Below are 57,671 nucleotides of genomic sequence, written 5' to 3' on the forward strand. Positions count from 1 at the left end.
TTGTGATTATTGTTTTTATATCTCTAATTATAATGAAAAAGATGATGGGAGAAACCCAATTTATGGATGCTTACATGAAGAAACTTGACGAGTTAAACGCAGGAGCAGTTGAATATGTGCGCAGTATGCCCGTAGTGAAGATTTTCAATGCACCAGTCATCGGATTTAAAAAACTATATGATTCAATAATTGAGTACAAAGAAATGGTATACAAATATTCCATGTCTTGCAGAATTCCCTATGTGGCTTTTCAGTGGATTTTAAATATTTTTATAGTAAGCCCTGTTTTCATAGCTTTATTTATGGTTTCACGAGGGGATAGTCCGGCGTTGTGGAGTGCCAAGGTTTTATTTTTCACTCTTTTTATGGGACTGTTTTTTTCAAATACTATGAAGATAATGTATGTATCCATGTACCAATTTCAGGCAAATATGGCAGTTGATAATCTTGAGAATTTATTTAAAGAGATGGAGCAAAAGAAGATAAACTTCGGACAAGATAGGGAAATGAAAACTACGGATATAGAGTTTAGGGATGTAGATTTTTCTTATGACGGAGAAAATAAAGTACTTGAAAACTTTTCTCTTAAATTATCGGAAAACAAGGTCTATGCTTTGGTAGGCTCATCGGGAAGCGGTAAATCGACGATTGCTAAACTAATCTCCGGACTTTATCCGGTGGACTCCGGTGAAATTAGGATAGGAGATAAAAATATTTCTTCTTACGAGAAAGAGTATCTCATGAACAAAATAGGAATCGTTTTTCAAAACCCAAAACTCTTTAATGGCGTTACAATCTTTGACAATGTAAAACTTGCAAGAGAAAATGCATCGGACGAAGAAGTTTATGATGCTCTTAAAAAGGCAAGATGCAATGAATTTATTGATAAATTTAAAGATGGCTACAAAGCTGTTATAGGAGCGGAAGGGATAAATTTATCAGGCGGTGAAATCCAAAGAGTTTCAATTGCAAGAATCTTTTTAAAAAATCCAAAAATTATCATACTGGACGAGGCCTCAGCTGCAGCAGACCCTGAAAATGAATACGAACTTTTACTTGCTTTTTCAGAGCTAATAAAAAATAGAACGACGATTATGATAGCTCACCGACTTTCATCTGTGCGTGGAGTAGATGAAATACTTGTTGTAGAAAAGGGAAAAGTCATTGAAAGAGGAAATCACAAGGAACTCATGGAAAGGGAAACTCGATACAGAGCTTTTGTCGATTTATACGAATCTGCAAATGAATGGGAGGTTAGTGTATGAAAAATTATATAAAAAATAGATTTGCATTGACTGAAATAGGTGCTAAAGGAACAATTGTTGCGATAAAATACTCTGCCTTGAAGAGCCTATCCTATATGATGCCCATTATGTTTTTAATGTATGTCATTCAGGGACTTCTCGGATTAGGAAATTTTGACTTTAAAATATCAATTATTGTTTTTGTCGCAATCGGACTTTTTATGATTTATGTAATTAACAAGGATTATATAACGACATATAACGAAACTTATAAAGAATCGGCAAATCTTAGGATAGAAATATCCGAGAGGATAAAGGATCTTCCACTATCTTTTTATTCAAGGCATAGTCTAACAGACCTGTCGCAAACTATAATGAAGGATGTGGAAACTGTTGAACATGCCATGAGTCATGCCATTCCGGGATTTTACGGTTTTATGATAAACTTCGCCATTATAGGAGTTTTGCTTCTAGTGGGAAATATAAAACTTGGACTTGCGGTGATGCTTCCAATTTTGGTGTCCATGCTTTTAAGTTTTCTTTCAAAAAAAAGGCAGACGAGGGCAACTGAAATATATTATAAAGAACAAAGAAAATCGTCTAAAATGTTTCAGGAATTAATAGATTTATCCACAGAAATAAAATCCTATAATTTATCTGAAAAGAAGAAAAAAGATGCACTGGAATTTGTAAGAGAACTTGAGAAATATCATATTTCTTCAGAAATCGGACAAGTTGTGCCAATAACTTTAACCGGAATTGTAGGGAATTTTGCTCTCGGATTTGTGGTATATTTTGGACTTACTGAATTAATCTCAGGTAATATTAACATACTTTATTTTGCAGGATATTTATTTGCGGCAGCAAGACTTATTGACGGTGTCGCAGCATTTAATCAATATTATGCGGAAATGATGTATATCGACTCTCCTGTTGAAAAAATAAGGAAACTTAAAGAGGCTCCAACTCAAGTAGGAAGTGCTAGTGAGTTAAATCAATTCGATATTTCAGGAGAAAATGTGGAATTTTCTTATCTTGACGGGAAAAAAGTAATAGATGATATTTCTTTTAAAGCACTTCAAGGAAAGACAACAGCTCTTGTAGGGCCTTCTGGGTGTGGAAAGACCACTCTTTTAAGATTGGTGTCCAGACTTTATGATTATGACAGCGGAAAAATAATTATTGATGGCAAAGAAGTACAAAAAATAAGGACAGAAGATTTATTTAAGCATATATCAATAGTATTTCAAGAGGTATTATTATTTAACGGCTCGGTAATGGACAATATTAGAATAGGCAATTTGTCCGCATCTGATGAAGAGGTAATAGAAGCGGCAAGACTTGCCAATTGTGATGAATTTGTAGAAAAACTGCCTCAAGGGTATGACACATTGATTGGAGAAAATGGTTCAAATCTATCAGGAGGCGAAAGACAAAGGATTTCCATTGCAAGGGCATTTCTAAAGGATGCAGAGATCATTTTACTTGATGAAATTGCGGCAAGCCTTGATGTAGAAAATGAAAAATATATTCAGCAGTCATTAAATAAACTTACAAAAGATAAAACCCTTATGATAATTTCTCACAGAATGAAATCAATAGAAAAGGTAAATCAAATCATTGTGATGAATAATGGGAAAATTGAACAATCTGGTGTGCATGAAGAACTGCTAAAATCAAGCAAAACCTATAAAAAGATGATAGACTCTTCAAAAAAATCAGAAGAATTTGTATTTTAAGGAGGAAAAATGAAAAAATTTACAGTTCGTGATTTAGTTAATGCAGGAGTATTCTCGCTACTTGTAGTGGCGGCTACATGGTTAGGTGGTATGATTGGTTTTATTCCAATTGCCATGCCTATTGTACCATTTTGTTGCGGTATTGTATCAGGTCCTGTATTTATGTTGTACTCAACGAAGATAAATAAATTTGGAATGATTTTAATCATGGGAATAATTTTTGGGCTGGTGTTTTCAATGTCAGGTCATGGAGCCATAGTATTTCCGCTTATTATAGTATTTTCACTTATCTCCGAATATATTATGAAAAAGGGAGACTATAAATCTATAAAACACGCAAGACTTTCTTATCTAGTATTTATGTTATTTGCGGCGGCAAATCTTATTCCGCTATATTTTGCAAGAGATGCCTATATACAGTCTTTAATTGCACAGGGTTATGGAAAAGAATACGTAAATAAATTAATGAGCGTCATGCCGATGTGGTCCTTTTTACCGATTGTTATTCTTGGAATGATAGGAGGCTACTTGGGTTGCACTATCGGGATTAAAATTTTGAATAAGCATTTTAAAAAAGCGGGAATGGCTTAATGAAACTGGATTTCAGGACAAAGTTCATATTAACCATAGTACTTGGAATTGTTGTGGTAGAAGGTTCCGTAAGTCAAAAATATCCTTTCCTTGGTATTTTATTAGTTGTATTTCCTTATATCTTAGCACTTTTTGACAGAGAAAAGTCCCTATTTTTCAAGGGACTTTTCTATACAGTAATTGCTTTATTGGGGCAAAAGTTTTTGCCACATTTTCAGGGGAATTTTCTTGCTATGGTACTCACTCTCTATTGTGGAATAATACTTAGAATTATTCCGGGCGTGATGATGGGGTATTATGGAGTGACAACCACAAAGATGAGCGACCTTGTATATTCTCTAACAAGGATGAAATTTCCCGATTTTATTATAATTCCGATTTCTGTTATGTTTCGATTTTTCTACTCCATTAAAGAAGACTATAAGGTGATTAACGAGGCGATGTATATGCACGGGCTTACATTAAAAAATTTTTTTAAAAATCCGGCAAGAATTATAGAATACAAATTTGTTCCACTTCTTATGATAACTTCTCAAACAGCCGATAATGTATCAATATCTGCCATGACAAGAGGTATGAGAGTAGGAGAAGAAAGAAGTAGTATTTCAAATGCAAGCCTAAAGTTTTATGATTATATACTAATTTTATTTTCTTTGTTTTTGACGATTTTGTTTATTAAGGTGAAGCTATGTTAGAATTTAAAAATTTGACTCTGGAATATGAAAATGATGAGGGTAAAAATTTAAAAATCCTAGACGATATCAATTTAAAATTTGAAAAAGGTAGCATAAATGTAATAACGGGAGAATCAGGTTGCGGTAAATCTTCTCTTATAAAACTAATAAACGGTATAATCCCAGAGATAACAAGTGCAAAAATATGTGGGGAAATAAAATTAAATGGCGAGAATTTACTGGAAAGTGATATTACAAAAAGAAGCGAGAAAATATCGACAGTATTTCAAAATCCAAAAAATCAATTTTATGCAATAAATTCCCTTGATGAAATAGCCTTTGCCTTGGAAAATAGAAAAATGGAAAAAGAGGAAATTTTTAATAGGATAGAATATTATACCAAACTGCTTTCGACAGAAAAACTTCTGAATAAAGATTTACTTAAATTATCAGGGGGAGAAAAACAATTAGTTGCCATAACCTCTGTTTCTGTCATGGATAACGAGATTTACCTATTTGACGAACCTTCCGCATCACTGGATAGAGAGTCTATAAAGAGGCTTTCTGAAGATATAAAAATTTTAAAAAAACAGGGTAAAATTATAATAATTGCAGAGCATAGGCTTTATTATTTAAGGGATATTTTGGATAAAATTTTTGTAATTGAGAACAACAAAATTTTTTCATATGACAAAAATAATGTAGATGATGTTTTGATAAAAAAGCATCATCTCAGGATTTTACAAAATATAGAAGAAAGGGATTTTAAAAATGATAATTATACTGAAAAAAACTTATTTGATAAATCATATAACGAGGAAGATGAATTAATTTGCAAAGATTTTTATTGTAAATATAGCGGAGGAAAAGAAATATTTGATTTTTCAATATCTTTTAGCAAGGGAATTCATTTTATAATTGGAGAAAATGGAATCGGAAAATCTTCTTTTATTAGAAATATTTGCGGACTGAATAAGGGGCAAAAAGGAGAAGTATACTATTGTAAAGAAAAAATAAAAAATCACGGCGATCACATATCTCTTGTGATGCAAGATGTAAATTATCAACTTTTTACAGAATCGGTATATAGCGAGATTTCCATTGTATCAAATGATGAAAAATTAAAAGAGGAAACTTTAAGAGAATTTGAGCTTTGGGACAAAAAAGACTTTCACCCTCAGAGTTTATCGGGAGGAGAAAAACAAAGGCTTGCTCTTGCACTTGCAAAGGCAAGTCCAAAGGGTATTGTAATATTAGACGAGCCTACATCGGGGCTTTGTTTTAAAAATATGAGAAATTTGATAAAAGTAATAAAAGAAATGAAAGAAGATGGAAAAATCATTATTATAATAACTCATGACTATGAGTTTATAAAAATGGTGCAAGAAAATGTGGTGAAATTTGTAAGTGGATAAAAAAGGATATGAAAGTTGGGGGTTTAAAGTATCGCCAACAGAGGATAAAAATATTTTTGATTATGAGGGAATTGAATATCCAGAAAATAAAATGAGATCCTATGCCATATTTCCAGGCATTACTGTATTATTTATAGATTTTAAGCATAGATATATGGCTGAAAATTCGGAAAGCGAGGGCACATATGGATATAGAATTGGATATTCATATGAAGGCAATTATTATACTCATATAAATAACACAAGAGTTTTGATAACAAGGGAAATATTTGTGGGAAAATCCCTTCCCAAATCCTTTAAGTCCTATTGTACAAGTGATAGGACGATTGCTTTTAATATAGCCATATCACCAAAACATATAGATCATAAAGCCAAGAGTTATGAAATCATCTCAAAATTTTTAAAAAATGTAGAAAATATTAAAGACTTTGGTTATATTTTCAACAGCAGAGAGCTAACATTTCTTTCCAATCAATTAATAGAAGCCTTAAAAAATAGAGATATGATTTTAATAAGACTAAAAGTATTGGAACTTATGTATAGGATAGCAAAGGAAAAAGTTACAGAAAACAGGACAAAATATTACAAAGAGGATGCGATGAAAGAAGAGATTTATCAGATAGAAAGCTACCTTAAAACTCATATGAAAGAAGACATCGACCTAAATAAAATTTGCAAAGAATTTAAAATTTCAAAATCATACCTAAACAATAGGTTTATGCGTATATTTCAGTATACTCCCATGAGATATTTAAATAATATGAGATTAATTAAAGCAGAGGAAATTTTAATATCAACAAATAAAAATATAATTGATGTGTGTGAAGAAGTGGGATTTAAAAACCCTTCTAATTTCGCAAGGTCCTTTAAAAAATTCACAGGTCTAAGCCCAAGTAAATATAGAAAACATAACAAAATTTGAAATATAAAACAAGGCTTGTGAAGTATAAAACTTTTTTTAAAGGTGATGTTAAATAGTATATAGAGGTAAAGTTTCATATAGAAGATGGCAAAGAATCTGAGAAAGTGAAATTTAAAAGAAATACTAATCGGTGAGGGGAAGCTATCTTATCAAAACAGAAGCAATTGTTGTGATTTTTTATAGAATAGATAGCAGGAAGGGATATAAATAGATAAATAAAAACAAAAGGTCTATTAAAAACAGTGTTGGTTATAAATCATCAGCACTATTTTTATTTTGAGAATATAATTAAAATAGACATAGAAGTCATATTCCTATAAATGTAGTTGCGCCTAAGTACTAAGGAGCTATTTTACGAACCGTAATATAATGACAATGTATAGACTATGCACGAATTTTATATCATAATCAAGTTAATGGAGATGATATTATGGCTACAACTAATTTAAATATAAGGACAGATAAAGAAATAAAAGAAGCAGCAGAAAAAACCTACTCTAATTTAAGTTTAAATATGACAACTGCAATTAATATCTTTTTAAGAGCTAGTATTAGAGAAAGAGGAATTCCTTTTGATTTAAAATTAAATGTTCCCAAAGATGAAACTATAAAAGCTATAGAAGAAGGAAGAATGATAGCTAAAGATATGAATGTGAGCTTTTATGATAATATGGATGATTTGAAAAAAGCTCTTGAAGTATAAAATAAAGTTTACTAGCAGATTTAAGTCAGTCTTTAGGCTCAATAGAGTTGGTATGGAAAGAGAAAGATTGACGGAGTTATTACAAAAATTATGGCTCTTGGTAGTCTATTAGATGTAGAAATGATAATAGTGAATATGTCTATGATTATAAGAGACTATCTGTAGAAAATTCTTTAAGGGAATTGATAGATAAAAATATAATTGAAAGAAGGGGCAAAGGCAGAGCAACATATTATGTTAAAAAATAGGACTGATAGCATCTACAAAAGCAGGTCCTATTTTCATTTTCAATTTTTAGAAGTAATAGTATAAACATTTTAAATTTAATATTCATCCGAAAGGGTGCAGTCAACGCAAAGACCAATGACCACATTTATTTATTGAGGCAGTGAAACTTGACTATCTATTTTTGATTTATTTTTGCTTTTAATTTGTAATATAAATAATATGTTTACAGAAAAAAGTAAAGAGGACTTTAAAGACAAAGAAGTAGCTACACAGAATGATTATGGTAATTTCTAAAGAGATATTGACAAATAAGGTCTGAAGTGTGAAAATAAAAGTGATAAACCATATCAATAAAAAGAAGAAAGAATTGAATAAAAAATAGTAAGCCTATTGATGGCATTTGTAATGATAGCTACAATTTTATCTCCAAGCTATGCTCAAGCCTCTGAGTATTCAGATTATGTTAAACATAGTGAGGCAACTTTGTAGAAGATGGAAAAAATATAAAGTTGAAGAAGATTTGATGTCTAGAGGAGATAAAATCAAAACTACTTCTAATTTTTTTACTGATGAAGGGGTATTAATAGAAACTCAGATTATAACTGTCGATAGATCAGTTGGCATTGTTTACTTTGAAAACAGAAATTCAGATCAAGAGCTTATAAATTCAGAAAGCTATAGCTTTGATCAAATTTTAGAACTAACAGAATCTGATGAAGAAACACGTGATGTATTTGTTACTTATTCCAATGATCGTGGGAAATTTGTATTGACAGCTACTTCTGCTGGATTACTAGGGGCAGGTGGAATTATGCCATGGAATGTTCGAGCAAGCGTAGATGTGTATTCAAGTCCTTATAGAACAGGAAAACATTACACAAGATTCTATGGAGATTTTTATACCACTGACGGAGAATATATTACGAGTTTACATTGGAGTAAAAGGGGATATCATTAATGAAAAATGCGCTCTTAAGAGCCTTAATGTATAATATCATTGGACTTTTTATTATGGGTGTTTTTTATTTTTTGAAATATGATATAAATAAGACTCATACAAAAGAAATGTTATTAATAATATTTCTAGGTGAGGTTTGTTATTGGTTAACTGTTCTAATTGGATTATTGGTTATTAAAAAATTAAAAAGTTAAATAATGAATTTTAGCATCTATCAAATTGGTAGCGGCATTATTGCTTTTCACAATTTATAAATGATAAAATAGTTTTAGTTTAAATAAAGGAACTTATAAATTAAGACTTATAGAGGTGATTTTTTGCGAGTGTATAAAGATAAAGAGGAACTCAAGGCTGAAATAAATAAGACATTTAAGAAATATATTTCAGAATTCGATGACATTCCAGAAACTTTAAAGGACAAGAGAGTTAGTGAAGTTGACAGAACGCCAGCAGAAAACCTTGCTTATCAGGTGGGATGGACGACTTTAGTCCTTAAATGGGAAGAAGATGAAAGAAGGGGACTTCAAGTAAAGACGCCATCGGATAAATTCAAATGGAATCAATTAGGCGAATTATATCAGTGGTTTACAGATACCTACGCTCATTTATCTCTGCAAGAGTTGAAATCTAAATTAAATGGAAATATTAATGCTATCTATGATATGATCGATTCATTAAGTGAGGAAGAATTATTTAAACCACATATGCGAAAGTGGGCTGATGAAGCGACTAAAACAGCAGTATGGGAAGTATATAAGTTTATTCATGTTAACACTGTTGCACCCTTTGGAACCTTTAGAACAAAGATCAGAAAATGGAAGAAGATAGCGTTATGATTACAGTTATTTAACTCAAATATTAAATAATAAGTTATAAGAAAATTCATGAGGCAGTAAATCAATAGATTTACTGTTTTTTTTTGCTTAAAATCAAGGAGAAAGGACAAAAAATTTATTCCATTTATTAAAAACAAATACACTAAAAATAAAAAAGATTTTTTGCTGTGAAAACTACAGAGATTATTTCATTTGAGATTAAAAAGTAAATATAATCTTTCATCAGTTTTTACATTACTTTATTGACATCTATTATAAATAATTGTGTGAAAACTAATAAGAAATTTCAATTTTTTCTCTTTAGAAGAAGGAATAAATCTATAAATGAAAGAAAAGTTTACATTTTAGTTATTGACTGAACGGTCTATGTTTTACTATAATAGACCATGTAGTCAATAATAAATAATGGAGGTTAGAATGAAAAAACAAGAAAAAACTCAAAAAACTAAGGAGCGTATTATTGATGCGGCACTTAAAGAATTTGGCAGCAAAAGTTACGATGCGGCATCAGTCAATAGCATATGTGAAATAGGAAAGATTTCCAAGGGATTGATTTATCACAATTTTAAAGGGAAGGATGAGCTCTATTTGCTTTGCGTAAAAGCTTGCTATGATGAAATGACAGAGGCTTTGAAGGCACAGCCTTTTGAAATTCAAAGTGCTAAAGATGGCTTGAAAAACTTCCTTATGATTAGACAAAGATTTTTTCAAGACAACCCCCATTATGCTAATATTTTTTTCAATACAGTTTTACAACCGCCAAAGCATCTGATTCATGAACTTGCTAAGTTGCGCAATGGTTTTGATGAGTATTTTAGTGAGTATTATCTTGCTCTTTTGGATTATCTTACATTGCGAGAAGGGATTACAAAAGAGATAGCATTGGAATATTTTTTAGGTGTCAGTGAAATGTTCAATAACTATTTTCAAAAAAAATCAGAACAAAAAGGTGACTATCGAGAATTTGTTGATGACCACGAGGGAAAATTATCTACAATTTTTGACATCATATTGTATGGTTTAGCGAAGGAATCAACAAAGAAAAATGGTGAAAATTAAAAAACTTTATATGTAATAGACTCTCTTTAGAAAGATTAGGTGAAGCGAAATGATTATATTATTTTTTAGGCTACTTATAACAATAGGAATTGCATTTTTTGTGGGTAAGCTTGTTTCTAAATTGAAATTACCATCAATATTGGGATGGTTGATTGCTGGAATGTTTTTAGGACCGCATGCACTTTCACTTATAAATCAAGAACTTTTAGATGCGCAGTGGTATCAGACAATTAATCATATTCTTGAATGTGGTGTCGGTTTAATGATTGGGACTGAGCTTGTCTGGAATAAAATAAAAAAGTCTGGAAGGGCTATTGTAATTACAACACTGACACAATCTTTGGGCACTTTTTTAATTGTATCACTGGTTTTCGGCATAGTATTTTATAAATCAAATATTCCAATATATTTGGCATTTATTTTTGGTGGAATTGCACTTGCAACAGCACCAGCCCCAGCATTATCCATTGTCCGAGAATTTAATACCAAAGGACCAGTTACTGAAACTTTAATCCCCATGGCAGCATTAGATGATATTGTAGGCTGTATAGTCTTTTTCACAACGATTGCAATTGTTGCAGGCAATTTTTCTGCCGGTGATTTACCAGCATATATGATCGCTTTTATTGTAATTTTACCTTTGATTATAGGCATTGCAATAGGTTTTTTAGCTGGATTAGTATTGAAAAAAGAGCGAGGCAAATCTTCTACATTGATTTTGTTGATTGCCATGATAATATTGGCATCTTCTGTAGGATTTATTTTTAATGTATTGATTTTGCCCCGCCCTGTTTTGAACTTTATGTTAATTGGCATGGCATTTTCTGCAACCTTTTCCAACATGGTTTCAAAGGCACGTCTTGTACAGATAATGCATGGATTTAGCCCTATTTTAAGTATATCGATGATTGTTGTAATCCTAAATTTAGGAGCACCCTTGGATTACCATTTGATTCTTGGAGCTGGTTTATTTACTGCTATTTATATTGCAGCAAGAGCGACAGGAAAATATTTTGGTGCATATTTTGGAGCGAGTATTACAAAATCTCCCGAAACTGTGAAAAAATATCTTGGGTTAACTCTTTTACCGCACTCTGGAGTTTCTTTGGTATTTACTGGCATTGCCGTTTCAGTTTTAGCCACACCAGCTCCCAAAGATTCAAAAATTGTTCAGGGAACTATTGCAGCAGCAGCTGTAATTAACGAAATTATTGCGGTAATAACCGCCAAAAAAGGATTTGAATGGGCTGGAGAATTGGGGAATACAAAGAGCGAGAAGAAAGTAGGAATTAAGCATAAAACTATTAAACTAGAATATCATGAATCGGAGGAGAATAAAAAAGCAGAAAATTAGATTAAAATAACTTAAAGACAAGGTAAAATAAAATTAGAAATCATATTCCAAGAGATTTTTTATTTTTAAAACTCAAATGTGGTACAATAAAAATATTAAAAGCAAAATTAATTATAAACTTGGAGGAATAAAATGAATAAAGAAAATAAAAATATTGCCATTCAAGAAACTTATGGTGAAAGATTTCAATACTGCTGGGGTTGCGGTCCTAAAAATCACGAAGGCATGCACCTAAAATCCTATCCATCTGAAGATGGAAGAGAGTGTATCGCAAAGGTAACTCCAGATTCTGTATATACTGGTGGCGTTCCTGCAAACCTTTTTGGCGGAATGATTGCAATGATCTTCGATTGTCACGGAACTGCATCTGCGGCATGGTTTAAGCATCATGATTTAGGTCTTGAACTGACTGAAGACACAGTAATAGGTCGTTTTATTACTGCAAGACTTGAAGTTGATTTCAAAAAACCAACTCCAATGGATGTGGAAATTACTGTTAGGGCAACTGCTGAGGAAATTGGCGAAAGAAAAGTCATAGTAAATATGGTAATGGAAGCTGATGGAGAAGTTCGTGCAAAGGCAAGGATGGTTGCCGTTGGAGTAAAGGACAATATGTAGTTTAAAAGAAATTGCTTTCAACCTCTTTTTTAAAATTTAAAAGTTTCGAGGTTATTATGGATTTAAAAAACAAAAATATTATAGGCATTTTAATATATTTTACATCCTTTGTTATTAGCTTTGGTGTTTTTGCAATTATTAAAAGAGTCGAACTAATTCCAATAATTAATAATCTTATACTTGGATTTAATTTTTTATTTTTTATAGGACTTCAAATTTTTTCATTCTATAAATTGACAAGAATTGAGCTTAATAGATATATAAAAGTCATACTATTGATTTTTCTAATAATTTGTGCTTGTATTTCTTCTTTTTTTATCTTTTTAGCATCTGTGTTTTCGGCAAAAGATGACAGAAGTTTAATTTATGACGGAGAAAAATATTATGTTTTAAATGTAGGTTGGCTGGATCCAAATTATGAAATTCACAAGAAAAATTTAATTACTATGAATAAATTGGATAATGATAAACTTGGCGATGTTTTTTGTGATTTAAATAAAATAGAAAATAAAGAAACTAGAGAAATTTTAAAATTTCTAATTTATGGCAGAAATGGAATTTTTATTAAAAATACAGAAGAAAATTTTAATTATCAAAGTGAAAGTATTAAACATAAAAATTTTTCTAATAATTTTCAAATAATATAGAAAATAAAAATGAAACTTTAAAAAATTTTGAAACTTTAAAATAAAGGAAAAGTGTGGTCATTATTTTTAAATTATTGCAATATTTTGCGAAAAAATATTATTGATTGGTTAAATTGAAAAGATACAAATAAGAAAGACATTTTTGTACATTGACACTATACTGACGATAATATTTGATCTATCTATTTATATAATTGCATAAATTTAATAAAAAGTCTTACAAATTTTGATAAAAATTAATTTATGTTTGCAAATTAAACTTGCAAACTTTTTTTATTTTTTGAAGAAAATTTATAATATGATGATATAATAATAAAACTAAGACTTTGAAGGGAGATTATTTTGAAGAAAAAAGGAATTTCTACTGCAATGTTATTTATAATTTTATTTGGCATTGTAAGCTTATTTTCAGACATGACACATGAAGGTGCATCGAGCATTAGAGGAGCTTATCTCACTGTACTTGGAGCATCGGCAGGGACTATTGGTTTTATCTCGGGGCTTGGCGAACTAGTTGGCTATTCTATGAGATATGTTTTTGGAAAAATTACTGACAAGACTAAAAAATATTGGACAATGGTAATTTTTGGTTATGTACTAGATATTTTGGCTGTTCCTGCTCTTGCACTTGTGGGCGAAAATGGTTGGCTTGCTGCATCACTTTTACTTGTGGTGCAAAGAATGGGGAAGGCAATAAAAAAACCAGCTAAAGATACTATTATGTCCTTTGCTGCATCGCAGGAAGGCGTGGGAAAGTCCTTTGGAATACAAGAGATGTTAGATCAAATTGGTGCATTTCTAGGTCCAGTTTTTCTATATCTAGTTATGTTATTTAAAACAGAGGGCAGCACTTTTGAAATTTATAGAACTTGCTTTGCATTTTTGGCAATTCCTGGTTTCATTACAATCCTTTTTTTATTTTATACGAAGATGAAATTTCCAAACCCAGAGCGTTTTGAGCCAGAGTCAAAAAGGGAAGAACCCTTTAAAATGAAAAAGTCCTTTATATATTATATTGCGGGAATTTCTTTTTTTGCCTTTGGTTTCATCGACTATTCAATAATAATTATGCACATAACTAAAAATTTTACAGCAGGAAATATACAAACATCAAATTTAATTAACAGTGGAACAATTCCACTACTTTATGCAGGAGCAATGCTTGTGGATGCCATTGCAGCACTGATTTTCGGGCATATATACGACAAAAATGGAGTAAAGGCTCTAGTAATTTCCACAATTATTTCTGCACCTTTTTCAATTTTTATCTTTGGATTTAAAAGTATTCCTGCACTTTTATTTGGATTGGTCCTTTGGGGAATTGGCATGGGTGCACAGGAATCAATTTTAAAGGCGGCAGTAACTTCCATGGTACCAAAGGAAAATAGAGCCACTGGATATGGAATTTTTGAGTCTTCTTTTGGATTTTTCTGGTTCTTGGGTTCGTGGTTACTTGGCGTAATGTATAGCATTTCTATTCCTATTATGATAATTATTTCTATGACGACGCAGCTTCTTGCCCTTCCACTATATTTAAAAGTTGTAAATACAAAATAATTTTAATTAGGCGAGGAATCGCCTTTTTATTGCATAAATACTCTAAAATCTTTACTAAAGATTTACATTTTTTTTACTTTTTCTTTAAAAAAGTTCAATTATATTGTAAGATTAAATTGAATAAAAAATTGGGAGGATTTATGTCAATTAATTACTTTATTGAACTATTGGGAGGTCTTGCTTTATTCTTATATGGTATGGAAATGATGAGCAGCGGCCTCGAGCTAGTTGCAGGTGACAGACTTCGCATTGTTATAGAGAAAATGACATCGAGTTTTTTTAAGGCAATACTCGTTGGAACCTTTGTAACTGCGATAATTCAGTCGTCTTCTGCAACTACGGTAATGGTTGTGGGTTTTGTAAATGCTGGACTCATGACAATCTATCAAGCAGTTGGAATTATAATGGGGGCAAACATTGGTACAACAATAACGGGACAATTAGTTGCACTAAATATTTCTACAATTGCACCCATAATTGCCTTTGTTGGGTTTTTGTTAAATACATTTTCAAAAAATAAAAAGAAAAGATACATTGGTCAAGCAATAATTGGACTTGGATTTTTATTTATGGGAATGCAATTTATGAGTGATTCCATGGAGCCTCTACGAGAGTATCCTGGCTTTGTAACTCTAATGACAAAATTTGACAATCCAATACTTGGCGTACTTGCTGGTACAATTATTACTGCAATAATTCAGTCATCATCTGCATCTCTTGGTATTTTGCAGGCAATAGCAAATCAAGGAGTAATACCACTTAAATCATCAATGTATATAATTTTTGGATTTAACATTGGTACATGTATTACATCTGTTTTGTCATCAGTTGGATCATCTAAAAATGCAAAAAGAACTGCATTAGTCCACGTGCTATTTAATATTATTGGTACAATAATATTTGTAACAATTTCCTTTGTCGTTCCTATTGATAAAATAATAGTGAATTTTTCAAGAGATCTGCCAGCAGCACAAATTGCCAACTTGCACACAGCTTTTAACGTGGCGACTACACTTATGCTTTTTCCCTTCTCTAAAAAGCTTGCAGACCTATCCTTTAAACTAATTCCTGGTATAGATAAGGAACAAGAAGAAATGTCTTTACAATATATAAACAAAAATATTGTCAAGGACGCACCTGCAACCTTTACTGATGTAAAAGCAGAAATAAAAAGACTTTTTGAAATTTGCAATGAGAATTATAAAAGTTCAGTTGCTTTACTCAAAAATTTTAACGAAGAAGTATATGATAAAATATTTAGACGAGAAGAAGTAATAAATTATTTAAACAAAGAAATTTCAGCCTTTATAATTGACTCTCTTGGACTTGCAATGAATGAAAAGACTTCAGCAAATTTTGCGGCATATCTAAGGATATCTAGAGACATGGAAAGAATTGGAGACCATTCCAAAAACATCGCCGAAGTTGCTAAATTAAAAGAAGATCAAAAACTTGAATTTACAGATAAAACCTTTGAAGAATTAAAGGAAATAAATGAAATAATCGAAAAAATGTTTAACTCGGCAATTGCAGAATTGGATAAAGACGAAAGGGTTGCCTTTCTGCGTGAATCCAACGAATTAGTGCAAAAAGACGCTTCTCAATTTAGAAACAATCACATGATTAGGATGAGAGAAAAAATCTGCAATCCTGAAAGTGGACTTTTATATGAAAAGACTCTCGCAGCATTGGAAAGAATTTCATCTTATATTTCTAATGCAGGAAAACTTGCAATTTAATATTTTAAAAATCTGCTCATGGTAGCAGATTTTTTTATGTGAATTTTTAGCTTGTATAAACAGAGAAATAGAAAAACTATTTTGTAATAAAAATATATGTTTACAAAACATGGGTTTTAATGATAGAATGGATTTGGTGGTAATATGGAATTAATGGAAAAACTAAGAATACTATCAGACGCCGCTAAATATGATGTTAGTTGTTCCTCTTCTGGTTCAAATAGAAAGAATAGAGGAGGACTTGGTAACGCAGATGTGAGTGGAATCTGCCATTCTTGGAGTGAAGATGGTAGATGCATATCACTGTTAAAAATACTTTTTACAAATCATTGCATCTATAACTGCAAGTATTGTGTAAACGCAAGGAGCGTCGACTCAAAGAGAGCAGCTTTTACAGTGGAGGAAGTAGTAGATCTTACAGTTAATTTTTACAAGAGAAATTACATTGAAGGACTGTTTTTATCTTCTGGAATTTTTAAATCCTGTGACTACACAATGGAAAAATTAATTGAAGTTGCAAAAAGGTTGCGCGAAGATGAAAATTTTAATGGCTATATTCACATGAAGGCAATACCAGGTGCTAGTGAATATTTAATCAAAGAACTTGGGCGATATGTGGATAGGATGAGTATAAATATTGAACTTCCAACTGAAAAAAGCCTTGCACTTCTTGCACCAGAAAAGAAAATTGCTGAAATAACTAAGCCCATGGATTTTGTGTCAAAAACATTAAAGATAAATTTCCTTGAAAAGAAAAAATATAAAAATTTTGGGCGAAAAAACTTGTTTTTGCCAGCGGGACAAACTACGCAGATGATTGTTGGTACAGGCGACATTCACGACAGAGATATAATGATGAGGTCTCAATCTCTTTACGATGACTATTCTCTAAAAAGAGTTTATTATTCTGCCTATGTGCCAGTTCGTGAAAATTCTAATTTGCCAAAGTTTGCTACACCACTTCTGCGAGAACACAGGATTTATCAGGCAGATTTTTTGATTAGATTTTATGGTTTTCGTGCGACAGAACTTTTAAGCGAGAGAAAAAAAGATTTTGATTTAAATATGGATCCAAAAATGGATTGGGCAATTGAAAATTTTGTAGAGCCTATTGAAATAAATAAGGCGAGGGCAGATGAACTTTTAAAAATTCCAGGGTTTGGTCCAAAAACTGTGAAAAAAATTATTGAAGCACGAAAGTCCTTTGCTCTAAATTTTGAAGATTTAAAAAAGCTTAGAATTTCTACAAAAAGGGCTATAAATTTTATAACAGTTTCGGGGAAATATTATGGCAAAAAGTTTGACTCAAGGGAATCTCTTCGCTCCATAATTTTGGAGAGAGAAAATTCAGAGCAGCTCACATTTTTATAGAGAGGGAAATATGATTTATGTATATGATGGAAGTTTCCAGGGACTTCTCACAGTAATTTTTGATTCTTATAAAGTTTTGGAAGAAGTGAAAGATATTGTCAAAGAAACTGAACAAGAGGATTTTATTAATGATAGAATAAAATGTGTAACAGAAAGGGACAAAGCAGAACGTGTAAAAAATTCCATAATAAAAAATTTTTCCTATTCCTTTTACGAAAATATCTTTATGGTTTTTTCATCAAATAATGAAAAAAAGGAAATTGCCATTGCTAAGACGTTGAAAAAATTATATGTAGAGGGATTTTATTACATCGAAAGTGCCGATGATTATGTAGTTTTATTTAGAAATATTTTAAAAAGAGTTTTAGGGGAAATTCATTCATACAAGGGACTTCTTCGATTCGATGAAAAAGATGGCTTGTTATTTGCAAAATTTAGTCCAGAAAATGATATCTTGTATTATATCTTTAATCATTTTAAAAGAAGACTTGTAAAAACAAAATTTATAATTGTAGACATAAAGAGAAATCGAGGAGTAATTTACAATGGAGTTAGGGCAGAATTTTTTGATTATGAAATGAAAGAAGATTTTAAAATTGAAGACGATTATGTAGACCTTTGGCGAATTTTTTACGATGCAATTGCTATTAAGGAACGGAAAAATGAAAGGCTTAGAGTACAGAATATGCCTAAAAAATATTGGAATTACCTTCCAGAGATAAATAGACTTTGAGAAAGTTTTATGAATTTTTCATAAAGCTTTTTTTATTGTAAACTGGGTATATAAAGATTGGGGGAAGAGATGAAAAAGAATAGAATTGCAAATCTAAAGGACTATATAGAAAAAAACTATCCCAAGGCAGTTTTTGTGGAATCAAGGGAAATTGAAATGCAAAACTTTTTGCAAAGAGATTTTAAAGATGGAAGCAATAATTGTACTATTGCAAGTTTGACGAGAATTATTAGTTATTATTTTAAGGACCTTGATAAGTTTGAAATTTACAAAGAGGTTTTTAAAATTGCAAATAAAAATGGCTATTTCAAAAATATTGGCACGATTCCCTTTTTTATTTCACGCATTGCAAACACTTATTTTAGAAAAAATAATATGAATCTAAAATCAAGGGGAATTTACATGGGTAATTTTTATTCCCATGTAAAAGATGAAATAGATAATTTTCGCCCAGTTCTCATGAATCTAGGGAACGGATATTATAAAAGACATTCTTTGGTTATTTTTGGATATTCAATTTATAAATTTAAGGGTATGAAAATCAAAATTTTACATGTCTATGATGGTTGGAATAAAACTCCTTCCTATATAGATTACAATGACTTAAAGGGATTGATGAACTTTCCTATTTTTTCTTACAATATTTTTAACATTGACTTATTGTGATGAATATAATAAAGTTTAGGTCTAAAGGAAAAGGTGATGTTATGGAGAGAAATTATTTGAAATTTTTAGTGTCGGAGCTAATTTTTGTAAAAGAAGACACAATTATAAATTTAATTCCAAAGACTTATGAGAGATATAATGAGATTTTTGGCGAATTGGAAAATTATGTAGATACTTTAAATTTAAATATTAGAAAACTTAGAAGAAATATAAAATTGTTGGACAAACTTTCTCCCGTAGATGCAAAAAATAAGGCTCAAGAAGAATTTGCAAAAGAGTTTAAAGAACTTGAATTGGAAGATAAAAAAAACTTCACACGAGAAGATGAAATTATAATTACTGATGAAAAGAGAAAAGAAATTGAGGATATTTTTAGAGAAGTAATATTTTATTATAGTCCAGCTTTTTACGATTTTCCTGTGGAAGAATTTGACAGGGCAGAAGAACTTTTCAAAAATTGTGACAAAGAGGGACTTTTGAAATTTTTAAATAGAGAAAGGCCGAGAGAACTTCGCATAAGTAGCGAAAAATTGCAGTTTATGAGAGATGACCTAGAGATAGAAATCTCAATGATGTTTGACAGATTTCCACTAAATCAACTGGATATGTTAGATGATAAAGAAGCAATTGATTTTAATTTAACTAGACTAAAAAATGTTTACGAAGAGTACCAGGAGATCTATGGAGGTCTTGGTGAAGAACTAAATATAAAAATTGCAGAAAAATATTCTACCCCGTAAAAGTTTACGGGGTATTTTGCAAAGGATTTAAATTTTTTAATTATTATATGCCCTTTTTAAAAGATTATTTGTGCAATTTGTTGCCAATTTTCCAGATATTAATCCAAGAATTATTCCGGCGATTATGTCCGTTGGATAATGAACAAAGAGATACATTCTAGAGAAGGCAATGAGTGCTGCCAAAATAAGTGCGAGCACACCTCTTTTTTTGTTGTAAAAATAAATCACATATGCTGCTGCAAAAGACGATCCAGTGTGTCCTGATGGAAAAGAAAATCCCAGCGGTTCTTTTATTAAAAGATTTACATCAGATACTGTAAAAGGCCTTGGTCTTGCTATTATTGGTTTTAAAATTAGAAGACCAAAGATTGAAAAAATAATTAGCGCTAATGCTAAGGTAAAAGCCTCTCTTTTCAACTTATTATTATTCTGAAAGAGCAAATATATTGCAGCAACAATCCAAATAAATCCTCCATTGCCCAGATAAGTTATAAAAATCATGAGATAATTTAAAATTGGAGAGTAGAGAATTTGTAAAGCTTCTAAAAATTTAATTTCCATGCTATTTTGTTTTAAATTTGTATTTTATAAAATTCACAAAATTTTTCAAATTATTTTTAAGAAAAGAATCACTATGATAAACTAAGTAATAAGTTCTACTCATAGAGAAATTTAAAATTCTGTGCTTAATTATATTATCGTCATTAAAGGATGAATTTGCACCAATGGAAAGTACATCACTATTTTTTACGATATTTAAAACCATGTCTTTATTTTGACAAATAAATTTTAAATCTATTGGAATATTTTTTTCACGAAGATAACCCAAAAGTATTTTTTTAGAAACACTGTCTAAATCTCCAAATACAAATTTTTTGTTTTTTAAATCATCTGGTTCAAGTACTTTTTTGTCTTTTATTTCAGAATCTTTCGAAGAAATTATAAAAATCTCATCTTTAAAAAAGGGCTCGACTAGATTATTTTCAACTCCAGAATCTCCGTCTATTATCGCAAGGTTTACTATACCAGCATTTAATTTTTCAATTATTTTTTCACGAGAGTCAACATATACTCTTATACTAACATCGTTTTCCTTTTTTTCATACTCATCTACTATTTCAAGCAAAAATTGAGAACTAAAATTTGAACTTACACCTAGATTAATATTGTGGGCGGTAGATGAACTTTGCAAAAAAATCAAAGTGTTTTCAAATTGTTCCAATATATTTAGGGCAAAATCATAAAGCCTTAAGCCAACATCAGTTATGTACAATTTTTTAGAAACCCTATCGAATAGTCTTACATTATACTCATTTTCTATTTGTGAAATTGCATGAGAGACGGTAGGCTGCGAAATTTCTAGATTTTTAGCAGCATTTGACATATTTTTCGTCTTAACAACTTCAATAAATATTTCCAAATCCCTTATAGTCATATTAGCCTCCTTAAGCATATTTTATTATTATTTTTAATAAAAAGCAAGAAATATAGAAAAAAGGTTATAATTTTATTTATTAAACTCATTTTATATAATATTACAAATAAATGTGCTTATCAATATTAAAAAAGATTTTCAAAAAAAGAGACAGAAGATAAAAACCTCTGTCTATCAAGATTTATTTATATCATAAATTTTAATATTTTCTTGCCAAGCTTTATCATTAGCCAAATTTTCTTGGAAGATGCCTTCTTTTTTCATGTAGTCGATAAAAAACAAATTAAATTTTTCTGCACCTTGAACATTTAAGTGATGAGGATCGTAGAAATCATCTTTAGTTAATTTTATTTCGTCATAAAATTTGTTGAAGTCGATAAAGGTTGCGTCTCTTTTCTCTAAATATTTTTCAATTGTATTTATATTTTTTTTATACAAATTATAATCGTAAACGGGCGTCTTGACAAAATATAATTTTACACCATTTCTATTTGCTAGGTCTATGATTTCGTCAAAGGCCTTTAGGTTTTCCTTTAAATAATTTTTTTCATCAAAGGAAGTAATTGAATTTAAATAATTATCTTCATCTTCAAATATATTTTCTCTAAAATCTTTACTTTGACCCTTTAAAAGTACATAGCCTTTTAGGTAATCTTTGTAGGAAGTTTTGTCGAAGTTGTAATCCTCATACTTTAACTCATCCCATCTGCTATGATAGCTAATGAGGGGAAGAATGGACATTGCCTTAAACTCCTTAGGAACTTTTTTAAGGATCATTTCTAATTTATTTTTAGACATTGGCAAATAGTCTGAATAAGAATTTACAACGCTAGAATCTTCTTGAATTTTATAAATTGATGATTGTATGTCGACAAAAATCACGCTGGGATTTTTTATTCTGAGGGCTTCCTTTACATAACTTGCAGTAACTTGTAGAGGCTGTTTTTGAGACCCCAATACATAGGATTTAACACCAGTATTTTCATAAATTACAAGGGGTTCAAAGGAACAGTAAGTATGACTTGAACCAAAAAACATCGCATTATAGTCTTCAGCTTCGTTAAAAAAGCCGCCTATTTTATTTCCCATATCCCAAGGCTTTGAAAGAGATTTTCTCATGAAAAGGCTATTTAGTTCTATGATGCCAAAAATTACTATGGCAATAAATATTATTGATTTTAAAAATTTTAGAAATTTTTTCATTTTATCACCTAGAATTGAAAATATATAAAGGCGGATTCAGAAAACTCTGGACCATATACGCCAAAAATTATTATTATAAAGATAAAGGCGAGGTAAATTAACCACCTTATTGGAAGAATTATTTTTAAAAGACCTTCACTTAAATTTATTTTGTTGTACTTTAAAATGTCGAAGATGAATAAAATAATTACACCAAAGGTTAGAGGATAAATATTTGAAATTCCAAAGGAAGTTTTTGACAATTCTCCTAATAAATCAAGGCTTTTCTCATTACTTAAAATTGCAAGTAGATATTCATTGCCTTGGTGAATATTTTCTGCTCTAAAATAAATAAAGGCAAAGACAACTATTATAAAAGTTACAATTCTTTTAAAGGTATCTACAAAAATATTTTTATGAAGGCTTTTTTTATTAAGACCAAAAATATTTTCAAGTACATTAAAAATTCCGTGGATAAGACCCCATAGCACAAAGGAAAGTTCTGCGCCGTGCCAAAGTCCACTCACTAAAAAAACAACAATTAAATTAAAATATTTCCTCATCTTGCCCCTTCTATTTCCACCAAGGGGAATGTATAGGTAGTCCTTAAACCAAGTGGATAGAGAAATATGCCATCTTCTCCAAAACTCAGTAATGGATTTAGAAAGGAGTGGCTCCTTAAAATTATCCATTAGATCAATGCCGAGGATTTTTGCCGATCCCTTTGCCATTATAGAATAGGAATAGAAGTCGCAATAAATTTGTAGTGTAAATAAAATGCCTGAAATAATTAAAATTTCTCTTGAAAAGCTTTCATAATTTCCAAAGACTTCATTTACGAGAATTGCAGCTCTATCGGCGATAATTAATTTTAAAAACATTCCATAGGTAAATAGGATTAGACCACTAATGAGATTGTCGTAGCTAAATTTTTTTGGGCTTTTTAATTGAGGTAGTAAATTTACACTTCTCTCAATGGGTCCTGCCACAAGTTGTGGAAAGAAAGATACAAAAAGGGCGTAGTCCACGAGGTTTTTTTCTGCGTGAAGGTCTTCTCTATACACGTCAATGGTGTAGCCAAGTGCCTGAAAAGTGTAAAAGGAAATCCCAACTGGAAGTAGCACATCTATTGCAATATTAAAATTATTGTCAGAAAAACTATTTATAATATTGGCAAAAAAATTAAAGTATTTAAAAATAAAGAGTATGCCCAAATTTATAAAAAAGCATAAAAAGACAGCAAGCTTCATTTTTTTTACATTTGCCCTATTTTTTTCAATATATATTCCAGTTATGTAGGTTATAAATATTGAGAGGAGCATTAGGAATGTGTATTTAACATTCCAAAAGCTATAAAATGCGAGGCTTGCCAATAGCAAAAATATATTTTTAAATTTTCTTGGTAATAAGTTGTAAAAAAACACAACTATGGGCAAGAAAATCAAGTATTCAAGTGAGTTAAAAAGCATAAAATCCTCCAATTACTATATAATATAGCAAAGCATGGAGGATTTCAATAATTAGATTATTGGGACACTAGGCTCATTTTGTATTCACGAGGCGTTTTACCAGTATACTTTTTAAAGGTCATAGTAAAATGAGGTTGTGAAGAAAATCCACATTCATAACTAATGTATTCTAAAGTCTTTTTATCTTCTAAAAGAAGTTTTTTTGCCTTATTAGTCTTTAATGTATTTAAATATTGGCAAAATGTAAAGCCTGTTTCTTCCTTAAAAAGTGAACAAAGGTAATTTTTGGAAAGGTGAAGTTTTTTTGCAAGATCTTCTAAATTTAATCCCGTTGCGTATTCTTTATTAATGATCTTAAGGGCATTGTCTATAATTTCATTTCTAGAAAATTCCATTTCATCAAGTAGAGAATTGGAATAAGCTTCAATCAACTGATTTGCAATATTTTTTAAAGAAGATTTATCATGGACATTTTTGATTTTTAAAGTAAAATCGTCGTGAATATTTGTGAGGTCTTTATTATAAGTAATGAGAAAGTATGTATATAAGAATGTATTTAAGTTGTCCATTTGTTTTTTCACCTTATCAAGAGACTTTGTAGTAGAATTTTTTGAAATAGCTTCAAAAATTTCTTGGGCACAATTTATGCACTCTGGCTTTGCTTTCTCTGCAATTTTAAGATAATTTGTCATAATTCCTCCTATTAATATAATTTTATTTTTTCTATAAAAACTTAACTTAATTATTTATTCATTAAAAATTTAATTTAATTATAACTCAATTGATATTAAATATCAACTAGTAAAATTATTTTTATTTAAATATTTTTATTAAGGGTATAAAAATAATTTTTGAAAAAAATGGAAAGATTTTTGCAATTGCGAGAGTTTTGTTGTATTATATTCTCCTTGCAAAAATTTATTATTAAGGATAAATAAATAATTAATTGCTATATAATTTAGAAATTAAAGAGAATAAAATAAAGTTCAAAAATTATCATAATGTGGTGTCAATTTTTAATAAATAGCATATAATAAACACAGGGAGGGATTACTGTGACAATTTCAAAAAACAAGATGATTGAACTAGAAAAGAGAACAATAGAGGAGTTTAAAATTGATTCTCTTATTTTAATGGAAAATGCAGGTATGGGGATTTTTCGTGAAATTAATCAGTACGATTCCTTTACAATAATTTGCGGTAAGGGAAATAACGGCGGTGATGGACTTGTAATCGCAAGACATTTAATACTTAATGGAAAAACTGTTGAAGTCTTTGTAGTTGGAGACAAAGAAACAGAGGATTTTTCCAAAAATTTAGAGATTATAAAAAAACTTACAGATATAAAATACATTGAAGGCGATAATTTTAATGAATTAATTGAATCTATTGAAGTAAATGAAATTACTGTGGATGCAATTTTTGGCACAGGACTTAATAGAAAATTAAATAAATTCTACAGAAGTTTAATTGATATTATAAATATTCATGGGAATTATATAATTGGCGTGGATATACCTTCTGGAATGGATGCAGATACAGGTGAAGAATATGGAAATTGTGTGGCTTGCAATGTTACCTATGCAATATCTGATATAAAAAAGGGAGAGCTTTTAAATAGCAATGTGGGAGAGCTTAAAAAAGTATATATTGGAATTGTGAGGTACAAAGATGAGTAAAAAAATCAGCAGAAATATAAATTTGACAGAAGGCTCTATTGCAGAGGGACTTATAAAATTTGCAATTCCCCTTCTTCTTACAAATTTTTTGCAACAATTATATAATACAGCAGACCTTATGATTGTAGGAAGATTTGCAGGGAAAAACCCTATGGCAGCAGTTGGTGCAACGGGACCAGTTTCAAATCTATTAATTGGACTTTTTTTAGGACTTACTACTGGTGCGTCTGTAATAATATCCCTTTATTATGGCTCAAATGATAGGGATGGATTAAAAAAATCCGTTGGCGTTTCTTATTTTCTTGGACTAATGTCAGGGCTTTTTATAACAATTTTTGGTTATTTCACGACGCCCTTCTTTCTTAGGATAATGGACACGCCGCAAGAGATTTTTAGGGATGCAATAATTTACATGAGAGTTTTCTTTTTGGGAACTATCCCAATTCTGATTTACAACATGGGTGCATCTATTTTAAGGGCAACAGGCGACTCAAAGAGACCTTTTAACTTTCTATGCGTTTCTGCCATTGTAAATATTGTTCTCGACTTAATTTTAGTAGGATGGCTTCAAATGTCTGTACTAGGTGCTGGTATTGCAACTCTTGCATCACAAGTAGCATCAGCAGCTCTTGTTACTTATTCACTTTTAAAAACAGATGGCTCTTACAAACTTAGAAAAGAAGAAATAAAACTTCACAAGTTTGAAGCAAAGAGAATTTTTGAAGTTGGAATACCGACGGGAGTTCAAACAGCACTTTTATCCTTTACAAATGTAATTTTTCAAGCAAAGATAAACTCCTTTGGCTCCGATGCCATTGCAGGTGTTGCAGCAGAAGGAAGGATCGATGGATTTTTATTTATGTCACTTCAAGCAATTGCCCTTGCAGCGACAACTTTTTCGGGACAAAATTTTGGTGCAAAAAAATACGAAAGGCTTCGAGAGGGGATTAAAGTTTCGCTTTTGATTGTATTTGGAATTTCCGCAGTTTTATCAGTAATTGCCGTTGCCTTTGCAGAAGAGCTTATTGCAATATTTAATTCTGATCCAAAGGTAGTTGGATATGGTTCCGATTTTTTGAGGATAATAAGTCTTGGAATTTGGTCCTTTGGACTTTCAGAAACTATTTCTGGATTTATTAGGGGAAGCGGAAACGCAATGGGACCAATGATTATTTCTCTTTTGACAATTTGTATTTTTAGATTAGTGGTAGTTTACTTTGCAATGCCAATATTTAATTCCATAAGAGTAATAAGTATAATTTATCCAGTTTCATATTTTGTAAACTTTCTTCTCATGGTAATTTACTATAAATTTGGAAAATGGAGAAAAAATATCATTATGTAAAATAATTGGCACTCAAAGGTGCCTTTTTAATTGCAATGAAGAGAATATTTATTGTAAACTATAATTATTATATACAAAGTAGTGATATTATGAAAAGGAAAAGTATTTTTTTAATATTTATTTTAGTTGCCTTGATTTTTTTGGGAGTAAATAATTTTAAACGCTATCCAAAGAAGATTGTAGCAGAAGTGCTTTACACCATTGATGACAGAATTTTTGCCTTTGCAGATGACTATATCGAAGATTTTGGCATAAGTGATATTTTTGAAAAAGTTAAGAGCTCGGGAGATTATGGTATAAGGTTGAGTAGCCTTAAAGAAAATGGCGATAAATTAAATATTATAAATTTTCAGAGTGCGACAAATAAATCCCTGTACTTTCTTGAAAGAAAAGAAGAAGATAAGAAGACAAAGACAGTGGGCGAAAAAATTGTAAATAGCGATGTCTATCTTTATAGAGATGAAATTTCCGATCTTCCTCTTTATATTGACAGAAATACAATGTTAAATTTATCTCAGGACTCCAATGTCTTAGGAGATCTTGGCTATGACATAAATAATAAAAAATTATTTTTGCCGCCAGTTTCTTTTTCTGAAAAAAACTCAGAACTAAAAAAATACGTAAAAAAAGAGTGGACGAGAATAATTAGAAAAACTAATGTAAAAAACATTTCAACAAATATATATGAAATTAAAGTAAAGTCTCTAGACCTTGAGAAACTTATGAATAAAGTTGAAGAATTTTATCGGGAAGAAAATTACTTTCCCTTTACGATTTTAAGTGAAGTCCTAAAAAAAGAATTTTCAAATATTTATGGCGACTTAGAAAAACAAGATGTAATAGTTTTTTACATGGAAACAGACGATGACAAAAATCTTTTGAAGCTTCAGTCCGATGACGGAAAGTATATGCTAAAAATAAAAAAGGATTTTGAACTAAAAGTTCCTCACAGACATATTTTCATTGAGCACGAAGAAAATGAAAATTTGAAAACAATTAAGGGAAAGATAAATCAAAGAAACTTTAGGATGAGTTATTATCCAAGGGAGAAAAACCTCATCTATCACGATGAATTTATGCATATTAATGCAAGGTTTTATAACTTAATAAAGTCAAAAAAGTTTAAGGTAATAGCAGATATAGATGGAAGCGAGATAAAAAAAGTAAATTTTAATTTCTATACTACTCCAAATAAAATTGAAAAAGAAAAAAAATATATAGAAATTTTAAAATTAAGCGAGAAAGATTGGAAGAATTTAATAAAAGGAGCAAGTAATGAAAAATGATTTTAACAACAAGAGTAAATTAATATTTAGAATTTTATTTGACTCCCTAATTGTAGGAACTTTTGCAGGACTTTTTTCAGTTTTATATAGATTTGTAATAATGAAAATGGATTTTTATAGAAAAATCTTATACAGTGAATTTAACTTAAAATCAATTTTAATTTTAATTGTCCTTGCAATAATAATTTCCTTTGTAATTTATAAATTATTAAATTGGGCGCCTCTATCTGGAGGAAGTGGAATTCCACAAATCCGAGGCGAAATACTAGGCAAATTTAAAATGGATGAAGTGCCAACGCTTATATCAAAAATTGTAGGTGGAGGATTGGGCAACCTCATGGGCTTTTCTCTTGGAAGAGAAGGCCCATCAATACAAATGGGCGGTGCAGCGGCAAAATTTATTGGAAGGGCAATAAAAAGACCGCCAGATGAAATAAAATACATGATTACAGCAGGAGCAGCAGCAGGGCTTGCAGCAGCCTTTAACGCACCCATGGCAGGTTGTATCTTTGCGATAGAAGAACTTCATAAATCCTATTCAAAATTTGTTCTCTTGCCATCCTTTATAGCATCAATAGTTGCCAATTATGTCTCCTTTGTAATAATGGGAGCCGAGACATCTTTTTCTTTCTTTGTTTCTGAATCTTTACCTATGAAACTTATTTGGGTGGCTATTTTAATTGGAATATTAACAGGACTAGTTGGTGGAGTTTATAATTATTTAATTACAAAATTTCAAGATCTTTTTAAGAAAATAAATTCAAAAATTTTAAAGTATGGATTATTAATGAGCGTTACAATTATAATTGGATTTATCTTTTTTGAAGGAACAGGAGGCGGCCATGGACTACTAGAAAAAATGGCAAGAGGACAATTTCCAATAAAATATATCTTGGCAATACTTTTAGTAAAGTTATTTTATACAACATTTTGCTACGGCTCGGGAGTACAGGGAGGTATCTTTTTGCCAGTACTTGTAATTGGAGGATCTTGCGGAGCACTTATTTTTTCAATATTACAAAATAATTTTGGACTAGAAGAATATTATGTAAATTTTATAATCCTTGGCATGAGCGGCATACTAGCATCAGTGGTTAGAAGTCCCATACTTTCAGTTATTTTAGTGTCGGAAATGACTTCAACTTTTGAACATTTAATAGCTCTTTCCATAGTTGTAATGGTTTCCTATTATGTGGCAGAAGTTTTAAAAGTTGCACCAATTTATGACACACTTTTTGAAAGACAACTAAGGGACAAAAACCTACTTAGTCCAAAGGAAAGAGAGCTTGGCGATTATTCGATTTTCGAGTACACAATAACAGATGGATTAAAATTTGCAGGAAAGACTTTGCGAGATATAAATTTTCCAAGGCATATAATAATAATGTCAATAGAAAGAGAAGGAGTTGAAATAGTTCCAACAGCAGATGATATCATACTTTATGGAGATAAAATAACAGTGTTAATAAAAGCTGAAGACGCCTTAGAGATAGATAAATTTTTTAAAAATGAATGAAATAAAAAAACTAGAGTTGAAACCAATTCTAGTTTTTTTGAACTATAAAACTTTGTGATTATAAGCTTTCCAAATATTTTTTTACCTGTGGACCTACAAGGGCTTTATCATCTTTTAAAAGTATTGGTCTTTTTACTAGCATGCCATCTGTTGAAAGTAATTCTAATATTTCCTCTTCTGTCATTTCATTTTTCTTGTCCTTTAGTCCAAGTTCCCTATATTTCATGCCACTTGTATTAAAGAGTTTTAAAACATCAATATTTGCCCTTTTCATTATTTTTTTAAGCTCATCTACTGACAAGAGCTCCTTGTCAATTTCTCTGTATTCATAGGAAATATTTTTTTCTTTTAATAATTTTTCTATATTTTTACAAGTGCTACATTTTTTATATCCGATTAATATATTCATTTTACGCCTCCTCAATTTAAAAACATTATACTACAGAAATTTATAAAAAAATTAAAAAAATTTTTATAAAAAGTGTTTAAAAATAAAAATACGTGGTATAATATTAATACCAAATAAGATTATCGTATTAAAGTAAAAATAAATAAAAATAAAATCTTATTTGGAGAAACTTGACAATTCCATCCAAAATTTGAAAAATGTTTTTGATTTTGTTAAATTTACGAGTTTTGACTTAAAAGGTCAAGGCTTTTATATAAATCGAATAGTTTTTAATAGGCGTTTAATGTATAAAATGATGGTAAATAGTTTGTTTTGATATTACTCTTAGTTTTTATATGATGAGGTACACAGGCTTAGAGTTGGGACTGTGAGAATATCAATTTGTATAGGGCTTAGGTAAAATAAGAATATAGGTGATAAGACGTGATTGAACCAAAAAGTTTAAATTGGATGGAATTGGATATTTAAAAAGAATGTCATTTTGTAAAGTAATTTGACATTCTTTTTTTTTTGTGCCTTTTATTTTTAAGTAGCTTAAAGTAATCTTTTATAAATCTTTTGCTAAATAGTTAAAAAGTTGGTACAAGAGATTTTATTCAAAAAATCGCCACGAAATCGTGACGATTAATTTATTTATCTAAAATTTTTGCGGCCATTTCTTTTCCAAAGTCGATTAATTTCTTAATTTCTTCATCGGTTGCTGAACCTTGAATTTCAAGTTGTGTGTCGAGCACATCGTAATTTCCATCTTCCATATATTTCTTTAGAGTTTTAAGTGCTCCACCAGACCAGGAATAGGATCCAAAAATTCCCCAATAATTATTTTTCATCCTTTGATGAGAAACTTCTGTCAATAGATAATTCATTGGCGGGAATAGGTTATTGTCGTAGGAACATGAGCCAAGGATTACGCCCTTGTATCTCCAAATATCTGATAGTAGATAGGAGAAGGAAGTCTTTGTTATGTCGCGAATTTTAATATTTGTAAGTCCACCTTCAGAAAGTCCCCTTGCAACAGCTTCTGCCATTGTTTCTGTATTTCCATACATAGATCCATAGATTACTACGCAACCGTCAATTGTTTCTTGTTTTGCAAGGGATGTGTAGATGTCGATTATTTTTTTAGGGTTCTCTCTCCAAATTGGTCCGTGATCTGGACAAATTAGTTCGACGTCAAGAACAGCTAATTTTTTTAGAGCTTTAAGTGCTTGTGTCGCATATTTGCCAACGATATTTATGAAATATCTAGTAGTTTCTTCAAGGTAATTGTCGTTGTAGTCAATTCGATCATCAAAGATACCGCCGTCAAGAGTTCCAAAGCCGCCAAAAATATCTTGTGAGAAAAGCGTCTTTGTAGTTTCTTCATAGGCTACCATGGATTCAGGCCAGTGAACCATAGGAGTCATGTAGAAAGTAAATTTTCTATTTCCAAGTTCAATTGTTTCGCCTTCCTTTACTTCTACGATATTGTCTGTAACTTCATAGAAATTATTTAACATGGCAACAGCTTTTTTATTTGTAACGAGTTTTGCTTCTGGATAAATGTCCAATATTGATTTAAGAGAAGATGTGTGGTCTGGTTCCATGTGATTGATTATTATATAATCAATTTTTTCGCCTTCGCCGACTATTTCATTTATTTTTTGGATATAATCATCGACTGTGTTAACTTTTACTAGGTCAAAAAGTACATTTTTTTCGCCCTTAACTAGATATGAATTATATGCAACACCCTTTGGAAGAGGCCACATTCCTTCAAATAATTCTGTTTGTCGATCATTTGTACCTATATAATAAATATCATTTTTAATAGGAACTGACAATAAATTTTTCATAATTCCTCCTATATTTAAAGTTTTATTTTAAGTTCAACAGGACAGTGATCCGATCCCATAATTTCTTGATGAATTTTTGCGTCTACTAAATTTTTCTCAAGGTCATCTGAAACTACGAAGTAATCTATTCTCCATCCAATATTTCGTTCTCTTGACTTTGCAAAATAACTCCACCATGAATATTCATCTATAAGTTCTGGATAAAAATATCTAAAAGTGTCGATGTATCCATTATCCAAGAGTTCTGTGAATTTATTTCTCTCTTCATCAGTAAAACCTGCAGATCTTCTGTTAGTAGATGGATTTGCTAGGTCGATTTCTTTGTGAGCGACATTTAAATCGCCACACAAAATTACACCTTTTTTTGATTTTAAGCCATTTAGATAAGTTCTAAAGTCGTCCTCCCAAACTTGTCTATAATCAAGCCTTTCTAATTTTCTCTTTGAATTAGGTGTATAACAAGTTACAAAGTAAAAATTTTCAAACTCTAGTGTTATAACCCGTCCTTCGTTGTCATGCTCTTCTGATCCAATTCCATAATATACATTAATAGGTTCTTTCTTAGAGAAAATTGCCGTACCCGAGTAACCTTTTTTCTCTGCATAATTATAAAATTCGTAGTAACCAGGAAGGTCCATTTCAATTTGACCCTCTTGGAGTTTTATCTCTTGAAGTGCAAATATATCGGCGTCAACTTCGTTGAAGTAATCCATAAACCCCTTTTTAATGACAGCTCTAAGTCCATTTACATTCCAAGAAATCATTTTAAATTCCTGCATATATCCTCCTAATAAAATTCCAAAAAGTTATGTCTTTTGCCTTTTTCTTTGAAACCTAAGATTTGTTCCATATTTACATTTTCAGTAGCACGAAGAATATTTATGTCGACATTTTTGTTTTCTTTTTTAAGCTCTTCGATTAAGTCCTTTATAAAAAATCTTTTGTTGCCAGATTTTTTCTTTGTAACAGTGCAGGCACAATCAAGTGCAGATAATCCAGTGGATTTCATAAAGCGGATGATTGCTTCCTCTCGAACTAGATACATTGGTCTAATAAGTTCAAGACCTTCAAAATTTTGCGATTTTAATTTTGGCATCATAGTTTTAAAATCGCCGGCATAAATAATATTTAAAAGAACTGTTTGGATGACATCGTCAAAGTGATGACCAAGAGCAAGTTTATTGCATCCCAGTTCTTTCGCCCTATTGTATAAATTTCCACGGCGCATTCTCGCACACATATAACAAGGAGAACCGCCTTCAGACATTTTTTCTGCAACAGAAAAAACATCGGAGTTATGAATCTTAACTGGTATACCAAGTTTTTCACAATTGAACTCAAGTCTTTCTCTATTTTCGGGGAGATAACCAGGATCCATTGTTATAAATTCAAGTTCAAAGGGCACTTTATTATGCCTTTTTAATTCTTGCAATAATTTCGCAAGAGTGAGGGAATCCTTCCCGCCAGAAATTGCAACAGCAATTTTGTCGCCAGGACTAATTAGTTCATATTTATTTACACCTTGTACAAATTTCTTGTAAATATCTCTTCTATATGTTTTTATAAGGGACCTTTCTATGTCCACAGTGCTTTTTATTGCTTCCAAAAAATTTCACCTTTACCAATCTATTCTCATTATAGCACAGTTAATTTCTAAATTTAACTAAATACAATTTGTAAAGGCGCTAAAATATTTTTGTACCGCCTAAACTTTTGCTTAAAGATTATAACACAATGAGTTTTTAAAAATAAAAATCTTTTATAATTTGTGACAATTCTAAAGAGCATTAATTATCAAAAACCTTCGCAATGTGATATAATTTACTTAATTTAAATTAAATACGCTAAAAAATCAAGCGCATTATATGTAGATAAAAAAGGAAGTATAAAATGGTAAATTATAATGTTAAAAAAAATTTCACGCTTCTTGTGGATTTTTATGAATTAACAATGGCAAATGGATTTTTTAAAGAAGGAATGAGAGATAAGACTGTAATCTTCGATATGTTTTTTAGAGAAGTGCCTGACAACGGTGAATACACTATTATTGCTGGGCTAGAACAATTAATCGAATATATGGAAAATCTTCACTTCTTTGAAGAGGACATAGAGTTTTTGAGAAAGAAAAATATTTTTGACGAAGAATTTTTAGAATATTTAAGAGATTTCAAATTTGAATGTGATGTGTGGGCAATGCCAGAAGGGACTTTAGCCTTTCCCGGTGAACCCCTTGTTACAGTAAGAGGTCCTGCAATTCAAGCACAAATGTTAGAAACTATGATACTTCTAACTTTAAATCATCAATCAATGATAGCCACAAAGGCCTCAAGAATTGTAAAACAAGCAAAGGGAAGACCCGTTGTTGAATTTGGCTCAAGGAGAGCACAGGGATATTCTGCTGCAAATTTAGGGGCAAGAGCTGCATATATTGGGGGATGTGCAGGGACTGCCAACACATTATCTGACAAAATGTTTGGCGTGCCAGCTCTTGGCACAATGGCACATTCTTGGATTCAGATGTTTGATACAGAACTTGAAGCCTTTAGGGCCTTTGCAAGAGTTTATCCAGACAATTGTCTTTTATTAGTAGATACTTATGACACTCTTAAAGAAGGAGTGCCAAATGCAATAAAAGTTTTTGATGAAGAAGTTGTTCCTCGTGGATTTAGACCAAAGGGCATAAGAATTGATTCAGGGGATATAACATATATATCAAATAAAGCGAGAAAAATGCTTGACGACGCAGGTTATCAAGATGTGCAAATTATGGCGTCAAACTCACTTGACGAATACACAATAAGGACTATTTTACATCAAGGAGCAAAACTCGATTCCTTTGGAGTTGGCGAAAGACTTATTACATCAAAATCATCTCCAGTTTTTGGTGGTGTCTATAAATTAGTTGCAACTGTCGATGAAGATGGAAAAATTACTCCAAAGATAAAAATTTCTGAAAATGTTACAAAAATTACTACTCCAGGGTTTAAAGAACTTTATAGATTTTACGAAAATGAAACGGGGAAGGCAATGGCAGATGTAGTTGCATTAAGAGATGAAGAAATACCAAAAGACAATTATGAAATTTTCCATCCAATTTACACTTGGAAGAGAAAAACTCTCACAAATTACACTGCCAAAAAAGTTCTCGTACAAATATACGACAAAGGCAAACTTGTCTACAAACTTCCAAGTCTTGAAGAAATAAAGAAGAAGGCAGAGAGGGAACTAGACACATTGTGGGAAGAAACTAAGAGACTAGACAATCCAAATGAATACATCGTGGATTTATCAGAAAAACTTTGGAAGGTTAAGGACGATTTATTAAAGAAACACGGTAAAAATTAAAAATAAAATTAGAAGGGGAGAAATATGCAGTACTATGGAAATGTTTTTAGACCGCCAAGTGAGGCGAGGTCACTAATTATTCAGGCGACTGTGGGATGTTCTCACAACAATTGTACATTTTGTTATATGTATAAAGATGACGACTTTAGGATAAGATCTCTTGAAGATATTAAAAAGGATTTAGTTGAAATGAGCTCTTACAGAGATTATTTTGAAAGAATCTTCTTGGCTGATGGAGATGCACTTGTTTTGAAGACAGAAGATTTAATCGAAATTTTAAGAACTATAAAAAAATATTATCCCAATGTAAATAGAGTTTCATCTTATGCGACTGCTCAAGACATTAATAGGAAGTCCCTTGATGAATTAAAAAGGCTTCGTGAAGAAGGACTTGAAATGTTATACATTGGATTTGAAACTGGGGATGAAGAACTTCTAAAAGAAATTAAAAAGGGCATCACCTATGAAGAGTACGTAACTGCAATGAAAAAAGCAAAGGAAGCGGGATTTAAGACTTCTGTTACTATTATTGCAGGATTAGGTGGAGTTGAAGGAATGGAAAAAAATGCAGTGAGAACTGCAAAACTTGTATCAGAAACTAAGCCAGATTTCTTGGGATACCTCACTATGAGAATTTATAAGAATACTCCACTTTACTCAGATTATATTTCTGGCAAATTTAAAATGCCCGATGCTGGCGAAATATTAGAAGAGATGAAAATATTTTTGGAACATGTTGATTCAGAAGGAACAGTCTTTAGGTCTAATCATGCATCAAATTATGTTCTTTTAGCAGGAAATTTAAACGAAGACAGGCTAGATCTCATTAAGGCGATAGAAAAAACTTTGAAAAAGAAAAATTTTAGACCTGATGTATTGAGAGGTTTTTAAATTGAGTAAAAAAGATTTAAAAAATAATGAAGATTCAAAAAAAATAGACGATTTAAAATTAAAAGAAATTTCAAAACACCAAAATAGCGGTGTAATTTCCTTTACAAAGGAAGAGGAAGACAAAAAATCTCTTGCTGTAAATCCCATTAGATATTTGCTTCCACTAGATTATGGCAAAACTCCTTTAAAAGAAGAAAATATTGAAATCAACTTAAAGGAAAAGGAAAAACCAGATGACAAGGGTTTTGAAATAATTATGGAAATAAATCCAAATATCTATGAAGATAAAAAGAAAAAAAATAAAAGAAAAAGCAATTTGCCAATGCTTTATAATCAAGAAGAAATTAAAGAAGAAACCCTTGGAATTCTCGATGATTATAGAGAGATTTTCTCTAGACAAATGAAATTGGCACTTAATTTTTCTGAAATCTACATCAATAGTATGCTTGATATGCAAAAATCTTTTTTGAAGATTATTTTAATTTTTTAGATAGTCTTTCAAAAAAATAAGGAGGATTATGGAAGAAAAAAGAGAAATAAGAGAAAGTGTGAATAATCCGTTAAAGAAATTATCCTTTAAAAATGAAGTTTATAAAAAGATTTTTTTAATGGGACTTGCACTACTATTCATTGCCTATTTATTTTTAAATAGCAAAAGTATATTCACGGGTTTTGGCATATTACTTGGAATAATGACACCCTTCATACTAGGTGGAGTCATTGCCTTTATAATGAAAATACCTCTAAACTTTTTTGAGAGAAAAGTTTTTAGCAAAATAAAAAATAAAAAAATAGAAAAGCATAAGAGGACAATTTCCATAGCTCTATCCTTTATATTTATTATACTAGTAATATTTATAATAATGGCAATAATTGTACCTCAACTAATTAAATCCTTTGACGGAATTAGGAAATCACTGCCAAGCTTTTTACAAATGGCAATTGACAAGACTAGAGAAATTCCCTATCTAAGTAATTATTCAGACAAACTGCAAAGTGAGTATGATAATTTAAGCTGGAATGAAATATTTAACAGAATTAAGGACTTTGTAACATCGAAGGAAAAGTCATCAAATATAATTAATAGTGCAATTTCAACTGCATCAAGCATATTAGGCGGACTTGTATCCTTTATGCTTGCCCTTATAACATCAATTTATATTCTGGCTGACAAGGAAAGACTTGGATATCAAGCTACAAGAATTTGCTATTCCTTCTTTAACAATAGAGTTGCAAAGAAAATAATTCATGTAATGCACCTTCTTCACGAAAACTTTTTTGGATTTATAAGAGGACAACTTACAGTAGCGACTTTTATAGGAATTGCAACCTTTGTATCGTGCTTTATAATTGGAGTTCCCAATGCAGCAACCCTTGGAGTTATAATTGGAGTTACAGATCTCATTCCAATCATTGGACCTTTTTTGGGCGGAGCCATGGGCTTTGTAATGACAGTAATAGAAAACCCTACAAAGGGAATTGCCTTTATAGTTTTAATTTTGATTCTTCAACAAATTGAATCTAATTTAGTATACCCAAAGATAGTTGGAAACAAAGTAGGACTTCCATCACTTTGGACATTAGTTGCAATTACAGTTGGTGGTTCTCTATTTGGAGTAGTGGGAATGTGGGTATTTATACCATTAGCATCTACTCTTTATGAACTAATGAGAGAATATACTGAATATAAAATTAAGGGAAAAAATTTAGATATTAGAATAAAAAAAGTTTAAAAATGGCTAGATATAAAAATATTTAGCCATTTTTTAGTATATTATTTTTTATAATATTATCTTTTACTTACTATCATGTTCTGCGTCCATAATATCGCCTTCACAGAACAAGTAAGTTCTCATTTGTTCGTCCCAACCTTCTTGGTTTCTTCGCAACCATTCAAGTGTCATCATTGCGTGTTCCATTTCTTCTTTTGCATTGTGCCACATTATTTCCTTTAATTCTTTATCTTCAGAAAGAGAAACTCTTTGGTAGTACCAGTCAACTGCTTCAATTTCTTCTTTTAATGAATTGATTGCTCTAATAATATCCCTTGATTTTTTTGTCAATTCTTCTGCTGGTTCATGATAATCGTTAGCCATAATATCCTCCTTAAAACAAAAAATATACTTACAAGACTATTATAACATTTATGTACAAAAGGTCAAAGTGAGTAATTTTTGAAATATCATTATTTAGGGTATAATAAAATAAGTAAAAAGGAGAGGTTAGAATGATAGAATTTAAAAATGTCAGTAAAATCTATCCTGGCAATCAGGTTGCAGCTGAAAATATAAATTTAAAATTTAAGGATGGCGAATTTATATGCTTTATTGGAGCCAGTGGATCGGGGAAGACTACTTGCATGAGAATGATCAACAGAATGAATGACATAACTAGTGGAGATATCTTGATAAATGGAGTTAGCATAAAAAACATGGATCCAGTTGATCTTAGAAGGAAAATTGGATATGTAATTCAACAAATTGGACTACTCCCGCATATGACAGTCTACGATAACATAGTCCTCGTGCCAAGACTTTTAAAGTGGGACGAAGACAAACTTAGACCAATAGCAGAAAACTTAATCGAAAAAGTAGACTTGCCCTTATCTTATTTAGATAAATATCCATCGGAACTATCTGGAGGACAACAACAAAGAATAGGAGTAATAAGAGCTCTTGCAGCAGATCAAGATATTATATTAATGGACGAGCCCTTTGGCGCACTTGATCCAATAACTAGAGATGCTTTGCAAAAGCTTGTAAAGAGACTTCAAAAAGAAATGGGAAAGACCATAGTATTTGTTTCTCACGATATGGACGAGGCGCTGTCCCTTGCAGATAGAATTGTAATCATGAGAAAGGGACATGTGGAACAATTTGACACGCCAGAAAATATTTTAAAAAATCCAAAGAGCAAGTACGTGGAAGATATGCTTGGAGAAGAAAAGTTAAACGAAGCAAAAACATCTTACAGAACAGTAGAAACAATAATGTTAAAAGATCCAGTTTCACTTTCTAGCGACAGGTCTACTTACGATGCCCTTGCCCTTATGAGAAAGAGAAGAGTAGATACAATTTTTGTAACTGACGAAGAAAGCCATCTTCTTGGAGCAGTTGGAATGTTTGACATAGGAAGATTTGGTAAAAAAATAAAGTCCCTTAATGAAGTAATGGAAAAAGTTCACGCAATAAGAGAAGACACAGTTATTATGAATGCCATAAGAGATATTTATAACTTAGATATAAAAAACCTTCCAGTAGTGGATATAGAAAACAAACTCGTTGGTCTAGTAACTAGAGCTTCCGTAGTAGATACAATTTACACGAACCTTTGGGAAAATGAAGATGGCGAAGAAAGTGAAGAAATTTTTGAAGACGACAACTTGTCAGAACTTATGAAAGACGCATCAGGAGAGGCATCTAAAAAGATAGGTGAAGATAATGATTGATTTTTTACTTAATAATAGTGGAGAAATTTTATCAAAATCAATGGAACATCTTTTTATTGCAGCAATTTCACTATTTTTTGGAGTTTTAATTGCAGTTCCACTGGGAATATTTTTAACTCGCTCAAAGACTACGGCAAAAATTGTAATGGCAATTGCATCAGTACTCCAAACTGTACCTTCCTTTGCGCTATTGGCACTTATGATTCCAATTTTTGGAGTTGGCAAAAAACCTGCCATAGTTTCCCTTTTTATCTATTCTTTACTTCCAATTTTGAGAAATACTTATCTAGGAATAGCAGGAGTTAACGACAAATTAATTGACGCAGCCAAGGGCATGGGTATGACGAGGTCGCAAATTCTTCTGAAGGTTCAAATACCAATGGCTATGCCAGTAATTATGAGTGGTATAAGACTTTCTGCTATTTATGTACTTGCATGGACAACTCTAGCATCCTATGTTGGAGCAGGAGGACTTGGAGATTTTATATTTAATGGACTTACAAATGCAATAATGCCAATGGTTGTATGGGGAACAATTCCCGTAACATTAATGGCTATAATCGTTGATTTCTTCTTTGGAATTTTGGAAGACAAGCTTTCACCTAACAAGACAAGTGAGGTGGCATGATGAAAAAATTTAAAAAATTAATTTTAATTTTTGCGATGGCTTCCATATTTTTGACATCTTGCACATTACCAGGCATTGGTGGAAACACAAAAACAAATGTAGTTGTTGCCACTGGGTCGAATACTGAAAGACAAATATTGGGAGAAATGGTTAAGCAAATGATAGAACATCACACAGACCTTAATGTTTCACTAATAACAAATTTGTCATCGTCAGTCTTAAATCACATAGCCATGTTAAAAGGAGATGTCAATGTAGTTGGTGCCATGTACACAGGTACCGCACTTAGTGGCGAACTTGGCATGGAACCAATAAGAGATCCAAAAGAAGCACAAGAAGTTGTAATGAAGGAATATTATAAAAGGTGGAATAGATTTTGGTATCCATCCTTTGGCTTTGACAACACTTATGCCTTTATGGTTACTAAAAAATTTGCAGAAGAAAATAATCTTAAAAAAGTTTCAGATTTAGAAAAACTAAAGGACAAAGTTAGCGTGGGAGTAGACACCGCTTGGATAAAGAGAGAAGGCGATGGGTATAAAGCCTTTCAAGAAACTTATGGCTATGGATTTAAAAGTGTCTACCCAATGGATATTGGACTCGTATATACAGCACTTGCCAGTGGCGAAATGGATGTAGTCCTTGGATACTCAACTGACGGAAAAATTTCATCTTACGACTTAGTAATATTAGAAGATGACAAAAGACTTTTCCCACCCTATGACGCATCGCCCATTGCATCGGAAGAAATTGTGGAAAAATATCCAGAAGCAGAAATTGCAATAATGAAACTAGTGGGACAAGTCTCATCAAAAACTATGCAGGAATTAAATAGACAAGCAGATGAAGATTTAATTGAACCGGCAAAGGTAGCGGAAAACTTTTTGAAAAAAAATAATTATTTTGAAGATGTAAAAGTCGACAAAAATAAGTTACAAGAGTATAAAACTTTTGTGGAAGGAGGAAAAAATGTCTGAGGTAATAATGTACTACGCACAAAATTCAAGCTATGTTTTCGAGCAATTTATTAGGCACTTTTTAATTTCCCTTTATGGAGTTTTATTTGCATCAATAATTGCAATACCTCTTGGATTTTTTGTGGCGAGAAAAAGAAAACTTTCAAGGCTTACAATTAGCATTGCCAATGTAATGCAGACCATACCTTCCCTTGCAATGCTTGCTATGCTCATGTTTTTAATAGGAACGGGGCCAAATACAGTGGTCTTTGCCGTATTTCTATACGCAATTCTTCCCATATTAAAAAACACAGTTTCTGGCATAAATTCTGTAACGCCAGAACTTGTTGACGCAGCAATGGGTATGGGCATGACAAGAATTCAACTAATGACAAAAGTTGAATTGCCCCTTGCAATTTCAATTATAATGGGCGGCATTAGAAATGCACTAGTCCTTGCCATAGGAGTAACAGCAGTGGGAACCTTCATAGGTGCAGGAGGACTTGGCGATATAATAACAAGAGGAATAACTGTTGCCAATGGAAGCCCGATAATAATTGCAGGAGCAATACCAACGGCACTAATGGCAGTATTGGCAGACTTTATACTTGGAATAATAGAAAATAAGCTAACGCCAAGAACCTTTACAAAAGTTTGATTTAATTTGATTAAAAGTAAACAGTAAAGCAAAGTTTACAATTAGCTTAAATTAATAAAAAAATTTTATAAATAAGATTATTTAAAGTGAAAGATACAATTTAATAGCAAAATAAAAAACTCAGAGCGTCAATAGTTCTGAGTTTTTGTTTGCAAAAAAGGCAGTTTAAATTGAAAAAAATACTTCTATATAATTTATAAAACTATTTATCCTTATTTTTACTTTTTCCTTTTACTAAATTTATTGAGTTGTACCAATTTGATTTTAAACAAAGCTTAGCCAATTCCAAATCTCTTTTTTTAAGAGCTTCTATTAAAGCTTTGTGCTCTCCAAAAGTATTTGACTTGCCGTCGTTGTCTTTAAAAAAAGAAAGCTCAACTCGTTGAATTTTCTTTTTAAGAGGGTGGATAATAGAAGGTAATTCTGGATTCTTTGACAAGTAAATAAAGCTGTCGTGAAATTCATTGTCGTAATTTAAAAGTTCCATTGTGTCGAGATTCTTAAAAGCAAGATCTAATTTTGCATTTATTTTTTGAAGGGCATTAATAAAGTCATCGTCAATTTTATCAAAAGCTTGTTCAAGTGCGAGCATCTCTAAACTAGCTACCACAGAATAAGTATAAAAGGAGGCATCTAAATCAATGGGTGCGACAATTGTCCAACGATTAGCTTTTGAAAGTATTAGTCCTTCATTTTCTAATTTTAGAATGGCTTCCCTAACAGGAGTTCTGCTTATTCCAAGCTTCTCTGAAAGATCATTTATATTTATTTTTGTTTCAGGCTCCAAATAACCTGTTATTATCCAGTTAGAAAGAGTATCATAAACTTCATCCTTAATAAAAGTTCTATTTATTTTTTCATTTCTCCTATTTTCTAATAGCATATTTTACATTAAAACCTCGTTTTCATTATTAATTTAAAGTATATCATAAAATAATTATAAAAAGTAGTGTTGAAAAAGGGTTGACAAAAAAAGGTTTGCAATGTATTATGTGATATATCACATAATACTAAAAATTATATTCAATTATTTATAAAAAGGGGAGTCTATGAAATTAGAAATTTTTACTAAAGAACAAAAGGATAAAAAGGAAAGATATGATATAAGCTTTTTAAATAAAGATGTAGCGATAGAAGTTCATAATTATCACAATAACTTTCCCATGTATGAAGAAACGCCTTTTGTAGAACTAAAAAATCTTTCGGAAAAAATAGGTGTAAAAAATATTTTGGTTAAGGATGAATCCAATAGGTTTGGATTAAATGCATTCAAAGTTCTTGGTGGAAGTTATGCCATTGGAAAAGTTATTGCAGAAAAGCTAAATATGGACATCAAAAATTTAGATTTTGAAAAATTAACTTCTAAAGAAGTTAAAGATAAATTAGGAGATATTACTTTTATAACGGCGACAGATGGTAATCATGGTCGTGGAGTTGCTTGGGCTGCTAATAAATTAGCTCAAAAATCAATTGTATATATGCCAAGGGGATCAGTTGAAGAGAGAGTTAAAAATATTGAAAAAGAAGGTGCAACTGTAAAAGTTTTAGATATGAACTATGATGAATGCGTTAGAGAAGCTAATAAACTTGCTGAAGAAAAGGGATACATTATGGTTCAAGACACTGCTTGGGATGGATATGAGGATATTCCAAAGTGGATTATGCAGGGATATATGACTCTTGCGTGGGAAATGTATGAAACTTTGCAAGAGAAAAATATTAAGCCAACTCATGTGTTTTTGCAAGCTGGCGTTGGGTCCTTTGCAGCAGCAACTACTGGATTTTTTACAAATATGTACAAGGGTGAAGATAAGCCAAGTTTTACTATTGTAGAGCCAGATACTGTTGCTTGTATCTATGAATCAGCTATTGCAAACGAAAGAGTTTTAGTTGGTGGAGAGCATAAAACAATTATGGCGGGGCTTGCTTGTGGAGAACCAAATACATTTGGTCTAAAAGTTCTTTTGGATAATTGTGAACATTATATTAAGGCATCAGATGAATTTGCAGCCTTTGGCATGAGAGTTCTAGGAAATCCTTATAGGGATGATAAAAGGATTATTTCAGGGGAAAGTGGTGCAGCTCCTTTTGGTGCAATTATAAAAATTTTAACTGATGATAGTTTTAAAGATGTAAGAAAGAAATTAAATATAAATTCAGATTCAAATTTAATATTTGTTTCTACGGAAGGCGACACGGATGCTAAAAACTATTTAGACATTGTATGGGATGGTAAATATGAAAGTACAGGAGGTAAAAAATGAGCAAGATAAGTGCAGTAGAGTTAACGCAAAAGTTAATCAGAAGACAAAGCTATTCAGGAAAGGAGAAGGGAGTATCAGAAGAACTAACAAAATTCTTTGAAGAGAATGGCTTTGATGATGTTCATGTGGACAAGTATGGAAACACTATTGGTCACATAAAAGGCAATAGACCAGGACCAAAAGTTGTATTTGACGGGCATATGGACACAGTTCCAGTAACTGATGAAAGTGAATGGAAGTATCCTCCTTTTGAGGCAGAAATTCACGATGGAAAGATTTACGGAAGAGGCTCAAGCGACATGAAGGGTGCTTTGGCGTCTATGGCAGTTGCAGCAAGCAATTTTAAGGAAAAAACTAAGGGAGATTTTGCCGGAGAAATCTTTATAGCAGGAGTAGTTCACGAAGAATGCTTTGAAGGTGTTGCTGCAAGAGAAGTAAGTGCTTATACAAATCCAGACTATGCAATAATTGGCGAAGCTTCAAACTGTAATGTTAAAATTGGGCAAAGAGGAAGGGCTGAAATTAAAGTTGAAGTTTTAGGAAAGCCAGCACACTCAGCAAATCCTGAAAAGGGAATCAATGCAGTCTATAAAATGTGCAAAGTAATCGAGGCGATTAAAACTTTAAGACCAACGCATCATGATAGACTAGGCGATGGAATTTTAGAACTTGTAGACATTAAGTCAAGTCCCTATCCAGGTGCATCTGTCGTGCCGGAAAAATGTATTGCTACTTATGATAGAAGACTATTAGTTAATGAAACTAAGGAATCTGTTTTGGCTCCAATAAACGAACTTTTAGAAAAGTTAATGAAGGAAGATAGTGAATTAAAAGTTAGAGCTTATTACACAGAGGCTGAAGAAAAATGTTTTACTGGAGAAACTATTGGAGGAGAAAGATTTTTTCCAGGATGGATATTTGATGAAGATGAAGCATGGGTAAAAAAAGTTGTTGCCAAGCTAAAGGATAAGGGACAAAATCCAGAGATAACTCAATATAATTTCTGTACAAATGGAAGTCATTATGCAGGAGAGGCAAAGATAAAAACACTTGGCATTGGACCTTCTAGAGAAAATTTAGCACACACTGTCAATGAATACATAGAAGTTTCCGAGCTTGAAAAAGTTGTGGACTCTTATGAAGCAGTAATGGAAGCGTTATTATTGTAAAGGAGATAAATATGTACGATATCTTTATTAAAAATGGAACTGTAGTAGATGGAACGGGAACAAAACCCTTTGATAAAAACATAGCTATTAAAGATGAAAAAATGTATTTTGTTGAAGGAGATGTTGAAGCAAAGAGAATAATTGATGCTAAAGATAGAATTGTAACTCCAGGATTTATAGACACACATTCCCATTCTTCAATGCTTGTAATCGAAGATCCTTATCTTGCACCAAAATTATTTCAAGGAATAACAACTGAGCTAGTTGCTCAAGATGGAATGGGACCTGCTCCTGTAAATAATGAAACTGTAAAACCTTGGAAAAAAGCAATGGCAGGACTAGAAGGTGAATATGATTATGAGTGGGACTGGAGAAGTGTAGAAGAATACTTGAATAAAATCGACAAGCTTGATCTTGGACCAAATATTGCATATCTTGCACCTCATGGAAATGTGAGAATGGTCAGCATGGGCCTTGAAAATAGAAAACCAACAGCAGAAGAACAAAGGAGAATGGAAGAAGAACTTCAAAAAGCTTTTGATGCTGGTGCTTTTGGGATGAGTACAGGAATGATCTATCCACCATGTGTATATGCAGATGTAAATGAATTTATTGAACTTGGAAAAGTAATAAAGAAAAATGGCGGAGTTTTTGTAACTCATCAAAGATCAGAAGCAGATGCAATGCTTGAATCCATGGATGAAATTTTAAAAATAGCAAGAGAAGGTGGATGTAGAACTCACTTCTCACATTTTAAAATCTGTGGAAAAAATAACTGGGGTTTGATTCCTGATATTCTAAAAAAGCTAGATGATGCAAAGAAAGAAGGTCTTACAATTTCCTTTGACCAATATCCCTATGTTGCAGGCTCTACAATGATGTCTGTAATTCTTCCGCCATGGGTTCACGACGGAGGAACGGACAAATTAATAGAAAGACTTAATGATAAAGAACTTCGTGAAAAAATGAAAAAAGACATAAAAGAAGGAATACCGGGCTGGGACAACTTTATAGACTTTGCAGGACTTGAAGGAATCTTTATAACCTTTGTAAAAAACGAAGAATCAGAAAAATATGTTGGAATGAATCTTATTGAACTAGGTGAAGCTACGGGGAAAGATCCCTATGATGCAATATTTGACTTAATCAGAGATGAAGAAAATATTGTAGGTTTAGTAGATTTTTATGGCAAGGAAGAACATATAAAGACCTTTATGAAAAGAGATGAACAAAATGTTTGTACAGATGGAATCATAGGAGCAAAACCACACCCAAGACTTTACGGAGCCTTTGCAAGAGTTCTTGGAAAATATTGCAGAGATGAAAAAGTATTTCCAGTTGAAGTTGCCATTAGAAAGATGACTGGTAAAGCAGCAGACACAATAGGACTTAAAGATAGAGGATATTTAAAAGATGGATATGCAGCAGACATATTAGTGATAGATTTTGAAAATATTAAAGATAATGGAGATTATACAAATCCTAAGCAATTAGCTACAGGAATAGACTTCTCTATAGTTAATGGAAATATTTTAATAGACAAAGGGAAAGCAACTCCTAAAAAAGCAGGCAAAGTATTAAGATTTAAAGGGAGATAAATTAGCTTTTATTAAAGTTATTTATTTAATAAAAAATTTAGAAAATGGAGGATTTTTATGTACGACTTAATAATTAAAAATGGAAAGTTAGTTTATGATTCTTATACTGTTGAAAATGATTTAGCTGTTAAAGACGGAAAAATTGTTCAAATTGGAAAATTTTCTGACGACCAAGCTAATAAGATAGTAGATGCAACTGGTAAATATGTTTTTCCAGGAGGAGTTGAGGCTCATATGCACTGCATGGCACCTTTCCAAGGAGCATTAGGGGCAAATACATTTTTTGAACAAAGCGTTAGTGCTGCATATGGCGGCGTAACTACTTTTATGGATTTTGCAAATATGTCAAGAGGTCAATCTCCATTTGAGCAAGTGAAAGCAAGAAGAAAAGAAATGGAAGAATCAGCAATTGATTATAGTGTTCATGGAAAATTTATTGAAGCAAATGAGTATACTTTAAAAGACATAGATAAGTTAGTTGATTATGGTACACCAACATTTAAAATGTTTATGACTTACAAAAAAGAGGGTGTCATGGCTGATGACGAAACGATTCTTCAAGTGTTCCGAAAATGTAAAGAAGTTAAAGGATTGCCAATGTTACACTGCGAAAGCAATCCAATAGCTGAAAATAATATAAGAGAATGTGAAGAAAAAAATGATTTGTCATGGGTAAATTTTGCTAAATGCAAACCAATTTTATGTGAAGCTGAAGCATTTTCTAGAGCTGTTTGGTTTGCTAAGTATGTGGACACGGGCATTATTGTGGTTCATACAACTAATAAAGAAGCACTTGATGTAGCTAGGGAAGCTCATAGTAAAGGGTTCCCAGTTTATGTTGAGACAGGTCCTCACTACTTAACACTATTTGATGACCTTTATGAAAGGGAAGACGGGTATCTTGCTATATGTTCGCCACCATTAAGAACACCAAAACAAGCTGAAGAATTATGGGATGGTATAAAAGATAAAACTATTTCATTAATAGGATCTGATGACTGTACATTTGATGTAGATGAAAAATCAATGTTTTTGGAAAAAGACTCAGAAGGTAAATTCATACAAGATTTTAGAAAAGTTGTTAATGGTTTATCAGGACTAGAAGTAAGGTTGCCAATTATGCTATCTGAAGGGGTTAATAAGGGGAGGATAAGTATTAACGATGTAGTTGCTTTGACTAGTACTAATATTGCAAAGGTATATGGATGTTTCCCTCAAAAAGGTATTTTAGCAGTAGGTTCAGATGCTGATATAGTAATAGTTGATATGGATAAAGAAGTAACCCTAAACAAGGATGTATTACATAACAATATAAGTTATTGTTTACATGAAGGAATGAAGATTAAGGGATATCCTGAAACGACAATATCTCACGGAAAAATAATTGTAGAAGATGGAAAATTTTATGGAGAAAAGTTTGCGGGTAAGTTTGTAGAAAGGTCAATTGATCAAAATATTATACAAAAATTTGATTTATAAGTGGAGGGTTAATCATGAAAGATAATAACTCACTGAAGAATAAAGAACTCATGCCTACACAAGATAGCGAAAGAACTATGTCGTTAGCCGATTATATTATATTGTGGTCAGGTATGACTATAAATATAGTGGCATTTAGTTTAGGTGCACAATATTTTGATAATGGTAAGGGATTATCACCGTTAATGATATCATTAGTAATGATTATAGGGTATGGAATAGTTACATTGCTTACAGCAATGGTTGGAGATATCGGAACAAAATATGGAATTCCGTTTGCGGCTTATATAAGAGCACCATTTGGTTACAAAGGGTCATATATAGCTAGTATAATTAGAGCAATTCCTGGCTTATATTGGTTCGGTTTTCTAACATGGGTTGGAGCTAATTCGCTTAACACAATGTTTGGGATATTGGCTCCAGGTTTTGATAATTTAACTATAATTATAATAATTTTTGCAGCAGTACAAATTATGAACACTATGTATGGAGTGGAGGCCATGGCGAAATTTGGATGGATTGCAATTCCATGTTTAGCTATAATGTTTACTGCAATTACTATTAAAATAATGGATGTATATAGTATTACTATCCCAGATGTAATGGCGACTACTGCTGAAGGTGGTTACTCAATACCATTTGCTATATCAGGTATTGCAGGTGGATGGATCACAATGGCATTAAATGGGGGGGATTTAACAAGACAAATAAAAAGATATCCTGACTACTATAAAATGAATTTTTGGCAAAGAAATAAAAGAGCTATAATTGGGCAAGTAATAGGACTTATGTTAGTAGGTGTATTAACGATGCTTGTAGGAGTTATGGCAGGAATAACAACAGGATTTTGGGATTTAAACGATGTAGTTCCACATTTGTTTACTAATAAATTTACAGTATCATTATGTTTGATTGTTATAATGTTTGCTCAATGGAGTACAAATACAGCGGCTAATTTGCTTCCACCATCACTTGCTTTATTGAATATTTTTCCAAAGCTAAAATATTCATATAGTACGATAATTTGCGGATGTATCAGTATTTTGATGATGCCATGGAAGCTACAAAGTCAAGGTGGTTTCTTGGTTACTATACAGTCATGGATTTCATTAATGCTAGGACCGATAATTGGTATAATACTAACAGATTACTTCTTAATCAGAAAAACTCAGGTTAATATAAAAGATCTATATGATTCTCAAGGTCAATATTACTATAAAAATGGATATAACTTTGCAGCAGTTTTAGCAACGTTTTTATCATTTGTATTAGCCTTATTTACAGGTGATTATGCTTTTTATACAGGACTTACAATAAGTGTTGTAATATATTATGTTTTAATGAAATTTGTTGTATTAAATAAGTATGAGCAAAATATAGGTAAATCAGTTTTATTAGAAGAAGATTAAGTTTTGAATTTAATTGATCTATCATATCTGTTCAGGAATAAAATATCTAGCAGGTATTATAGAACAAAAAAATAAACAAACAAAAAAACTCAGAGCGTCAATAGTTCTGAGTTTTATTTTGCAAAAATTTTTATTAATATAAAAGCGTAATAAAATTTTTCTATTTATTTCTCATATTTCTTGTTTTTCTAAATTCTATTACAGAAGCTAGGGTATTAATTAGGACTATATAATGGTGGTAAAAGGAAAAATACAAGGACATTATTGGTGCACTAAACATCTCAAGGGGTGTACGACCCGCTATATTCCAAGGGATATAGGCTGCTGTCATGACTGCGGTATTTTCAATATCGAGGGCCAGTTTTTCATTATCTTTATAACTTTCACGTGCCATTTCATAAGTTAGCATTATGGAAAGTGTTTGATTTGAGCTAAAAACTGAAATTAAAATTGACATTATTGACATTATTGCCATGTCGGGAAATTTTGAAAATAATTTTTTTATGAATTTTTTCACGCCGACTAAAAGCTGGGTTTCCTTAAAAAAGCCAAAGTATCCTGATGAGATTCCAACTATTAAAAGCATTTTCAGCATTGAAATAAATCCACCGCCATTAATTAATTTGCCAGCATCTGAATTTATGTGGAAACCAAAAATCAATGCCTTAATTATTTCTGATGCACTTTTATTTTGAAATACAGCTGCAAAAAATATTGAAAGCACAATGGAAATAAGCATATTTATTTTTAAATCAACTTTAAAAATTGAGAGCAAAATTATGGAAAGTGGTGGAACTATTAAAAGCAAGTTAAAGTTAAAGATTTCTTTTATTAAATTTATTCCACCATTGTCAATTTTTGCGTCAATGCCAAGATTAAAAATTTGATAAGTTAAAATTGTAAGGACAAGGGGAATAATGCAGGTTCTAAACATATTTTTCAAATTTTTGTAAAGATCAGTTTTTGTCAAAGTTGCAACGAGTAATGCCGATGTCGACATTGGCGATGATCTGTCGCCAAAAAAGCAGCCAGATAAAATTGCACCACCACTTATAAGGGGATTAAAACTCATTGCATTTGAAATTGACATGGAAATTATACCAGCTGTTGATGCTGTGCCAAAGCTTGTACCTGTAAGAAAAGAAATAATCGCATTAAAAATAAAAATACCAACGTAAAAAAACCTTGGGTTAATTAAGCTTGTTCCGTGATAAATTATATAAGCGATTGTGCCAGAAAGCCTCCAAATCCCTGTAATCATTCCAATGAGAGAAAATACAATTAGAATAGTTTTTGTGCTTTTTATGCCGGTATATATCATTGTAGAGATTTCCCTTAAACTAAAATTTTTTATGTAGGCATAAAAAGACAAGAGCATTAAATTTAAGAAAAGAGCAAAAGCTAGTTGTATTTTAAAAACTATTGCTACAAATAAATTTAGCATGAATAAAATTAATATACATATTTCAAACATCAAATCACCCCTAATTATTATATCTTAACTCTATACAAAATATATTATAAAGAATATTAGAAAAGTTATTACAAAAAAATTAATTTAAAATTAAGAATTATTTAAATAAATCTATTGCAGCGTTTAACTATTGCAAATTAAAATCTTCATGCTATATAATGTTATTGGAGGTTAATATGAAGAATTTATACATAAAGACAAAGAATTTAATTTTTAAAAATAAGAAAACTAAAATAATTGCATTATTGCTATTATTTTTAATTATATTTTTAATATTTAAAATAATTTCGGGAAAGCTAAAGAGTGGAGATGGCGAAGGAGTTTCACAAAACCAAGTAGTTACATTGGAGAGGGGAAGTGTCCAAAATTCCGTTACGGAAAAAGGCAAAGTTGTGCCTTCAAATTCTGTTGAAGTTTATGCAGAAAAGCCACTTCCCGTTACTCATGTAAATGTAAAAGTGGGAGATAAAGTTAAAAAAGGCGATGTAATTGCAGAATTGGATTCATCTTCCATTGAGCAACAGTTAAAGTCGAGGCGTGCACAAAAATCAGCCACAGATAAAAATGTTTCAGCACAAATTTCTGCGGCAAAAAAAAGATTATCAGAAGCAATTAGTGGCAGAGATTCAGGAAAAAATGCAGCGATTGTAGCTGCTGAAACTTCTATAACACAAGCAATGGATCAGTATTTAACTGCACAAAAAGCCTATGACGACTTCAAGAGAAGCATTGACGAAAAATATAATCAAGGTATAGTCGCAGAGGGCGATACAAAGGAAAATCTTGTCTACCAAGAGGAAGCGACGAATTTAAAATATAAACAACTTCAAGATGATATAAATAAAAACAATAGTAAAATTTCTGAAAACAGAGCTATGGCAGCAGATAAGTCTAGAGAAACGGACTATTTGCAAAATTCACTTGAAAACGAAAAGAGAAGATTGACTGAAATTGGAATTTCCATAAAAGAAGAACAGGAAAGATTAGCAGAAGCTCAAGGACAAGTTTCTAATTATCAAACAGAAATAAGTGGACTACAAGCACAAAAAAGTCAATTAGAAGCAAAAAAACAAAAACTAGAAAAAGATAGACAAAGTCTATTGACATCAACTTCAAATGAAGCAAAAAAAGAATTAGATAGAGTTTCGAGGGAACTTGATGAAGTAATAAAACAAATAGGACAATGTGATAAAGATATTATAGATAAAAAATCGGCACTTGATGCAATTAACTTTGATGAAATAAAAAAATCGGCAAATGAAAATGTAAATAGTCTTACAAGAAGACAAAACGAAGTTGAAATTGAAGTAAATAGAATTTCAGAAGAACTAGGAAATGCCAAAGCTGACGAACAAAAATACACCTCAGAGGCAGATGCACTGGAAAAAGAATTAGAAGCACAGGAAAAACAAGTGGACGCAACAAAGCTTGAAGTGCAAAAAGCAAAAGATGATGTCAATCTAAATTCCGACAAAGCTTTAAAATCACAAAAGGCACGTGAAGACGAGTTAAAAACTTTGGCACAAAATGTAGAAACCGCAAAGAATAATTATGAAAGTGCAAAGAAAAATCTTGAGTCTACAAAAACTCAAGTGGCAAATGAAATTTCTGGACTTTCAGACAATTTAAAAACAGCAAGGGCAAGTGCTAACAATTTAGACAGCGTAGAAATTGAAAATCTAACAGAAGAGTTAGAAAAAGTAATGATAAAAGCACCAGCTGACGGAATTGTAACAGAGCTAAATGCAAAGGAAGGACAAACACCAGCAGCATCTGTTGCTAAAATCGAAACCATAGAAACATTGAGGGTTGAATCACAATTAAAGGAATACGATAAAAATTCTGTATCTATTGGGACAGAAGTAGAAATCACATCAGATGCAGTCATGGGCAAAAGCTACAAGGGCAAAGTAATTTCCATAGAGCCAGTGCCAATGAAAATTTCAGAGGAAAACAAAACTAGCGAAGTACTATACAAGACGGTAATAGAAATTAATAGTGGACAAGAAAATGAACTTGCACCAGGAATGACACTTAGAGTTAAATATATTTTGAGCGAAGAAAAAAACACTTTCAAAGTACCGGCAGACGCAATTTTCGAGAGAGATGGCAAAAATTATATACTTGCACTTAGGAAAAAGAGCGAGGATAAATATCAAATTGAAAAAGTTGAAGTTACAAAGGGACTTGCAAATGATGCAGAAATTGCAATAAAATCCAAGGACTTAAAGGAAAAAGATAAAGTTCTTGCTACATCAGGAGGATATGGCGAAGGAAATATTGTAAAAATCCTAGATACAAATTTGCCAGATGAAAAGGCTGGAAAAGAAGATGAAAAATAATTTCATAAAAATGCGGGACATAAAAAAGTCCTTTAACATTGGGAAAGAAAACGAACTAGAAATTCTTCACGGCATAGATTTTGATGTAAATGAAGGGGATTTCGTTTCAGTAGTGGGACAGTCTGGTTCAGGCAAGTCAACTTTAATGAATATAATTGGACTTCTAGACAGACAGACATCGGGCTATTATGAACTTAATAAAGTAGATATTTCTTCTCTAAAGGACAGTGAACTTTCTAGCTATCGTTCCAAAAAAATTGGCTTCGTATTTCAAAATTTTAACCTAATACCAAGGTCAAATGCACTTAAAAATGTCGAATTGCCAATGACCTATGCAGGAGTTTCAAAAAAAGAGAGGACAGAGCGAGCAGAAAGACTTTTAGAAATTGTGGATATGAAGGATAGAATGAAACACCTTCCCAACGAATTATCGGGAGGACAAAAACAAAGAGTGGCAATAGCGAGGTCTATGGCAAACAATCCGGACATAATCTTAGCGGACGAACCTACGGGAGCATTGGACTCCAAAACGGGCAGAAATGTAATGGATCTCTTTCACAAGCTAAACGAAGTGGATAAGAGGACAATAATTATCATCACTCACAACCTCGAACTTGCAGAGGAAGCCACACGAATTTACAAGATGAACGATGGAATGTTGGAGGAGATTTAATGGATATATTAGAAACAATAAAACTCTCCTTGGAAGGCTTAAGAACCAATAAGTTAAGGTCCTTTTTGACTATGCTTGGCATTATAATCGGTATAGGTTCGGTAATTGGAATTACGACAATTGGCGATGCACTTACAAAATCTGTAAACAAAGCCTTTGACTCCATAGCTAACACAGCAGTCCAAATTTATGTAAAGTCCAAAAGTTCTGATTACGATAATAGTGAGCTTAGCGAAGGTGATTTCCTAACGGAAAATATAATAAATTATTTAGAAGCGCAAAAGGGCAGGAAGATCGACGAACTCATCTACTATGGAGCTGGTGGAAATGGTTTTGTAAAAGAAGAAAGAAATAAAGAGCAAGTTTCAATATCGGCAACATCTCCAGGCGAAAAAAGTATTTCCAAAGTAAAAATGCTTGCCGGAAGATTTTTAAATGAAGAAGATGTAAAGAAGGGAAAGTCAGTTGTAGTAATATCCGACAAGGTTTTGGAAAAAGTATACAAAACTTCAGCACCAGAGGTACTGGGCAGAGAAGCAAAAATCGAGAGCAATGGCAAGCTAATAGTTGCTATGATTATTGGCGTATACAAGTACGAAGAGATATCTGTAATGGGACAATCCTTTAATGGATCTAGTTCCACAGTTTACATTCCAAGGACCACAGGGGATAGAGAATTTTTGACAGAGCCGAGGACTGTTTATTACGATGTAACAATGACTTTAAAAAACCCCGATACAATAGAAGAAGATGCAAAATCAATTGTCGACGACTTAAACGCAAAATTTTACGCCAACAATCCTAGAGCGGAAGTGAAATATTATTCAGCTAAAAGCGAAATTTCACAAGTAAATAATGCAATGAGTTCGATCCAAATAGCAATTGGAGCCATAGCAGCTATATCCCTTTTAGTTGGCGGAATTGGAGTAATGAATATTCTTCTAGTTTCAGTAACAGAGAGGACTAGGGAAATAGGAATAAGAAAAGCACTCGGAGCAACTAGAGGGGACATACGAAAACAATTTATAATAGAATCTATTATAATTTGTATAATTGGAGGAATTTTTGGCATAATCTTGGGGTCAATAATAGGATTTGTGGGTTCTAACCTCTTGAAAGCTCGCACATTTCCATCTATTGGCTCAATTGTAGTAGCAGTTGGATTTTCTATGCTAATAGGAATTTTCTTTGGTTACTATCCAGCCAACAAGGCAGCAAAACTTGACCCTATAGAAGCCCTTAGATATGAATAAAGTTTAAGGTCTTTGTACTATTAAAGCTTTAAAAGCATAGAGCAATATTGAAAATAAAATATATGTAATATAGAAAGATGCATTGTCAGAGATGACGATGCATTTTTATTTTGCTCTATTTTTAGGTCAAATATAAAAAAGAAGCGCAAAAGATATTATAGATATTTTACAATAAACTTTCTCGAAAGAAATTATTGGATATAAAAATTTTAAGAGTGATATATATATATATATATAACGAAAGAGTTAAAACCTGTATTTTATCTGATTATAAATCTCAAAATATAAAAATAAAGGGCTTTAAAAAATTTTCTTTTAAAGAAAAATTGTATAAAATAAAAAACATACAAATAAAGAAGTTTAAATAAAATATAGTTTTTTAAAAATAAATAAAAAAACAAAATGGCTAAATATAGGGATATTTTACTTGTATCACAAAAAAATCAATACAACAAAGCACATGCTTACAAATCAAAAAATTTAAAAAAGCCAAACAAATGCGTAGATTTAGGCATAATATAAAAACTATTTTTTAAGTAAACTATTGATAAAAAATAATTATTATTTTATAATATGTACATCATTACTAGTGAATCAAATAAATCCTAGTATAGGCTAAGACTGATTAATAGGAGGAGCAAAGAAATGGACAGAATTTTTAAAAAAATTATTTGCCTTACATTGGCGTTGTTGATGATTTTGGAGGTGTTTAGTCCAGTAGCTGTAGCTGCTAGAGGACTACTTGACGAGGGAGAAGTCCAAAATTCTAGCACAGAAAATCAACAAAAACTGCCCGATGATTTATTCACAGGGAAAAGTTTTACCACAGATAAGACAGAAAGCAACAATAAAAAAGATTCTAGGACTGAATATGAAAAATCTGATGGATTTTTGCAACCGGCTAAGAAGAAAGAAGATTATGAAATATTAGTACCAGCCAAAAAAAGTCCAGAAAAAACAAGCACAGATGTAAAGACTCCTGAAAAAGAAGATAATCCAGCAGAAGAAAAACAAGAAAAACAAGATGAACAAGCTAGATTAGAAAAGGAAAAAGAAGAAGCTCTTAAAATTGAAGCGGCAAAAAGGGAAGCTGCAGCAAGAGCAAATGAAGCTGAATTATCTGAGGCGGAAGCGGAATACAAAGAAGCTCACGAAAAGAGAATTGAGTTAGAAAAACTATTAGAAGAAAAATTAAAAGAAAAAAGTCTAAGAGACCAAGCAAAAGAATCAGAAAAAAGCCTAAACTTGGAAGAATCAAATAAATCAAAGGACATAATAGAAGAAAAACAAATTGAAGACGAAGAAGAAAAGGGATTTCTAGACAAATTAAAAGAAGGTCTAGGTTTGACGGATTTACAAAGAGCAGATAAAGAACTTAAAAAAGCTCTTAAAAATAAAGACAATGGCCTAGAAGAAATCCAAGCATTACTTAACACCTTTGAAGATAAATACAATTTATCAAGAGAAGACCAAGCCAAACTAATGGCAGACAACACAGAAGCCTTTAAAGAATTCATAGAAGAACATGGCTACGAAAACTTAGACCCTAAAGTATTCATGATTCAAAAGGATGAAGCAGAAAATGCTGGCTTAGAAATAAGTGACCTTTATGAAAACTACTTAAGAGAAGACAGAGAACTCACAGAAGAAGAAATGGACGCAGGTCTTCAAAAAGCAGAAATGCCAACTGTTCAAAATAATTTTGGTTTTATGAGATTAAGGGCAGCTTTTGGAGCTGAACCGAGTCCGCTAGAAGATAAAAAATTCACTATAAGGACTAGATTTGATACATCTACAAGACTTGGAGCTATACAAGTAGGAAAATACTTTGACATTCATCTAGACGAAAAACTCATGGTAAAAGATGTCTCAACCCTTAAACCAATAGTTTACAAGGGGCAGACAATAGCAACTCCGCAATATGATGAAGCCTCTAATACCATAAGATACAAAATAGTTAGAGAAATAAATGAAGATATTAGCCTTCCTTTGAATATCGATGTAGGTTTTAATACTGGAAAAATTACACCAGACGAAAGATTTACAGTTATCAATAAAATTTCAGGACTTGGAGTAACACCACCAAAGGCACTTCTACCTGTTGTCGTAGACAAAAATGGAAACACAGTTAACA

Annotated in this window: 52 protein-coding genes (2 of these 52 cut by a window edge); 40 read left to right on the forward strand and 12 right to left on the reverse strand. The window is 31.6% G+C overall.

All coding sequences use genetic code 11. From position 1 onward, the window contains the following. The 19 genes from BIV18_RS07510 to BIV18_RS07605 form a co-directional block, all read left to right on the forward strand. A protein-coding gene (locus BIV18_RS07510) for an ABC transporter ATP-binding protein (RefSeq protein WP_075660010.1) crosses the window boundary here: on the forward strand, positions 1 to 1,265 show its 3' portion. 484 nt of this gene lie to the left of the window's left edge; 1,265 of the gene's 1,749 nt are visible here — the last part of the coding sequence; its start codon lies beyond the left edge, outside the window; it ends in the stop codon at positions 1,263 to 1,265. Then, complete coding sequence (locus tag BIV18_RS07515; protein ID WP_075660011.1) at positions 1,262 to 2,983, forward strand: ABC transporter ATP-binding protein; 1,722 nt, start codon at positions 1,262 to 1,264, stop codon at positions 2,981 to 2,983. Before BIV18_RS07510 ends, BIV18_RS07515 begins: the two co-directional genes overlap by 4 nt. 9 nt (positions 2,984 to 2,992) lie before the next feature. Then, positions 2,993 to 3,574 carry an MptD family putative ECF transporter S component gene (locus BIV18_RS07520; protein WP_075660012.1) on the forward strand — a complete coding sequence of 194 codons (582 nt, stop codon included), beginning with the start codon at positions 2,993 to 2,995 and terminating at the stop codon, positions 3,572 to 3,574. Further along, positions 3,574 to 4,269 (forward strand): energy-coupling factor transporter transmembrane component T, encoded by a 696-nt coding sequence (locus BIV18_RS07525; protein WP_075660013.1) that lies wholly within the window; start codon positions 3,574 to 3,576, stop codon positions 4,267 to 4,269. The genes BIV18_RS07520 and BIV18_RS07525 overlap by 1 nt, the downstream gene beginning before the upstream one ends. Continuing rightward, positions 4,263 to 5,663 carry an ATP-binding cassette domain-containing protein gene (locus BIV18_RS07530; protein WP_075660014.1) on the forward strand — a complete coding sequence of 467 codons (1,401 nt, stop codon included), beginning with the start codon at positions 4,263 to 4,265 and terminating at the stop codon, positions 5,661 to 5,663. The genes BIV18_RS07525 and BIV18_RS07530 overlap by 7 nt, the downstream gene beginning before the upstream one ends. Beyond that, positions 5,656 to 6,585, forward strand: a complete 930-nt coding sequence (locus BIV18_RS07535) for a helix-turn-helix domain-containing protein (protein WP_075660015.1) — start codon at positions 5,656 to 5,658, stop codon at positions 6,583 to 6,585. Before BIV18_RS07530 ends, BIV18_RS07535 begins: the two co-directional genes overlap by 8 nt. A 430-nt stretch (positions 6,586 to 7,015) precedes the next feature. Beyond that, complete coding sequence (locus BIV18_RS07540; protein WP_075660016.1) at positions 7,016 to 7,288, forward strand: type II toxin-antitoxin system RelB/DinJ family antitoxin; 273 nt, start codon at positions 7,016 to 7,018, stop codon at positions 7,286 to 7,288. 688 nt (positions 7,289 to 7,976) lie between these two features. Beyond that, the gene (locus tag BIV18_RS07545; protein ID WP_144015210.1) at positions 7,977 to 8,474 is read left to right on the forward strand and encodes a hypothetical protein; all 498 of its coding nucleotides are present in this window, start codon (positions 7,977 to 7,979) and stop codon (positions 8,472 to 8,474) included. A 317-nt stretch (positions 8,475 to 8,791) separates the two neighbouring features. Next, entirely contained in the window at positions 8,792 to 9,310 is a 519-nt protein-coding gene (locus BIV18_RS07555) for a ClbS/DfsB family four-helix bundle protein (protein ID WP_075660019.1), read from the forward strand. Between the two features lie 417 nt (positions 9,311 to 9,727). Further along, on the forward strand, positions 9,728 to 10,369 hold the full coding sequence (locus BIV18_RS07560; protein WP_075660020.1) for a TetR/AcrR family transcriptional regulator: 642 nt from the start codon (positions 9,728 to 9,730) through the stop codon (positions 10,367 to 10,369). A gap of 49 nt (positions 10,370 to 10,418) precedes the next feature. Next, positions 10,419 to 11,723 carry a cation:proton antiporter gene (locus BIV18_RS07565; RefSeq protein WP_083635557.1) on the forward strand — a complete coding sequence of 435 codons (1,305 nt, stop codon included), beginning with the start codon at positions 10,419 to 10,421 and terminating at the stop codon, positions 11,721 to 11,723. Positions 11,724 to 11,855: 132 nt separating this feature from the next. Beyond that, positions 11,856 to 12,341, forward strand: coding sequence for an acyl-CoA thioesterase (locus BIV18_RS07570; RefSeq protein ID WP_075660021.1), 486 nt, complete (start codon positions 11,856 to 11,858; stop codon positions 12,339 to 12,341). A gap of 56 nt (positions 12,342 to 12,397) precedes the next feature. Then, positions 12,398 to 12,988: a hypothetical protein gene (locus BIV18_RS07575; RefSeq protein ID WP_075660022.1), complete on the forward strand. Its 591-nt coding sequence runs from the start codon at positions 12,398 to 12,400 to the stop codon at positions 12,986 to 12,988. Positions 12,989 to 13,330: 342 nt separating this feature from the next. Beyond that, a complete protein-coding gene (locus BIV18_RS07580) occupies positions 13,331 to 14,545 on the forward strand; it encodes an MFS transporter (RefSeq protein ID WP_083635558.1) in 1,215 nt (404 codons plus the stop codon). A 140-nt stretch (positions 14,546 to 14,685) separates the two neighbouring features. After that, positions 14,686 to 16,284 (forward strand): Na/Pi cotransporter family protein, encoded by a 1,599-nt coding sequence (locus tag BIV18_RS07585; protein ID WP_075660024.1) that lies wholly within the window; start codon positions 14,686 to 14,688, stop codon positions 16,282 to 16,284. A gap of 144 nt (positions 16,285 to 16,428) precedes the next feature. Continuing rightward, positions 16,429 to 17,655 (forward strand): putative DNA modification/repair radical SAM protein, encoded by a 1,227-nt coding sequence (locus BIV18_RS07590; protein WP_075660025.1) that lies wholly within the window; start codon positions 16,429 to 16,431, stop codon positions 17,653 to 17,655. Between the two features lie 10 nt (positions 17,656 to 17,665). Further along, the gene (locus BIV18_RS07595) at positions 17,666 to 18,388 is read left to right on the forward strand and encodes a TIGR03915 family putative DNA repair protein (protein WP_075660026.1); all 723 of its coding nucleotides are present in this window, start codon (positions 17,666 to 17,668) and stop codon (positions 18,386 to 18,388) included. Between the two features lie 69 nt (positions 18,389 to 18,457). Beyond that, positions 18,458 to 19,054 (forward strand): C39 family peptidase, encoded by a 597-nt coding sequence (locus BIV18_RS07600; RefSeq protein ID WP_075660027.1) that lies wholly within the window; start codon positions 18,458 to 18,460, stop codon positions 19,052 to 19,054. 41 nt (positions 19,055 to 19,095) lie between these two features. After that, on the forward strand, positions 19,096 to 19,794 hold the full coding sequence (locus tag BIV18_RS07605) for a hypothetical protein (protein WP_075660028.1): 699 nt from the start codon (positions 19,096 to 19,098) through the stop codon (positions 19,792 to 19,794). A gap of 36 nt (positions 19,795 to 19,830) precedes the next feature. Here BIV18_RS07605 and BIV18_RS07610 read toward each other — a convergent pair whose 3' ends face one another. From BIV18_RS07610 to BIV18_RS07630, 5 genes are all read right to left on the reverse strand, one after another. After that, positions 19,831 to 20,355 carry a phosphatase PAP2 family protein gene (locus tag BIV18_RS07610; RefSeq protein ID WP_075660029.1) on the reverse strand — a complete coding sequence of 175 codons (525 nt, stop codon included), beginning with the start codon at positions 20,353 to 20,355 and terminating at the stop codon, positions 19,831 to 19,833. Position 20,356: 1 nt separating this feature from the next. Then, positions 20,357 to 21,229 (reverse strand): LysR family transcriptional regulator, encoded by an 873-nt coding sequence (locus BIV18_RS07615; protein WP_075660030.1) that lies wholly within the window; start codon positions 21,227 to 21,229, stop codon positions 20,357 to 20,359. A gap of 174 nt (positions 21,230 to 21,403) precedes the next feature. Beyond that, positions 21,404 to 22,432, reverse strand: coding sequence for a hypothetical protein (locus BIV18_RS07620; RefSeq protein WP_075660031.1), 1,029 nt, complete (start codon positions 22,430 to 22,432; stop codon positions 21,404 to 21,406). 8 nt (positions 22,433 to 22,440) lie between these two features. Further along, a complete protein-coding gene (locus tag BIV18_RS07625; protein WP_075660032.1) occupies positions 22,441 to 23,880 on the reverse strand; it encodes an MBOAT family O-acyltransferase in 1,440 nt (479 codons plus the stop codon). Positions 23,881 to 23,936: 56 nt separating this feature from the next. Then, positions 23,937 to 24,572 carry a helix-turn-helix domain-containing protein gene (locus BIV18_RS07630; protein ID WP_075660033.1) on the reverse strand — a complete coding sequence of 212 codons (636 nt, stop codon included), beginning with the start codon at positions 24,570 to 24,572 and terminating at the stop codon, positions 23,937 to 23,939. Between the two features lie 363 nt (positions 24,573 to 24,935). Here BIV18_RS07630 and BIV18_RS07635 point away from each other — a divergent pair, with 363 nt between their 5' ends. From BIV18_RS07635 to BIV18_RS07650, 4 genes are all read left to right on the forward strand, one after another. After that, positions 24,936 to 25,559: an NAD(P)H-hydrate epimerase gene (locus BIV18_RS07635; protein ID WP_075660034.1), complete on the forward strand. Its 624-nt coding sequence runs from the start codon at positions 24,936 to 24,938 to the stop codon at positions 25,557 to 25,559. Continuing rightward, on the forward strand, positions 25,552 to 26,904 hold the full coding sequence (locus BIV18_RS07640; RefSeq protein WP_075660035.1) for an MATE family efflux transporter: 1,353 nt from the start codon (positions 25,552 to 25,554) through the stop codon (positions 26,902 to 26,904). The genes BIV18_RS07635 and BIV18_RS07640 overlap by 8 nt, the downstream gene beginning before the upstream one ends. Positions 26,905 to 26,993: 89 nt before the next feature. Beyond that, on the forward strand, positions 26,994 to 28,190 hold the full coding sequence (locus tag BIV18_RS07645) for a hypothetical protein (RefSeq protein ID WP_075660398.1): 1,197 nt from the start codon (positions 26,994 to 26,996) through the stop codon (positions 28,188 to 28,190). Further along, positions 28,180 to 29,706: a chloride channel protein gene (locus BIV18_RS07650; RefSeq protein ID WP_075660036.1), complete on the forward strand. Its 1,527-nt coding sequence runs from the start codon at positions 28,180 to 28,182 to the stop codon at positions 29,704 to 29,706. Before BIV18_RS07645 ends, BIV18_RS07650 begins: the two co-directional genes overlap by 11 nt. 58 nt (positions 29,707 to 29,764) lie before the next feature. On the opposite strand, the gene BIV18_RS07655 is transcribed toward BIV18_RS07650, so the two are convergent. From BIV18_RS07655 to BIV18_RS07670, 4 genes are all read right to left on the reverse strand, one after another. Continuing rightward, positions 29,765 to 30,115 carry a Spx/MgsR family RNA polymerase-binding regulatory protein gene (locus BIV18_RS07655; RefSeq protein ID WP_075660037.1) on the reverse strand — a complete coding sequence of 117 codons (351 nt, stop codon included), beginning with the start codon at positions 30,113 to 30,115 and terminating at the stop codon, positions 29,765 to 29,767. Positions 30,116 to 30,744: 629 nt separating this feature from the next. Continuing rightward, positions 30,745 to 31,950, reverse strand: a complete 1,206-nt coding sequence (locus BIV18_RS07660) for an FprA family A-type flavoprotein (RefSeq protein ID WP_075660038.1) — start codon at positions 31,948 to 31,950, stop codon at positions 30,745 to 30,747. 14 nt (positions 31,951 to 31,964) lie between these two features. Then, positions 31,965 to 32,729 (reverse strand): exodeoxyribonuclease III, encoded by a 765-nt coding sequence (locus BIV18_RS07665; RefSeq protein WP_075660039.1) that lies wholly within the window; start codon positions 32,727 to 32,729, stop codon positions 31,965 to 31,967. Between the two features lie 8 nt (positions 32,730 to 32,737). Beyond that, the gene (locus tag BIV18_RS07670) at positions 32,738 to 33,556 is read right to left on the reverse strand and encodes a tRNA lysidine(34) synthetase (protein WP_075660040.1); all 819 of its coding nucleotides are present in this window, start codon (positions 33,554 to 33,556) and stop codon (positions 32,738 to 32,740) included. Positions 33,557 to 33,840: 284 nt separating this feature from the next. Here BIV18_RS07670 and BIV18_RS07675 point away from each other — a divergent pair, with 284 nt between their 5' ends. Genes BIV18_RS07675 through BIV18_RS07690 form a run of 4 tightly spaced genes read left to right on the forward strand, consistent with a single transcriptional unit; the run spans position 33,841 to position 37,919 of the window. Then, positions 33,841 to 35,295 carry a nicotinate phosphoribosyltransferase gene (locus BIV18_RS07675; RefSeq protein WP_075660041.1) on the forward strand — a complete coding sequence of 485 codons (1,455 nt, stop codon included), beginning with the start codon at positions 33,841 to 33,843 and terminating at the stop codon, positions 35,293 to 35,295. 24 nt (positions 35,296 to 35,319) lie between these two features. After that, positions 35,320 to 36,186 carry a radical SAM protein gene (locus BIV18_RS07680; RefSeq protein ID WP_075660042.1) on the forward strand — a complete coding sequence of 289 codons (867 nt, stop codon included), beginning with the start codon at positions 35,320 to 35,322 and terminating at the stop codon, positions 36,184 to 36,186. 1 nt (position 36,187) lies between these two features. Then, complete coding sequence (locus BIV18_RS07685) at positions 36,188 to 36,676, forward strand: hypothetical protein (protein WP_075660043.1); 489 nt, start codon at positions 36,188 to 36,190, stop codon at positions 36,674 to 36,676. A gap of 28 nt (positions 36,677 to 36,704) precedes the next feature. Next, on the forward strand, positions 36,705 to 37,919 hold the full coding sequence (locus BIV18_RS07690) for an AI-2E family transporter (protein ID WP_075660044.1): 1,215 nt from the start codon (positions 36,705 to 36,707) through the stop codon (positions 37,917 to 37,919). Between the two features lie 63 nt (positions 37,920 to 37,982). Here the strand turns inward: BIV18_RS07690 and BIV18_RS07695 are convergent, their stop codons facing one another. Beyond that, positions 37,983 to 38,282 carry an encapsulin-associated ferritin-like protein gene (locus tag BIV18_RS07695; protein ID WP_075660045.1) on the reverse strand — a complete coding sequence of 100 codons (300 nt, stop codon included), beginning with the start codon at positions 38,280 to 38,282 and terminating at the stop codon, positions 37,983 to 37,985. Positions 38,283 to 38,413: 131 nt separating this feature from the next. Here BIV18_RS07695 and BIV18_RS07700 point away from each other — a divergent pair, with 131 nt between their 5' ends. Genes BIV18_RS07700 through BIV18_RS07715 form a run of 4 tightly spaced genes read left to right on the forward strand, consistent with a single transcriptional unit; the run spans position 38,414 to position 41,876 of the window. Beyond that, complete coding sequence (locus tag BIV18_RS07700) at positions 38,414 to 39,634, forward strand: ABC transporter ATP-binding protein (protein ID WP_075660046.1); 1,221 nt, start codon at positions 38,414 to 38,416, stop codon at positions 39,632 to 39,634. Beyond that, positions 39,627 to 40,262: an ABC transporter permease gene (locus BIV18_RS07705; RefSeq protein WP_075660047.1), complete on the forward strand. Its 636-nt coding sequence runs from the start codon at positions 39,627 to 39,629 to the stop codon at positions 40,260 to 40,262. The genes BIV18_RS07700 and BIV18_RS07705 overlap by 8 nt, the downstream gene beginning before the upstream one ends. After that, the gene (locus tag BIV18_RS07710) at positions 40,262 to 41,239 is read left to right on the forward strand and encodes an osmoprotectant ABC transporter substrate-binding protein (protein WP_075660048.1); all 978 of its coding nucleotides are present in this window, start codon (positions 40,262 to 40,264) and stop codon (positions 41,237 to 41,239) included. The genes BIV18_RS07705 and BIV18_RS07710 overlap by 1 nt, the downstream gene beginning before the upstream one ends. After that, the gene (locus BIV18_RS07715; RefSeq protein WP_075660049.1) at positions 41,232 to 41,876 is read left to right on the forward strand and encodes an ABC transporter permease; all 645 of its coding nucleotides are present in this window, start codon (positions 41,232 to 41,234) and stop codon (positions 41,874 to 41,876) included. The genes BIV18_RS07710 and BIV18_RS07715 overlap by 8 nt, the downstream gene beginning before the upstream one ends. Before the next feature lie 202 nt (positions 41,877 to 42,078). On the opposite strand, the gene BIV18_RS07720 is transcribed toward BIV18_RS07715, so the two are convergent. Continuing rightward, the gene (locus BIV18_RS07720; RefSeq protein ID WP_075660050.1) at positions 42,079 to 42,759 is read right to left on the reverse strand and encodes a GntR family transcriptional regulator; all 681 of its coding nucleotides are present in this window, start codon (positions 42,757 to 42,759) and stop codon (positions 42,079 to 42,081) included. Positions 42,760 to 42,925: 166 nt separating this feature from the next. On the opposite strand from BIV18_RS07720, the gene dpaL reads away from it, so the two are divergent. From dpaL to BIV18_RS07745, 5 genes are read left to right on the forward strand one after another with little or no spacing between them, the layout of a single operon-like run. Beyond that, entirely contained in the window at positions 42,926 to 44,140 is a 1,215-nt protein-coding gene (gene dpaL / locus BIV18_RS07725; protein ID WP_075660051.1) for a diaminopropionate ammonia-lyase, read from the forward strand. Then, entirely contained in the window at positions 44,137 to 45,309 is a 1,173-nt protein-coding gene (locus BIV18_RS07730; protein WP_075660052.1) for a YgeY family selenium metabolism-linked hydrolase, read from the forward strand. Before dpaL ends, BIV18_RS07730 begins: the two co-directional genes overlap by 4 nt. 11 nt (positions 45,310 to 45,320) lie before the next feature. Then, positions 45,321 to 46,907 carry an N-acyl-D-amino-acid deacylase family protein gene (locus tag BIV18_RS07735; protein WP_075660053.1) on the forward strand — a complete coding sequence of 529 codons (1,587 nt, stop codon included), beginning with the start codon at positions 45,321 to 45,323 and terminating at the stop codon, positions 46,905 to 46,907. A gap of 57 nt (positions 46,908 to 46,964) precedes the next feature. After that, positions 46,965 to 48,386 carry a dihydropyrimidinase gene (gene hydA / locus BIV18_RS07740; protein WP_075660054.1) on the forward strand — a complete coding sequence of 474 codons (1,422 nt, stop codon included), beginning with the start codon at positions 46,965 to 46,967 and terminating at the stop codon, positions 48,384 to 48,386. Positions 48,387 to 48,400: 14 nt separating this feature from the next. Then, a complete protein-coding gene (locus BIV18_RS07745; RefSeq protein WP_075660055.1) occupies positions 48,401 to 49,795 on the forward strand; it encodes a cytosine permease in 1,395 nt (464 codons plus the stop codon). Positions 49,796 to 49,955: 160 nt separating this feature from the next. Here BIV18_RS07745 and BIV18_RS07750 read toward each other — a convergent pair whose 3' ends face one another. Next, on the reverse strand, positions 49,956 to 51,269 hold the full coding sequence (locus tag BIV18_RS07750; protein ID WP_075660056.1) for a Na+/H+ antiporter NhaC family protein: 1,314 nt from the start codon (positions 51,267 to 51,269) through the stop codon (positions 49,956 to 49,958). Between the two features lie 176 nt (positions 51,270 to 51,445). Between BIV18_RS07750 and BIV18_RS07755 the strand changes: the two genes are divergently transcribed. The 4 genes from BIV18_RS07755 to BIV18_RS07770 form a co-directional block, all read left to right on the forward strand. Then, on the forward strand, positions 51,446 to 53,611 hold the full coding sequence (locus BIV18_RS07755) for an efflux RND transporter periplasmic adaptor subunit (RefSeq protein WP_075660057.1): 2,166 nt from the start codon (positions 51,446 to 51,448) through the stop codon (positions 53,609 to 53,611). Continuing rightward, positions 53,601 to 54,284: an ABC transporter ATP-binding protein gene (locus BIV18_RS07760; protein ID WP_075660058.1), complete on the forward strand. Its 684-nt coding sequence runs from the start codon at positions 53,601 to 53,603 to the stop codon at positions 54,282 to 54,284. Before BIV18_RS07755 ends, BIV18_RS07760 begins: the two co-directional genes overlap by 11 nt. Then, positions 54,284 to 55,537: an ABC transporter permease gene (locus tag BIV18_RS07765; protein ID WP_075660059.1), complete on the forward strand. Its 1,254-nt coding sequence runs from the start codon at positions 54,284 to 54,286 to the stop codon at positions 55,535 to 55,537. The genes BIV18_RS07760 and BIV18_RS07765 overlap by 1 nt, the downstream gene beginning before the upstream one ends. A gap of 645 nt (positions 55,538 to 56,182) precedes the next feature. After that, positions 56,183 to 57,671 carry the 5' portion of a SpaA isopeptide-forming pilin-related protein gene (locus BIV18_RS07770; protein ID WP_075660060.1) on the forward strand. Its footprint extends 10,682 nt past the window's final position, so 1,489 of the gene's 12,171 nt are visible here — the first part of the coding sequence; it begins with the start codon at positions 56,183 to 56,185; the stop codon falls past the right edge of the window.

The sequence above is a fragment of the Peptoniphilus grossensis genome (genome assembly GCF_001940285.1).
GTDB classification, from domain to species: Bacteria; Bacillota; Clostridia; order Tissierellales; family Peptoniphilaceae; genus Peptoniphilus_A; species Peptoniphilus_A faecalis.

Excerpts from the sequence above, each read along its gene's own strand:
- BIV18_RS07515 (WP_075660011.1), top strand. The coding sequence starts at position 1,262 with ATGAAAAATTATATAAAAAATAGATTTGCATTGACTGAAATAGGTGCT.
- BIV18_RS07520 (WP_075660012.1), top strand. The coding sequence starts at position 2,993 with ATGAAAAAATTTACAGTTCGTGATTTAGTTAATGCAGGAGTATTCTCG.
- BIV18_RS07525 (WP_075660013.1), top strand. The coding sequence starts at position 3,574 with ATGAAACTGGATTTCAGGACAAAGTTCATATTAACCATAGTACTTGGA.
- BIV18_RS07530 (WP_075660014.1), top strand. The coding sequence starts at position 4,263 with ATGTTAGAATTTAAAAATTTGACTCTGGAATATGAAAATGATGAGGGT.
- BIV18_RS07540 (WP_075660016.1), top strand. The coding sequence starts at position 7,016 with ATGGCTACAACTAATTTAAATATAAGGACAGATAAAGAAATAAAAGAA.
- BIV18_RS07545 (WP_144015210.1), top strand. The coding sequence starts at position 7,977 with ATGTTAAACATAGTGAGGCAACTTTGTAGAAGATGGAAAAAATATAAA.
- BIV18_RS07560 (WP_075660020.1), top strand. The coding sequence starts at position 9,728 with ATGAAAAAACAAGAAAAAACTCAAAAAACTAAGGAGCGTATTATTGAT.
- BIV18_RS07565 (WP_083635557.1), top strand. The coding sequence starts at position 10,419 with ATGATTATATTATTTTTTAGGCTACTTATAACAATAGGAATTGCATTT.
- BIV18_RS07570 (WP_075660021.1), top strand. The coding sequence starts at position 11,856 with ATGAATAAAGAAAATAAAAATATTGCCATTCAAGAAACTTATGGTGAA.
- BIV18_RS07575 (WP_075660022.1), top strand. The coding sequence starts at position 12,398 with ATGGATTTAAAAAACAAAAATATTATAGGCATTTTAATATATTTTACA.
- BIV18_RS07585 (WP_075660024.1), top strand. The coding sequence starts at position 14,686 with ATGTCAATTAATTACTTTATTGAACTATTGGGAGGTCTTGCTTTATTC.
- BIV18_RS07590 (WP_075660025.1), top strand. The coding sequence starts at position 16,429 with ATGGAATTAATGGAAAAACTAAGAATACTATCAGACGCCGCTAAATAT.
- BIV18_RS07595 (WP_075660026.1), top strand. The coding sequence starts at position 17,666 with ATGATTTATGTATATGATGGAAGTTTCCAGGGACTTCTCACAGTAATT.
- BIV18_RS07600 (WP_075660027.1), top strand. The coding sequence starts at position 18,458 with ATGAAAAAGAATAGAATTGCAAATCTAAAGGACTATATAGAAAAAAAC.
- BIV18_RS07605 (WP_075660028.1), top strand. The coding sequence starts at position 19,096 with ATGGAGAGAAATTATTTGAAATTTTTAGTGTCGGAGCTAATTTTTGTA.
- BIV18_RS07610 (WP_075660029.1), bottom strand. The coding sequence starts at position 20,355 with ATGGAAATTAAATTTTTAGAAGCTTTACAAATTCTCTACTCTCCAATT.
- BIV18_RS07615 (WP_075660030.1), bottom strand. The coding sequence starts at position 21,229 with ATGACTATAAGGGATTTGGAAATATTTATTGAAGTTGTTAAGACGAAA.
- BIV18_RS07620 (WP_075660031.1), bottom strand. The coding sequence starts at position 22,432 with ATGAAAAAATTTCTAAAATTTTTAAAATCAATAATATTTATTGCCATA.
- BIV18_RS07625 (WP_075660032.1), bottom strand. The coding sequence starts at position 23,880 with ATGCTTTTTAACTCACTTGAATACTTGATTTTCTTGCCCATAGTTGTG.
- BIV18_RS07630 (WP_075660033.1), bottom strand. The coding sequence starts at position 24,572 with ATGACAAATTATCTTAAAATTGCAGAGAAAGCAAAGCCAGAGTGCATA.
- BIV18_RS07640 (WP_075660035.1), top strand. The coding sequence starts at position 25,552 with ATGAGTAAAAAAATCAGCAGAAATATAAATTTGACAGAAGGCTCTATT.
- BIV18_RS07645 (WP_075660398.1), top strand. The coding sequence starts at position 26,994 with ATGAAAAGGAAAAGTATTTTTTTAATATTTATTTTAGTTGCCTTGATT.
- BIV18_RS07650 (WP_075660036.1), top strand. The coding sequence starts at position 28,180 with ATGAAAAATGATTTTAACAACAAGAGTAAATTAATATTTAGAATTTTA.
- BIV18_RS07655 (WP_075660037.1), bottom strand. The coding sequence starts at position 30,115 with ATGAATATATTAATCGGATATAAAAAATGTAGCACTTGTAAAAATATA.
- BIV18_RS07660 (WP_075660038.1), bottom strand. The coding sequence starts at position 31,950 with ATGAAAAATTTATTGTCAGTTCCTATTAAAAATGATATTTATTATATA.
- BIV18_RS07665 (WP_075660039.1), bottom strand. The coding sequence starts at position 32,729 with ATGCAGGAATTTAAAATGATTTCTTGGAATGTAAATGGACTTAGAGCT.
- BIV18_RS07675 (WP_075660041.1), top strand. The coding sequence starts at position 33,841 with ATGGTAAATTATAATGTTAAAAAAAATTTCACGCTTCTTGTGGATTTT.
- BIV18_RS07680 (WP_075660042.1), top strand. The coding sequence starts at position 35,320 with ATGCAGTACTATGGAAATGTTTTTAGACCGCCAAGTGAGGCGAGGTCA.
- BIV18_RS07690 (WP_075660044.1), top strand. The coding sequence starts at position 36,705 with ATGGAAGAAAAAAGAGAAATAAGAGAAAGTGTGAATAATCCGTTAAAG.
- BIV18_RS07695 (WP_075660045.1), bottom strand. The coding sequence starts at position 38,282 with ATGGCTAACGATTATCATGAACCAGCAGAAGAATTGACAAAAAAATCA.
- BIV18_RS07700 (WP_075660046.1), top strand. The coding sequence starts at position 38,414 with ATGATAGAATTTAAAAATGTCAGTAAAATCTATCCTGGCAATCAGGTT.
- BIV18_RS07705 (WP_075660047.1), top strand. The coding sequence starts at position 39,627 with ATGATTGATTTTTTACTTAATAATAGTGGAGAAATTTTATCAAAATCA.
- BIV18_RS07710 (WP_075660048.1), top strand. The coding sequence starts at position 40,262 with ATGAAAAAATTTAAAAAATTAATTTTAATTTTTGCGATGGCTTCCATA.
- BIV18_RS07715 (WP_075660049.1), top strand. The coding sequence starts at position 41,232 with ATGTCTGAGGTAATAATGTACTACGCACAAAATTCAAGCTATGTTTTC.
- BIV18_RS07720 (WP_075660050.1), bottom strand. The coding sequence starts at position 42,759 with ATGCTATTAGAAAATAGGAGAAATGAAAAAATAAATAGAACTTTTATT.
- dpaL (WP_075660051.1), top strand. The coding sequence starts at position 42,926 with ATGAAATTAGAAATTTTTACTAAAGAACAAAAGGATAAAAAGGAAAGA.
- BIV18_RS07730 (WP_075660052.1), top strand. The coding sequence starts at position 44,137 with ATGAGCAAGATAAGTGCAGTAGAGTTAACGCAAAAGTTAATCAGAAGA.
- BIV18_RS07735 (WP_075660053.1), top strand. The coding sequence starts at position 45,321 with ATGTACGATATCTTTATTAAAAATGGAACTGTAGTAGATGGAACGGGA.
- hydA (WP_075660054.1), top strand. The coding sequence starts at position 46,965 with ATGTACGACTTAATAATTAAAAATGGAAAGTTAGTTTATGATTCTTAT.
- BIV18_RS07745 (WP_075660055.1), top strand. The coding sequence starts at position 48,401 with ATGAAAGATAATAACTCACTGAAGAATAAAGAACTCATGCCTACACAA.
- BIV18_RS07750 (WP_075660056.1), bottom strand. The coding sequence starts at position 51,269 with ATGTTTGAAATATGTATATTAATTTTATTCATGCTAAATTTATTTGTA.
- BIV18_RS07755 (WP_075660057.1), top strand. The coding sequence starts at position 51,446 with ATGAAGAATTTATACATAAAGACAAAGAATTTAATTTTTAAAAATAAG.
- BIV18_RS07760 (WP_075660058.1), top strand. The coding sequence starts at position 53,601 with ATGAAAAATAATTTCATAAAAATGCGGGACATAAAAAAGTCCTTTAAC.
- BIV18_RS07765 (WP_075660059.1), top strand. The coding sequence starts at position 54,284 with ATGGATATATTAGAAACAATAAAACTCTCCTTGGAAGGCTTAAGAACC.